The sequence below is a fragment of the Arthrobacter sp. TMN-49 genome, assembly GCF_054511095.1.
The window spans coordinates 1-54,976 of sequence record NZ_JBTNDH010000003.1; the positions used below are offsets into that span (position 1 = coordinate 1).

Below are 54,976 nucleotides of genomic sequence, written 5' to 3' on the forward strand. Positions count from 1 at the left end.
CTCTCTCCCCTCGCCCCCCCCCCCCCCCCCCCCCCCCCCTTCCCGTTCCCCTTGTTCTTTTTCCCTCCCCCCCCCCCCCCCCCCCCCCCCCCCCCCCCCCCCCCCCTCAACGTCGTTAAGACCCGTTTTACCAGATGGACACGCGTTCGGCCGGGTCACGCCACATGATGTCCTCGGGCTTGGTGGAGAACGCTTCGTGGAAAGCGTCAAGGTTGCTGACCACTGCGTTGCACCGCAGCTCGGCGGGGGAGTGCGGGTCAATGGTCAGGCGCCGCACGGCTTCTTCGTGGCGGATCTTGGTGCGCCAGCATTCGGCCCAGGAGAAGAAGAACCGTTGCGCGCCGCTCAGCCCGTCAATGATGGCGGGTTCGGCGCCGTTGAGGCTGATCTGGTAGGCCCTGAAGCCGATGGCCAGGCCGCCCAGATCACCAATGTTCTCACCCAAGGTCAGTTCGCCGTTGACAAACTCCTCGGGGGCGGCCATGGGGGATAGTGCGTTGTACTGGTCAACCAGCTTGCCCGTCAGGGCCTCAAAAGCTGCGCTGTCCTCTTCGCTCCACCAGTTCCGCAAAGCCCCTGTGCCGTCAAACTGCGAGCCCTGGTCATCGAAGCCGTGCCCAATCTCGTGGCCAATGACTGCACCAATGCCGCCATAGTTGGCTGCGTCGTCGGCCTGCGCATCAAAGAACGGCGGCTGCAGGATCGCTGCCGGGAAAACAACCTCATTCATGGTCGGGTTGTAGTAGGCGTTGACGGTTTGGGGTGTCATGAACCATTCCTCCCGGTCAACGGGTACCCCAATTTTGTTGAGCTGGCGGGCAAGCTCAAAGGCGTTGCTGCGCTCAATGTTGCCCAACAGGTCACCGGCCACAATCGACAGGTCCCCGTAGTCACGCCACTTGGCCGGGTAGCCGATCTTGGGGGTGAAAGCGTCCAGTTTCTCCAGCGCCTTTTCCTTGGTTGCCTGGCTCATCCAGTCCAGCTCGGTAATGCTGATCCGATAGGCCTCGATCAGATTGGCCACGAGCGCTTCCATGTGCGCCTTGTGCGATTCCGGGAAGTGCTCAGCCACGTACAGCTGCCCCACGGCCTCGCCCAACACCCCTTCCACCAGGGCAACGCCACGCTTCCAGCGTTCCCGGATGGCAGGTGTCCCGCTCAAGGCGGTGCCGTAGAAGGCAAAGTTGGTGTCCACAAAGTCCGTGGACAGGTACGGCGCCAGGGTGGAAATGGTGCGCATGCTCAACCAGGCCTGCCAGTCCGCGCAGCGGTCCTGGACCAGCAGTGCCTGCTGGCCGGAGAAGAAATTGGGGGTGGCCACCACCAGCTCCGCACCTTGTTCGGCGCTGACACCGAGCGCGTCCAGCCAAATCTCCAGTTCCGGCAGGAGCGCCAGCACCTCCGCACGGCTCATCAAGTTGTAGGTTTTTTGCGGATCACGCAAGGTGACCTTATCCCAGTGGGTGGCGGCAATGTCTGTCTCCAACGCCATGATGCGTGGAGCCTTCGCGGCGGCGTCGGCAACACCTGCCAGCTCCAACATCCTCTGCACATGCCCCAGATAGGTCTCGCGAAGGGGAGCAAACTTCTCCTCACGGTAGTACGACTCGTCAGGCAGTCCCAGCCCCGCCTGAAAAAGGTGCAGCAGTGCGCGGTCCGGAGCTCCGGCGTCGTTGTTCACATAGGCGCCAAAAAGGGTGCTGCCGCCGATTCGGTCAAGGTCGCCCATGAGACGCACGACGGCGGTGATGGAGTCGGCGCCCTCGATGGCCGCCAGCAGCGGGGCCAGGGGAGCTGCGCCGGCGGATTCGATGGCGCCCTCGTCCATGAAGTCGGCGTAAAGGTCCCCAATTTTGGCTGCCAGTTCGTCGCCTGTTGCCTGGGTGCTGGCGTGTTCAATGATGGCCTTCACGGCGGCTTCAGAAGTGTCACGCAAGGTGATGAAGGAACCTGTCAGTGCCCTGTCTTCCGGAATGACCTCCGCCTCGAGCCATGCGCCATTGACATGGGCGAACAAGTCATCCTGAGGGCGGACGTTCGGGTCGATGTTCTTGAGATTGATACCGGAGTGGCTCAAGTGAATCTGCTCCCCTTCGTGGGTTGGCTGCTGTTCGGTGCTTTGACGAGTCCACAATAGTGAGTTCGTTCACCATCATCTTACGTGCCGTGTTATTGTGAAAATGTGCGCACTGGAATGCTTCTCCTTAGCTGCCGCGGCGAGGCCTAGAACCCGTTGACATGATCAACGTGGATGTGGCCACCCTCGCTGCGGTGTTTGTGTTGCCCGGCCGGCCTCCCCTTCGTTGAACAACATTAAGGTCACCTCCATGCGAAATGCGCAAAAGCCCTCTGGAATGCCCGTACACCGCTACATTCCGTTCCAGGACCAAATCTCCGTGAACCTGCCGGACCGCACCTGGCCCGACAAGCTCATCACCAAGGCCCCGCGCTGGTGTGCTGTGGATTTGCGTGACGGAAACCAGGCACTGATCGATCCCATGAGCCCGGGCCGCAAGCTCAAAATGTTCCTGCTGCTGGTCAAGATGGGCTACAAGGAGATCGAAGTCGGGTTCCCCTCCGCCTCACAGACGGACTTTGATTTTGTTCGCCAGCTCATCGAAGGTGGTCACATTCCCGACGACGTCACCATCCAGGTGCTGACGCAGGCACGGGAGCACCTCATTGAGCGCACCTACGAGTCGTTGCTGGGTGCCAAGTCCGCCATTGTGCACCTCTACAACTCCACCTCCGTGCTGCAGCGCCGCGTCGTCTTCCGGCAGGACGAGGACGGCATCTTGGACATCGCCCTGCAGGGTGCCCGGCTGTGCAAGAAGTACGAGGAAACCCTCACCGACACGGTCATCACGTACGAGTACTCACCGGAGTCCTTCACCGGCACCGAGCCCGAATACGCTTTGCGCGTGTGCAACGCCATCGCCGATATCTTTGAGGCCTCCGCCGACAACCAGGTCATCATCAACCTGCCGGCCACCGTTGAAATGGCGACCCCCAACGTCTACGCCGATTCCATCGAGTGGATGAGCCGGAACTTGCACCCGCGTGAGGGCATCATTTTGTCCCTGCACCCCCACAATGACCGTGGCACGGGCGTGGCCGCGGCAGAACTGGGCTACCTGGCGGGTGCCGACCGCATTGAGGGCTGCTTGTTCGGCAACGGGGAACGCACAGGCAATGTGGACTTGGTGACCTTGGGCTTGAATATGTTCAGCCAGGGCATTGATCCCATGATTGACTTCTCCGACATCGACGATGTTCGCCGCACGGTGGAGTACTGCAATCAGCTGCCCGTGGCCGAACGCTCACCTTACGGTGGCGACCTGGTGTTCACAGCCTTTTCCGGCTCCCACCAGGACGCCATTAAGAAGGGCCTGGAAGCACTGGAGTCAGAAGCAAGCGCCGCCGGCATTTCGGTCGCTGACCAGGTTTGGGCTGTGCCGTACCTGCCGGTTGATCCCAAGGATCTGGGCCGCAGCTACGAGGCAGTCATTCGGGTCAACTCCCAGTCCGGCAAGGGTGGGGTGGCGTACCTGCTCAAGAATGAGCACAGCTTGGACTTGCCGCGCCGGGCACAGATCGAATTCTCCGGTGTCATTCAAAAACGCACCGACACGGTGGGTGGCGAAGTCAGCGCCAGCCAGCTGTGGACTACCTTCAAGGATGAATACCTGCCCGGCGAAGCTGGTGAGCAGCAGTGGGGCCGTTACCGGATTGGTTCGTTCACCACCTCAACCGATGACGACGGCGAGATGACACTGACCGCCAAGGTGGGCATTGACGGTGTGACGCACAGCCGCACCGGCACCGGCAACGGTCCCATTGCTGCCTTGCTGGCCATTTTGGCTGAGGACGGCATGGACGTGCGGGTGCTGGACTACAGCGAGCATGCCCTCTCCGAAGGGGGCGACGCCCGCGCTGCGGCATTCGTTGAATGCACTGTTGGCGAACGAGTCCTGTGGGGCGTGGGCATTGATGCCAACACCTCCACTGCCTCCCTCAAGGCAGTCATCTCCGCGGTGAACAGGGCCATTCGGGACGCCCAGAACTAAGCACCCCGCCGCCACCACCGCCACCACGGGGAATAGGGCCAGCCCGCGTGCCGAGGTAGCCGGTTAGCGTCGAGACCCGCATACGCGATATGCGAGTCTCGACGCTAACCGGCTACCTCGGCGTGTGGGAGTGCTGGCGCCGTGCTGGGCAAGGTCGGTGCAAGTGCCCGGTGCGCCCACTGCCCCCACGGAGGGCAATGATGGGATAATGGCATGGTGTCCTATCAAACATTTGCCGCACGCACCTACCGGGATGATGCCGTTGTTCTGCGCACCCACAAATTGGGTGAAGCGGACAGGATTATCACGCTGCTGACCCATCACCATGGCCAGCTGCGCGCCGTGGCCAAGGGTGTGCGGCGCACCAGTAGCAAGTTCGGTGCCCGGCTGGAACCGTTTATGGTGGCGGATCTGCAACTGGTCAAGGGCCGTTCCCTGGACATTGTGACCCAGGCTGTTGCCAAGGCCAGCTATGGGGATGCCATCGCCGCCAACTATGACAGGTATGTTGTGGCCGCCGCCATGACGGAAACGGCTGAACGGCTCACGGACGTCGACGGGGAAACGTCCACGGCGCACTACCTGCTCCTGGTTGGCGCACTAGCGTCACTGAGCCGCGGGTCGCATGCCGCTCAACTCATCTTGGATTCTTACCTTTTGCGGGCGGTTTCCATTGCCGGCTGGGCGCCCAGTTTTGCCGACTGTGCCCGCTGTGGGGAGGCTGGCCCGCATGGCGCTTTCAACGCAGCGCTGGGCGGGGCCGTGTGTCACGACTGCCGGCCCCCGGGGTCGCCGGCGCCAGCCCCGGAAACCATGATTCTGCTCGGTCAGCTCCTGAGCGGGGATTGGCCGGGGGCGGATGCCTCAGAAAATATTCATCGCCGGGAAGCTGCCGGGCTGGTTGCCGGATATGTGCAGTGGCATTTGGAACGCACAGTGCGTTCCCTGAAACTTGTGGAGCGTGTATAGATCTATGGCGATGCAGCGTAGCGGCCAGAAAAGCAGCCGCAACAAATCCAAGCTTCCGGTGGTGGCGCCCTGGCACCACCCTGGCGGAGCCACCATGCCCGCGATCCCCAAAGGGCTGGTCCCGGAGCACGTGGCCATTGTCATGGACGGCAACGGCCGCTGGGCCAATGAGCGGGGCCTGCCACGGATTGAAGGGCACAAGGCTGGCGAGCCGGCGCTGCTGGACGTGATGGCAGGTGCCATTGAAATGGGCATCAAGTACATTAGCGTTTACGCGTTTTCCACCGAGAACTGGAAACGTTCACCGGAGGAAATCCGTTTCCTGATGGGTTTTAACAAGGATGTGCTACGTCGTCAGCGTGACCAGCTCGACGCGTGGGGCGTGCGGATTCGTTGGTCCGGGCGGCGGCCAAGGCTGTGGAGCTCGGTGATTCGGGAACTCGAGGAGGCTCAGGAACACACCAAGGACAATGACGTCATCACATTAAACATGTGTGTTAATTACGGTGGCCGTGCCGAAATTGCCGACGCCGTTGCTGCCCTGGCCGCGGATGTTGCCGCCGGCAAACTCAGCCCCAAGGCTGTCAACGAGAAAACCGTCCAGAAGTACATGTACTTGCCGGACGTTCCCGATGTTGACCTGTTCCTGCGCTCCAGCGGCGAACAGCGTTTGTCCAACTTCTTGCTGTGGCAGTCGGCGTACGCAGAATTTGTCTTCATGAACACCATGTGGCCCGATGTGGACAGGACCATCCTGTGGGCTGCGGTGGATGAATACGCGCGCCGGGACAGGCGTTACGGTGGCGCCGTCGACGCGGCAGCAAAACCCTAGCCAGCAAGCCGGCCAGGTTGCCGGGCGCTTTGGCGCCGTTCTCCGGCGGCTACGGGCCCACGTAGCCGCGCAACCAGCGCTCCATGCGGGCGTAACCGTCGTCACGGACTGGTTTGGGGGAGAGCAGCACCTCATGCAGGGCTCCCTCCAAACGTTCCAAGGTGACACTGTTGCCCAGCGACAACGTTCGCAGGGCCAAGGAGCGTACATCCAGAACCACATCGGCTCGAAGCATCGCATCACTCCAGATGGGACCCAGCATGCTCTTGGTGGAGACGAGAACCAGCACAGGGATGGGCAGTTTTAGGCCAGCTGCCACTTCTTGCTGTGCAGCCAGAATGGCTTTCATCCAGCCGGCCCGCACGGGGAAAGCATGGGGTGGGCGGAGCTTCTTGTCCACGGGCCATTCGCCGTAAGCCTCATCGCTAATGCCCCGCCAGTAAAACGACCTCTCCGGCACCCGCATGCGCATCAGGGGGCGAAGGTCAGCCAGCTGCACCAACGGTGTGGCTGCGCGCCTGATGGCAGCGCCACCCTGGATTTCAAGCCAGGGGCTGTTGAGAATCAAGTGACTCACCAGACCGGGGTGGTGATGCGCCCAGAGAGTCGCTATCAAACCTCCCGTGGAATGGCCCATCAAAAGGATTGATGAGCTGCCGTCCGGGCCGGAATGTTCGCGGGCGATGACGGCATGGGCAGCGAGGATCTCGGCGTCGTAGTCCGCCAAATCGGCAACATAGCCGCCCATCTCGTGGGAGGTCAGGCTTCGCCCATGGTTGTGCAGATCCAAGGCATAGAAGGAATAGCCGTGGTTGCTGAAAAATTCGGCCAGACCAGTGTTGTAAAAATAGTCGCTCCAGCCGTGAATGAACAGAACTGCAGGTTTGGCCGCGGACGGGGTTTTCGCGGAGTCCCCGTGCTGCGTGGCCGGGCGGTGCCGCACCAACGTGGCCCGGTAGTGCAGCGGAACCGGCTCCGGCAGACCCCCGGCGGCGTCGGGCTGGGACGGAGCGGGGACGTCGTCGCGGTCCTTGCTCGGTACAACCCGTGCGGGCACGCGCAACGTCAGGGCCTGGTAGTCGGGCCCCAGAATGTCTTCGCGCCACTGCGGGCCGGCAGCGTTCACTCTCCGGTGCCGTTTGCTGCGTGACGGCCGGCGATGCGCCCGGAGAACAGGCAGCCGCCCAGGAAGGTGCCTTCCAGGGAACGGTATCCGTGCATGCCCCCGCCGCCAAAGCCTGCCGCCTCACCGGCTGCATACAAGCCGGGGATGGGGTTGCCAGCGGCGTCAAGGACACGCGCTGACAGATCCGTTGTGAGCCCGCCCAGACTCTTACGTGTCAGGGTGGATAGCCGCACGGCTATGAGCGGACCGTGCTCGGGCGCCAGCAGGGGATGGGGTGGCACCACGCGCATCAGCTTGTCCGTGGCGAAGCGGCGCGCTTCACGGATGGCGTTGAGCTGAGTGTCCTTGCCCAGGCCGCTGTCCACCTGCCTGTCCCTGGCCAGCAGGGTTTCATACAGCCCCTGCGGATCAATCAACTCCGCACCCACCAGGGCGTTCATTTTCGTGGCGAGTTCCTGGGCTGTTGTGGCTTGTAGGAAGTCAACGCCGTGATCGAGGAATTTTTGCACGGGTCCTGTGGCGCCGGGGAGTGCGCGTTTGGCGAGCAATTTGACGTCCTTGCCCGTCAAATCGGGATTTTGTTCCGAACCCGAAAGGGCAAATTCCTTGCCGATGATGGTCTTGTTGAGCACAAACCAGGAGTGGTCATGGCCGGTGGTTTCCAAGTGGCGTAGCGTGCCCAGCGAATCAAAGCCCGGAAAGAGCGGAACAGGCAGGCGCTTGCCATTGCCGTCCAGCCAAAGAGGTGAGGGACCGGAAAGGATTCTAATCCCGTGATTGGGCCAAACGGGTTCCAGGTTGTGAATGCCCTCGGGGTAGTGCCACATGCGGTCGGTGTTGCTCAGCGCCCCGCCGGCACGGGCCACGGCCTGTTGGAACTCGCCATCGACCGACGCCGGAACACCCGTCAGCAGGTAGCCGGGCCCGGTGCCGTGGGGCCACTGCTCGCGCACCATCTGGTGATTGCCGCCGATGCCGCCGGTCGTGACTATCACGGCACTGGCGCGGACGCTGAAGTCACCCACTACCTCACGGCTGCTCGCCACACCGCGGGCAGCCTCCGAGGCGAGCAGCACCTGGCCACGCACCCCCGTGACGGCTCCGGCGTCGAACACCAACTCGGTGGCCCGGTAGCGGAAGGCGTACTGAACCCGGCCGGCGGCAACGCCTTCGGCAAGCTTGGCAAGGAAGGGCGCCACAATTCCGGGGCCGGTGCCCCACACCACGTGAAAGCGCGGCACCGAGTTGCCGTGACCCTGGGCGTCATAGCCGCCACGCTCGGCCCACTGGACCAACGGGAAGAACTTCACGCCCAGGGCGTGCAGCCAGGTGCGCTTCTCGCCGGCGGCGAAATTGACGTACGCTTCAGCCCAGCGGCGCGGCCACAAGTCCTCGGGCCGGTCAAAGGCCGCCGAGCCCAACCAGTCGCTCAGGGCAAGCTCGGCCGAATCCTTCACGCCCAGGTGCCGTTGCTCGGGGGAGTCCACCAGGAACAAGCCGCCAAAGGACCAATGCGCCTGCCCGCCCAGTGACGCTTCCGGTTCCTGATCAATGACCAGGACCGTCCGCCCAGCGTTGTACGCCTCGGCGGCGCTGACAAGTCCGGAGAGCCCGGCCCCGACTACTACAACATCCGCGTGCTGCCATGTCCCGTCACCGTTGGTATCCATGTGGACATGCTAACGCCCTTTGCGAGGACCATGCGGCCCAGAATATGGTCAGACGTTTTGCAGATGTGCGGCGGAACCGGAAAACTAGGGGTATGCGAATATATCCCACAGTTTTCCGGCTCTGTTTTTCTTGGATGGACGCCGAAAGAGCGCACAAGATCGGCTTCGCCATGATCAAGGCGACTCACACGGTGGGCGCTGGCGCCGTCTTGCGCCGCATCTTCACCCCAGCAGCGTCCCTGCGCACCGAGGCGTTGGGGCTGACCTTCCCCACCCCGTTCGGCCTCGCCGCAGGTTTCGACAAGGAAGGCAAGGGCATTAACGCCCTAGCCAATCTGGGGTTCGGGCACGTTGAGGTTGGCACCATTACGGGCCAGTCACAGCCGGGCAACCCTGTGCCGCGGCTGTTCCGATTGGTTCAGGACCGTGCCGTCATCAACCGCATGGGCTTCAACAACGACGGCGCCGCAGCCGTGGCGCCGCGCCTGTTGAAGGCTCTGGCTGACTTGACCAAGACCTATCCGGCGGTGCGGCCCATTGTCGGGGTGAACATTGGCAAGACCAAGGCCGTGGCCCTGGAGGAGGCGCTGGCGGACTATCTCATCAGCGCCCGCACGCTGGCCCCCGCCGCCGACTACCTGGTTGTCAACGTCAGCTCGCCCAACACACCGGGCCTGAGGCTGCTGCAGGATGTGGCAACATTGCGCCCCTTACTGGCCGGCGTGCGTGAGGCTGCCGATACTGCCGCCGGGCGCCACGTGCCGCTGCTGGTGAAGATCGCCCCGGACCTGGCAGACCAGGACGTTGCCGACGTTGCCGCGCTTGCTTTGGAGCTCAAGTTGGACGGCATTATTTGCACGAACACCACCATCAGCCGCGAGGACTTGTTGAGCCCCGCAGCCATGGTCGCGGAAAAGGGTGCCGGCGGTCTCTCCGGCGCGCCCCTGAAGGCACGGTCGCTGGCGGTGCTCCGTCAGCTAAAGGCAGCCGTGGGGGACCAGCTGACGTTGATCTCGGTGGGCGGGGTGGAAACCGGTGCGGAGGTCCAGGAACGACTCGACGCCGGCGCCTCCTTGGTGCAGGGCTACACGGCGTTCCTGTACGAGGGCCCGTTCTGGGCGGCCCGCATCAACAAGGAACTGGCAGCCCTGCGCAAATAACCAGCAGTACAGAAAAGCCCGGCCTAGAGCCGGGGTCCCGGGCGAGGATGGATTTTCCGCGAGGCACGAGCGAAAAATCTTACTGCGAGCGAGGGATCCCCGGCGAAATGGCCGGGCTTTTCTGTGTCGCCAGCCTGCGCCCGAAGTACCCCTGGCCTACACCACGCGTGTGGGCGGGCTCTGCGTCTTGGCGGGATCGTTGACGATGCTCGGCGCCAAGGCGGCGTCAATAGCAGCCATGAGTTCGGCCGGAATTGTCACGCCGGAGGCGGCAACGTTCTCGGCCACCTGTTCGGGCCGTGAGGCGCCCACGATGGCTGTGGCCACGTTGGGATTTTGCAGTACCCAGGCGATGGCCAACTGTGACATCTTCAGGCCAAGTTCCTCGGCCACCGGGCGCAACTTTTGCACGTTCGTGAGGATGTCCGCCTCGAGGAACCCGCTGATCATGGTCGCCCCGCCCAGCTCATCGGTGGCACGGGATCCGGCCGGCAACGGCTGACCGGGCAGATACTTGCCACTGAGCACGCCCTGGGCCATGGGTGACCACACAATCTGGGACATGCCCAACTCCACCGAAGCGGGGATCACCTCGGGCTCAATGACACGCCACAAGGCAGAGTACTGGGGCTGGTTGGAGACAAGGGAGAAGCCAGCCTCACGGGCCAGTGTTTGGCCGTCCCGTAGCTGCTGCGCATTCCACTCGGACACGCCAATGTACAGGGCCTTGCCTGCCCTAACCACGTCGGCAAAGGCTGCGATGGTCTCTTCCAACGGGGTTTCGTAGTCGTAGCGGTGTGCCTGGTAGAGGTCCACATAGTCCATGTCCAGCCGGCGCAGGGAGTTGTTGATGCCCTCCATGATGTGCTTGCGCGAAAGGCCCGTGTCGTTGGGTCCCTTGGGGCCAACGGGCCAGTACACCTTGGTGAAAACCTCAAGGGACTCGCGCCGTTCAGTGGCCAGTGCGACCCCGAGGACTTCCTCGGCGGCACCGTTGGCGTAGGTGTCGGCCGTGTCGAAGGTGGTGATCCCGGCATCGAGCGCGGCCCGCACGCACGCTGTGGCGACGTCGTTCTCCACCTGGGAACCATGGGTCAGCCAGTTGCCGTAGGTGATTTCAGTGATCTTCAGGCCGGAGCGGCCAAGGTAGCGGTAGTCCATCCACCCAGCCTCGCGGTGGCGATATGCGAGCAGCGGGGGAGGCCGGTAGGCGCTAGTCAGTCCCCACGCCGCGGCACGCTTAAATGACGACGCCGGTCACTTCCCTCAGGAAGCAACTGGCGCGTCAAGCTCGGGTGGGCCGTGGTGGGCCCACACTACCGGGGCCCCGAGCCGAGGCACGAGGTTGGGGTGGGGACTAAGAGGGCCATTCTCCGCGGCGTACCAGGGGCTTGGGCAGGCGCAGCCGGCGGAACTGCATGGAACGCATGCAGCCGTACCAGATGACGCCGGAATCGACGGAGCCGAACTTTGCGGCGATCTGGCCCTTGAGCTTGCGGCCCATGAGCCAAACATCGATCGCCACGAAGGCAACCATGACCCAGAACGCTGCAAAGAGGATGATGGTGGCCATGCTCTGGGGCGGCAGCATGACTGTCAGTAGAACAATGCCCAGCGCGGCAAACATGACGAACTCGCCGAGGCTGAAGCGGGCGTCAACGAAGTCGCGGGCGTAGCGCTTCTGCGGTCCCTTGTCGCGCAGCGGCAGGAAGCGTTCCTCACCGGTGTCCAGGGCGCGGCGCATGCGGGCCTGCTCTTCACGGCGGGCGTCACGGGCTGCGACCTTGGCGGCTGCACGGTCATTAGGCACCAGAGGGCGCTTGCGTGCCGCTTCCTGGGCTTTGCGTGAGGGTGTGGGCACACCTTTGGCAGACTGGGCATCCTTCGCTAAGGAAATCTGCTCGGCGGAGGCAGCCGTTAGCTGCGGGTCAGGGGCTTGATCTTTCTTACGTCCAAACACCCGTACAGAATACCCTGAAACAGCCGCCTGCCTTGACCGTTGACGCCTTTGCGGCGGTAGTCTGACGTTTATGACCCACACCGAACACGGCGCCACTGTGCTGCCCGCCCACGTAACCACAAACCTTCCCCTCGACGCGCTGCGCCACAGCGTCGCTACGAATTTCAGCGGCACCGTCGAGGAGCTGGGCAAGCTTGTTGCCATCCCCGGCATCGCCTGGGACGCCTTTGACCCCTCCCACCTCGACGCCAGCGCCCAGGCCGTCGCCGCGTTGATTCGGGCAGCGGGCGTTGACGATGTTCAGATTTTGCGTGTTCCCAAGGACGACGGCGGGCCGGGAGGTCCCGCTATTGTGGCCCGGAAACCCGCGGCGCCCGGTTTCCCCACCGTGGTGCTGTACGCCCACCATGATGTCCAGCCGCCGGGGGATGCGCAGCTGTGGCACAGTGATCCCTTTGTGGCGCAGGAACGGCAGGGGCGTTTGTACGGGCGCGGGGCCGCCGACGACAAGGCCGGCATCATGGCCCACATTGCCGCGTTCAGCGCGGTGCAGCAGGAGCTGGGAGCCGATTTTGGTGTTGGCGTGACGTTCTTCATCGAGGGTGAGGAGGAGGCCGGTTCGCCCACATTCCGCACCTTCTTGGAGGAATACCGGCAGCTCCTGGCCGGCGATGTCATTGTTGTGGCGGATTCGGCCAACTGGCAGGTGGGCGTTCCGGCGTTGACCACCAGCCTGCGCGGTTTGGTGGACGGTGTTGTGGAGGTCCGGGTGACGACGCACGCCGTGCATTCGGGCATGTTTGGCGGGCCGCTGTTGGACGCCCCAACCTTGCTGGCCCGGCTCATCGCGACCTTCCACGACGACCAGGGCTCCGTGGCCGTCAAGGGTCTGCTGCGTAGCGAGCGGACCGAGGTGGACTACGACGAGCAAGCGTTCCGTGCGGACGCCGGGGTGCTCGACGGCGTGCAGCTGGCCGGGCGCGGCAGCATCACCTCCCGGTTGTGGACCCAGCCGGCGTTGTCTGTCATCGGCATGGACATGCCGTCCGTGGAGATGAGCTCGAACACGCTACTGCCCACTGCGCGGGCCAAGATCAGTTTGCGACTGGCACCCGGGCAGGACCCGGCAGCTGCCATGGCTGCCATGGCCGAGCATGTGCAGGCGCATGCGCCCTTTGGTGCACACGTCAGTTTTGTCCCGGGTGAGGCCGGCCAGTCCTTTGCCACAGACACTCAAGCCCCGGCCGCCAAAGCGGCGCTCTGGGCTCTGGGGGAGTCGTGGGGAGTGCGTGCCGTGGAAACCGGGATGGGCGGGTCCATCCCCTTCATTGCGGACCTGTTGGAAATCTACCCCGGCGCGCAGATCCTCGTCACAGGTGTTGAGGATCCCGACTCACGGGCACACAGTGCCAACGAATCCTTGCACCTGGGCGACTTTGAAAAGGCCATCGTGGCGCAGGCCTACCTGTTGGCAGCTATCAATAATGGCGCCCTGACGGAACACAATTCGCAGCCAGGGCGTTGACATAAGTTAGCGCCCCTGCCGGGCTCGACGTAGCATGTACTTGTACCCCACGTAAGGAAATGCCATGACTGCAAATGTCCACGAAGAAACCTCATCAGCAGATGTTGCCACCGCCGAGCTGCCCACCCACGGTGTGTTGATCAGTGATGTCGCTGCCGGCAAGGTGCGTAGCCTGCTGGAACAAGAAGGCCGTACAGACTTGCGCTTGCGCGTGGCCGTTCAGCCCGGCGGTTGCTCGGGCTTGATCTACCAGCTCTACTTTGATGAGCGCATGCTCGACGGCGACGCAGTCCGTGACTTTGACGGCGTCGAAGTTGTCATTGACAAGATGAGCGTCCCCTACCTGGATGGTGCCAGCATCGACTTTGAAGACACCATTTCAAAGCAGGGTTTCACCATTGACAACCCCAACGCCGGAGGCTCTTGCGCCTGCGGCGATTCGTTCCACTAACTCAAGAGTTCTACTGGATGTAGAGCAAACCGCATAAGATTCCGTGCCGACATCCGAGGCACGGGCTGTTTAGTACGCATTTTCTGTGCCATAGCGGTAAGCTCTACATCGAGTAGTAAAACCCATCTAGCTCCTGGCGGCTCTTAATCGCCGCGGAGCGCAGCAACAAGAGGAAGGGCCGTCTGTGAGTTCGCAGGACCGAACCGGCAGCCGACGCGCAAAAGTCATCCCCATAGCCGGGATGGCGATTGCCGGAGCGTTAGCTTTGTCTGGATGTACGGCAGAGAGTAAGAACGGCTGGTTGCCAGCCGAACGTGATACCACCAACCACACGGCGGGAATCATCGATCTATGGGTTAATTCCTGGATCACAGTCTTGATTATCGGGCTCATCACCTGGGCCCTGATCATCTGGTGCATCATCGCGTACCGTCGCCGCAAGGGTGCCACAGGCTTCCCGCGTCAGACGAGCTACAACCTCCCGTTGGAGGTTTTTTACGTGTTGGTGCCGTTGTTCATGGTTCTGGTGTTCTTCCACTTCACCGACGTGGAGCAGAAGTCCATCACCGCCCGTGTTGACAGCCCAGATGTCACCATCGATGTCCGTGCCAAGCAGTGGTCATTCGACTTCAACTACCTAGAAGGCAACGACGTCGACGAAGCTGTTTACTCGGCTGGTGTCCAGGCCACACTGGATGGTAAGCCGATCGACAAGTCGAAGCTGCCCACACTGTACTTGCCCGTGAATCGCTCGGTTGAGCTTCAACTGAACTCCCGTGAAGTGATCCACTCCTTCTGGGTGCCGGCATTCTTGGACAAGAAGGACATGTTGCCCGGCAAGACCAACTACATGACCCTGACGCCGAAGGCGTTGGGCACGTATGACGGTAAGTGTGCCGAACTTTGTGGTGAATACCACTCCGAAATGCTTTTCAACGTCAAGGTTGTCACGCAGGCCGAGTTTGATGCGCACCTCGCCGAACTCAAGGCCAAGGGCCAGACCGGCACCTTGGGCGAAGAGTACGATCGCCATCCCGACGCCGAGAACATAGAGAAGAAGTAGGGGGAAGAGGAAAGTGTCTACGCTCGAGTACTCAGCAACCGAAGTGAATTCGGCTGCTCCGCGGGTGGTTCCCGTGTCCAAGGGACGCATTGTCGTCAACTGGATCACCTCAACCGACCACAAGACGATCGGGTACATGTACCTGATCGCAGCATTCATCTTCTTCTGTCTTGGTGGCGTCATGGCGCTCATCATTCGGGCGGAGCTGTTTGAGCCGGGTATGCAGATTCTGCAAACCAAGGATCAATACAACCAGTTGTTCACCATGCACGGCACCATCATGTTGCTCATGTTTGCAACACCCTTGTTCGCCGGCTTTGCCAACGTCATCATGCCCCTGCAAATTGGTGCACCCGACGTTGCCTTCCCCCGCCTGAACGCCTTGGCTTTCTGGTTCTTCCTCTTTGGCAGCACCATTGCAGTATCCGGGTTCATCACTCCCCAGGGTGCTGCGGCGTTTGGTTGGTTTGCTTACGCGCCGTTGTCCAACACCACGTTTAGTCCCGGTGTTGGTGGCGACTTGTGGGTATTCGGCTTGGCCCTGTCAGGTTTCGGAACTATCTTGGGTGCCGTCAACTTCATCACCACCATCATTTGCATGCGTGCCCCTGGCATGACCATGTGGCGCATGCCGATCTTCACCTGGAACACCTTGGTCACAGCCATCTTGGTCCTGATGGCATTCCCGCCGTTGGCCGCGGCGCTGTTCGCCTTGGGTGCTGATCGCCGTTTCGGAGCTCACATCTTTGATGCCGAATTTGGTGGTGCCATGCTGTGGCAGCACTTGTTCTGGTTCTTCGGACACCCAGAGGTATACATCATTGCGTTGCCGTTCTTCGGTATTGTCTCGGAGATTTTCCCGGTCTTCAGCCGCAAACCGATCTTCGGTTACAAGGGCTTGGTGTTCGCCACCATCGCCATTGCCGCCTTGTCGGTGACTGTGTGGGCACACCACATGTACGTCACAGGCCAGGTCATGCTGCCGTTCTTCTCGTTCATGACAATGCTCATCGCGGTGCCAACGGGTGTGAAATTCTTCAACTGGATTGGCACCATGTGGCGAGGGTCCTTGACCTTTGAAACGCCCATGCTGTGGAGCCTTGGCTTCATCATCACCTTCTTGTTCGGTGGCCTGACAGGCATCATCTTGGCATCGCCGCCGTTGGACTTCCACGTCTCCGATACCTACTTTGTGGTTGCTCACTTCCACTACGTCGTGTTTGGCACAGTGGTGTTCGCCATGTTCGCCGGCTTCTACTTCTGGTGGCCCAAGTTCACCGGAAGGATGCTGAACGAACGGTTGGGCAAGATTCACTTCTGGCTCTTGTTCCTGGGCTTCCACGGCACCTTCTTGATCCAGCACTGGTTGGGTGTCTTGGGTATGCCGCGTCGCTACGCCGACTACATGGTCGAAGATAACTTCACCTGGATGAACCAGTTCTCCACCATTTCCTCGTTCGTCCTTGGCGCATCGATGATCCCGTGGTTCTGGAACGTTTACATCACCTGGCGCAGTGGCAAGAAGGTTGAAGTTGATGACCCTTGGGGCTTTGGCGCCTCCTTGGAGTGGGCAACATCCTGCCCGCCGCCGCGTCACAACTTCACGTCCCTGCCGCGTATCCGTTCGGAGCGTCCGGCTCTGGATCTTCACCATCCAGAGCTTGCCCCGCACTACGTACCGGCAGTACCAGCAACTACGAGGGGGGCTAACAAGTGAAGGTAGAATCTTGGCTGTTTTTGCTCACTGGATTGTTCTTCATTCCCGTGGCCACGGTTTACGGTTTCATGACGTCATGGGCCGAGCCCGTGGGGTTCTTGGCCATGTACCTGTTGTCCGGGTTGTGCGCCATGGTGGGTCTTTACCTGTACTACACGGGTAACCGGGTTGGACCTCGTCCCGAGGATCGCCTCGATGCCGAAGTTCATGAAGGCTCCGGCGAGCAGGGGCATTTCAGCCCCTGGAGCTGGTGGCCGCTGGTTTTGGCCTTGTCCTGTGCCGCAGCCTTCCTGGGCTTGGCCGTGGGTTGGTGGATCTTCCTGGTCGGCGCCGGCCTCGGTGTCATTGCGCTGGTTGGCTGGGTGTACGAGTACAGCCGCGGAGACCACGCACACTAGCATTGCCCGGCTTCCGTAGCCGGTTGAATTGAACAAAGTAAAAGGGATTGTCCCCCACCATGTGGTGGGGGACAATCCCTTTTTGCGCACCCCTGACAGACGCTCTCGCAGCAATGGTCATTAAATGACGGACGCTATCGCACCGAGTGCGATAGCGTTCATCAAAATCCAGCCATTGCTGCGAGAGCGTCTGTCAGGGGGTTAGGCGGGGTCTGTCAGGTCCGTGAGCAGCAGGGCAGCCAAATGGTCCACAGCGGCCCGCACGGCGTCGTCGTCGGCATCGCAGGGACCCACAGCCACCTCAACTTCAGTACCTTGCTGGAAGTCGGCACTCATCACAGCGAGCAGTGAACGCCCGTCAATGGCGTCGAGGCCCTCCTTGGCCAGGGTGATGGGCAGGCCCGTGCGGTTTACTGCCCTGACAAAAACTGCTGCCGGGCGCGCGTGCAGGCCGACGCTGGCAGCCACTGTGATCTTGCGGGTGTACATAAACGAGCTCCTAGAAGGTAGATGTTTCTGTATTGAGAGTAGTCGTGTTTTAGGCTGGTAACTGTGAGCAAAGGAGTTTCATGAGCTATTTGGTCCCGCCGGCGAAAGAGATCCCGGGGGAGTTGGACAGGGACTCGCCTGTCTCGGTCCATATCCAACTGCGGGAACTGTTGCGCAACTATGTGCTGTCCGCCAACAAGTCCGGGCGGCAGTTGCCCTCCGAGCGGGACATGGCAGCCCATTTCGGTGTGGCACGCATGACCCTCCGCCATGCCGTGGAGGCACTCGTCGAGGAGGAACTCCTTGAACGTGTGGTGGGGGTGGGGACGTTTGTGGCCCGCACCAAACTGGATGTGACGCTCAAACTCACCTCCTACTCGGAGGAGATGGCACGCCGCGGCATGCGCCCCTCGGCACGAGTGCTGGCGTTCGAACAGATTCGCGCCACGGCCCGCCTGGCCCGTGAGCTTGCGCTGGAGGAGGGCCAGGCGGTCATTCGGCTGCGCAGGCTCCTGTTGGCGGACGATGAGCCCATGAGCGTGGATGAGAACTTCCTCCCGGCCTGGCGGGTGCCGGGCATCCTTGACGCCGGACCGCCGTCGTCCCTGTACAACGTGCTGGGGGAGCGCTACGGGCTGGTCATTGAGTGGGGTGAGGACATCATCGAAGCCAACGCCGCCACACCCTCCATTGCCCGGTTGCTGAAGGTCGACATCGGTGCCCCGGTGCTGCGCACCGAACGCCACGCGTTTGTGTCGCGCTCAACAGTGGATTACTCGGTGTCCTTCTACCGGGCGGACAGGTACAAGCTCCGTGTACCCCTGCAGCGCCCCGGCGTGCGCACCAGACGCATGTACTAGCGGCCGGCGCCGCAGTCCGCCAGACTGGCGCAGGCGGCCGGAGAGGGCAACAAAAAGCAGTGGGCGGTTCCCTTTCGGGAACCGCCCACTGCTTTTTGTTCAGCCCTGCTTAGTGCTTGATGGCCTTCTCATCATCACTGGCTTCGATAGCCTCGTGATGGTGACCGGCCGCCAGCTCCGACGGTGCCGCCGGGGCAACACGATCCTCGAAGAAGAATCCGCTGAGCTTGGCTCGCAGGTGCTCCTTCTTGGTGACAATCCCGTTGTCGTTCGGGATGCCTTCCTCGGCGACCGGGGACTGGAAACCAACCAGCTTGTAGCGCTTGTAGTCATCGAGCTGTGCGTGGATTTCCTGGAACTCACCATGCGGCAAACGCACGATGCGGCCAGTCTCACGACCGTGGAGAGCAATCTCGCGATCCTTGCGCTGGAGTGCAAGGGCAACACGCTTGGCGACAATGAAGCCAAGTACCGGGCCAATGAAGAACAGTGCGCGCAACCAGTACGTGACATCGTTCAGCGAGACCTGGAAGTGTGTTGCGATCAAGTCAGAGCTTGCAGCGGCCCACATGACGCAGTAGAAGATGAAGCCTGCAACACCAATGGCCGTACGGGTCGGCACATTGCGGGGACGGTCCAACACGTGGTGTTCACGGTTGTCGCGCGTTACCCAGCGTTCAATCCACGGGTACAGGAACAGCAAGGTGAAGACGATGCCAGCCGGGATCAAGGCCGGGCCAAGAACGTTGAAGGACAGCGTGTTCACGCCCCACGGGAACGGAATATGCCATTCCATCGGGATGTTGAACAACCAACCTGGCATGAGGCGCAGGGCACCATCCACCCAACCGATGTACCAGTCAGGCTGTGTGCCTGCCGAAACGGGGGAGGGGTCGTAGGGGCCGTAGTTCCAGATGGGGTTGATGGTGAACGTGGCGGCAACGAAGGCGATGATGCCGAACACGATGAAGAAGAAGCCGCCAGCCTTAGCCGCGTAAACCGGGCCAAGCGGGTAACCCACCACGTTGCGGTCGTTGCGGCCCGGGCCGGGGTACTGGGTGTGCTTGTGGATGACCACCATGAACAAGTGAATGGCGATCATGAGCAAGATCATGGCCGGCACCAACATGATGTGCATCATGTACAGGCGGCCAATGATGACTGTGCCCGGGAACTCCCCACCGAAGAGGAAGAAGGAGATGTAGGTACCAACCACGGGAATGGACTTGACCACACCATCAATGATGCGCAGACCGTTGCCGGAGAGCAGATCATCGGGGAGTGAGTAACCGGTGAAGCCGGCAGCCATGGACAGGATGAGCAGCACGCCGCCCACCACCCAGTTCAGTTCGCGGGGCTTGCGGAATGCGCCGGTGAAGAATACGCGCAGCATGTGCACCGACACGGCAGCCACGAACAACAGGGCTGACCAGTGGTGAACCTGGCGCATGAACAAGCCGCCCCGAATCTCAAAGGAGATGTCCAGCGAGGAGCTGTACGCGACGGACATTTCCACGCCCTTGAGGGGAACGTAAACGCCGTCGTAGTGGGTCTCAGCCATGGACGGGTCAAAGAAGAACGTCAGGAAGGTGCCCGAAAGGAGCAGGATGACGAAGGTGTACAAGGCAACTTCGCCGAACATGAATGACCAGTGGTCGGGGAAGACCTTCCGGCCGAATTCACGCAGCATGCCCGAGCCGCCCACGCGCTCATCAACAAAGTTGGTGATGCGACCGGTGGCGGTCTTGGGCTCGAATGTGGTTTGCGGTGCTGTCGACATGATTAGCCACGCTCCCAGAAGCTCGGTCCAACAGGTTCATGGAAGTCGCTCTGCGCGACCAGGTAGCCCTCGGCGTCAACCGTAATGGGCAGCTGCGGGAGCGGGCGAACAGCCGGCCCGAAGATAACCTTGCACTCCTGCGTCAAGTCAAAGGTTGACTGGTGGCAGGGGCACAGCAGGTGGTGCGTCTGCTGCTCGTACAAAGCAACCGGGCAACCAACGTGGGTGCAAATCTTGGAGTAAGCAACAATGCCGTTGTAAGCCCAGTCCTCGCGACCCTCTGAAGGGTTGAGATCATCCGGGTTCAAACGCATCAGCAAGACAACTGCCTTGGCCTTCTCGTTGAGTTTGCCGTGCTCGAGCTTGTTCAGGGACTCGGGAATCACGTGGAACGCCGAACCAATAGTGACGTCAACTGCCCTGATGGGTGTGCCGTCAGGATCGCGGGCAAGACGCTCGCCTTCCTTCCACAGCGTGTGCCGCAAGGCGTCACCGGGCAGCGGGCCAAGATCGCGGAAGATCGCGATGGCCGGCAGGGGAGCCAGTGCGACGGCGCCGATGAGGGTGTTGCGGATCAGCGGGCGACGCTTGATGCCTGTCTCCTCAACGATGTCATCGATGATTTGAACGGCCGCCAGACGGTCTTCCTCGGAGCGCAGTTCGTGACGCTCTTCAGCAACTTCATGGTCCGGCATGAGGGCGCGGGCCCAATGCACAATGCCCGTGCCAATGCCCAGCATGGCAAAGGCCACGCCTATGCCGAGGAACGTGTTCTGCACACGCAAAGTGTCCAAGGTGTCATCAAGGCGAATGCCAAAGTAACCAACGAAGAAAAGCAGCGTGCCAACGATGGAAATGATAAATAGCCATGCCACCTGGCGTTCGGCCCGCTTTGCAGCCTTGGGGTCCGTGTCAGCTAGTCGCAAACGATGTGGTGGCAGTCCCGGGTCTTGGAACCTATCCACCTCATCGTGACCAGCCTTAGCTACGGCGTCCGAGCTTGTCGGCGTGCCGTCACTATGGTTGCCCATAATCCCCTCATCCTTCTCTTATCCCGGCGCGTTCCCGGGGTCGTAATGTATGTATCTGGTGGCTGCTAGCGCAGCCAAAAACTGTGGTTCTTGAAACTTAGGAAGTCCGCGACGTCAGCCAGATGGTGAAGCCGATGACAACACCAAGGACGGCTGTCCAGAGGAACAAGCCCTCGGAAACCGGACCCAGCGAGCCAAGCTTGGCGCCACCGGGGGAGCCCTGGTTCTCAATGGTGTTCAAGAAGGTGATGATGTCGCGCTTGCCTTCGGGGCTGATGTTGGCGTCGCTGAACACTGGCATGTTCTGCGGGCCCGTGACCATGGCGCTGTACATGTGGCTGCTGGACACACCAGCGAGCGGCGGAGCAAACTTACCGCGTGTCAGTGCGCCACCAGCTGCGGCAGCGTTGTGGCACATGGCGCAGTTCACGCGGAACAATTCGCCACCGGCGGCTGCGTCGCCGCCACCGTCAATGAATTCCTCCTCGGGCAGTGCCGGACCGTCACCCAAAGTGGCCACATAGGCGGCCAATTCACGGGTCTGCTCGGCGTCGAACTGCTTGGGCTTCACGCGAGCCTGGGGGCCCTGCATCTGCATGGGCATGCGGCCCGTGCCGACCTGGAAGTCGACTGCCGCCGCGCCGACGCCGGCCAAGGACGGTCCTGCGTCCGTGCCGCTGGCGCCCATCCCGTGACAGGTGGCGCAGTTGGCGATGAACAGCTTTTCGCCCTCTTCGACCTGTTGCGCGGTAAACGTGGTGGTATCGGCCTTGGCCTCATTCATGGTTGTGACAACGGCGTATAGCCCACCTGTCAGCATGAGCCCCATCACTAGCAACGCTAGTGCAGCCAGCGGATGACGTCGCTTCTGCGAAAGTGCCTTCACTTGGTGGTTCCTTTGATCTGTTTCCAGCAGCCCCTAGTGAGGGCCGCAAATGCTAAGTCTTACCTTGTAGAGAAGAAAGCTGTTGGCAGCTTACTTCAGGACGTAGATGACCAAGAAGAGGCCGATCCACACGACATCCACGAAGTGCCAGTAGTAAGAAGTGACGATCGCGCTGGTGGCTTCGAAGTGTCCAAACTTCTTTGCAGCATACGCGCGGCCGATGATGAGGAGGAATGCAACGAGTCCGCCAAGGACGTGCAGGCCGTGGAAGCCTGTTGTCATGTAGAAGGCAGAGCCGTAGGGGTTTGAATTCAGGAGCACGTGCTCGGACGTCAACATGGCGTATTCGGTCGCTTGACCGGCAACGAAGATGGCGCCAAGTACGAAGGTCAACAGGAACCACTCCGTCATTCCCCACTTGGAGAACTGGAAGAGGCGTCCGGTGCGGCGAGGCCGAAGGTTCTCAGCGGCAAACACACCCATCTGGCAGCTGAATGAGCTGGAAACCAGAATGATCGTGTTTGCCAAGGCGAACGGGAAGTTCAGCTTGGCCGTTTCTTCAGCCCACATCCCACCAGTGGTGGAACGCAGCGTGAAGTACATGGCAAAAAGGCCGGCAAAGAACATCAGTTCACTGGACAACCAAACTACGGTTCCTACAGAAACCATGTTCGGTCGATTCAGCGTCGGATGCGCCGGGGTACTGGGGGCATGGGTCGCAGTTGTCACATAGACATTATGTCTATAAAACTCCAGACTTCCCAATGCAAAATGCCGTTTGCCAGATCTTTTTCTACAAACCTGCGAAATTCCGGTGTATTCACAGCTGAAACCCAGACGCGTATGCACAACACGTTGGAGGTGTCAATGGTCACATTCCTTGGGCCGTCGCCGATTTCCACTAACATCTGGAGAGTGAATCCTCTCCAAAACGCTGCCGCCGACACCCGCACCTGGCCAAATCTCATCGCCGCCTTGATAGCCAAGGAAGATCTCAGCCAGGACGCAACCCAGTGGGCCATGAACACCATCATGGCCGGCGACGCCTCCGATGTGCAGATTGCCGGGTTCCTGGTGGCCTTGCGTGCCAAGGGTGAAACAGTTGCCGAGGTGACAGGCCTGGTGGAGGCCATGCTGGCCAATGCGCGGCCCCTGCCGATATCCGCCGACGCCTTGGATATTGTGGGCACCGGCGGTGACAGGCTCAATACTGTCAACATCTCCACCATGGCCGCGCTGGTGTGTGCCGGGGCCGGCGCCACAGTGGTCAAGCACGGCAACAGGGCTTCCTCCTCCGCTGCGGGCTCTGCGGACGTGCTGGAGAGCCTTGGTGTGCGCCTGGACTTGTCCCTGGAGATGGTGACCCGGGCGGCTAGCGAGGTGGGCATCACGTTTTGTTTCGCAAACTTCTTCCACCCCTCCATGCGCCATGCGGCCGTCGCCAGACGCCAACTGGGCATTCCCACAGCCTTCAATCTGTTGGGTCCGCTCACCAACCCGGCCCATGTGAGCGCATCGGCCATTGGGGTTGCCGACGCCCGCCTGGCACCCCTGGTGGCGGGTGTGTTGGCGGCGCGCAATGTGCGGGCGCTTGTGTTTAGGGGCAGTGACGGCCTGGATGAGCTGACGACGACGGGCACCTCCACCGTCTGGGAGGTCAGGGACATGAAAGTCACGCAGACACCCTTTGATCCCTTGGATGTGGGAATTCCCCGGGCCACCATTGAGGACCTGCGGGGCCAGGACGCGGCATTCAATGCGGCAGTGGTGCGGCGCATTCTTGACGGTGAACGCTCACCGGTGCGTGATGCAGTCATTCTTAACGCGGCCGCCGGGCTTGTAGCCTACGACCTGTCCGCCTCCGGCACGCTGGTGGAGCGTATGCGCTTCGCGGCGGCCCGGGCCGAGGCCGCCATTGATGGTGGTGCGGCCGCGAACGTGCTTAAGAGCTGGGTTGCCCTCTCCGCCGCGGCCGCCCAGTAGGCTGCCGCAAGACACCAACTAAACACGTGAGAGGCTCGCCAAGCGGCCCTCACGTGCTTTGCTGATCCATGAAGGCAGGCGCATGCCTTAGCTCAGCGCACGGGCCGCAGTGGCTGCCTGCTGGACCAGCCCGGCGTCGGTGGCAAAATAGCTGTGGTCCTCGTCCGCGGCCGCGGCCGTGATGGGTTGGGGCAGGGTCTGCGTGACCATGCGCTTAGCCGACAGGTGGGCGTCCCGCAGGCCAGCAGCATGGAAGGTGGTGAAGTCGGCAATCTCCACGCCGCCGCCAGCCATGACATGCAGTCGGCCCCGGGCCGCCTCGTGCATGGCCCGCAGCTGGGCCAAACCGTCGCTAGCCCTGGCGGCCCCGCCGGAGCTCAAGATGCGTTGCACCCCAAGGTTGGCCAACTGCGCAACTGCAGTCACGGCGTCGGGCAGCTTGAGGTGGTCAATGGCCCGGTGGAAGGTGATGTGCAAGCCGTCGGCTGCCGCAATCAAGGTCTCGGCAGTGGCAAAGTCGATGGTGTCCGACGCCGTGAGAGCGCCAATGACCACACCCGTGGCGCCGGCGTCGCGCAGGGCCTTGATTTCTTCAACCATGAGGGCGACGGCTGCGCTGTCATAGATGTAGTCGCCCGGGCGGGGCCGGACCAAGGCGTGAATGGCCAAGTCCGGTTCGGCCTGGCGGACACTTTTCAGCAGGCCCTGGGACGGTGTCAGCCCGCCCAGTTGCAACGCGCAGCACAGCTCAATCCGGGCGGCACCGTGCGCCGCTGCCAGTTGCGCTCCGGGGACGTCCTGAACAGCTATCTCGAGGCGCATCCGCGCACTCAGTGGTCGAAGCCGAGGGAGAACGCTGCATCCAGATCGGTTTGCGAATATGCGCGGAAGGAAATCTGGGTGGTGGTGGAGACTATCGACTTCACCTTGGAGAGTTTGTCGGCAATCACATCCGCCAACTCCTCATGTTTTTGTACGCGCGCAATGGCAATCAAGTCCCATTCACCCGTCACCGAGTAAACCTCACTGATGCCGTCAAGCTCGGAAATCTCTTGGGCGGCTTCGGGGATCCGGGAGGCATCAGTCTTGATCAAGACAAAAGCGGTGATCACAGGCGGGGTCCTTGTCGTGTGGCTCAATCAGGTGGAAAACGGCTCGGCGATGGCACAACTACGCACATCGTTGCCCCCATCGTAACGCAATGGATTCGCTAGTTATGGCCTTTGAGTGCCACGTGTCACACGTGTTGCGATGAGCCTGTGGCCGAGCAGAAACAAGGCCAAAACAAGTGTCGCCACCACCACGAAGGGGACGGCGGCGGTTGCGCCGGAGAGGATGCGCAACGCCATTCCACCAGCCACGGTGATCAGCCACAGGCAGACGCCGTGGGGCCACACGCGCAACGGCTGGCGCCAGGTGCGGCAGATGAGCCAGCCCACGGCCAGTGCGGCGAGAAAAGGCCATGCCGTCTCCAGCACGCCGGCCACCGAGAGGTCCTCCCGGTGGGAGCTGCGCCCGGACAGGGCAAAGATCAGCACCAGGACAACGTCCGCGGCGATCGTATAGAAAAGTGTCTTTGAACTGGGGCGGGCTTGTGTTTGTTTCACCTAGGGGAGTTTAGTCGCAAACTCGAAGGTGTTTGGTGTCCTTGGGTGGTGCGCTGCACACCTTGTCCGTGGCTGGTTCTGTACCTGGTGATTCGCGACGCCGTCAAAGCCAAGCCCCGCCGCCGGAAAGCTACCAGCGAGTAACCATTGATGCCGTGGTCGGGCGGTCCTAGGATTTTGCACAGGTCAGAACGCTTGTCTGGACCGTTTTCGAGCAATGGATGTGGTGGCAATGGCAGGGATTGGTACGTGCCTGTGGTTTGACGGCCGGGCAGAAGAAGCAGCGAACTTTTATGTTGGATTGTTCCCCAACTCCCATGTTGGAGAGATTGCCCGCTGGGGCGAGGGTGGTCCCGGTGAGGCTGGCACTGCCTTGACCGTCGCCTTCGAGCTGGATGGCCGCAGTTTTCGTGGCCTCAATGGTGGGCCGCAGTACACCTTTACTGAGGCGATCTCCTTTGAGCTGTTCTTTGACACCCAGGAGGAGCTGGACGCCAAGTGGGTTGCCTTGACGGCCGACGGCGGTGAGGAAAGCCAGTGCGGCTGGCTCAAGGACAAGTTTGGCGTGTCCTGGCAATTGATCCCCAGCATGCTCACCAGCGTCCTCAACGGAGCCGACCCGCAAGGCTCACAACGGGCCATGGTCGCCATGCTGGGTATGGCAAAACTGGATATTGCCGCTTTGCAGGCCGCCTACGACGGCTAACAACTCTGTGGCAGGCGTCGTATTACGGCAGGGTTGGATTCCTCTACCGGAATTTCACTGTTTTTACATAGAATAAAGTCACCCATCCCGGCGCCTGCCGGACCGGACAAGCGAAAGGCCTGCCGATGTCCAGTCGTCAAGTGCCGGCGGGGGCTGCTGTGGCCGTTGCCAATGCGTCGTGGCTGCCACTGATTGTGGTGGTCTTGACCCAAATTCAGGCGTCGTTTGCCGTGAATGCTCTGACAGTTTCCATGCAGGGCATCACCACGGATCTGAACACCCCAGCCACCAACATTGGCACTGCCATTACGGCTGGGACGTTTGCCATGGCCGCGTTCATCCTGCTCGGCGCCAAAGTTGGGGCCAAGTTTGGTTCACGCAAGGTTTTCCAGATTGCCGTGGCCATCCACGGGCTGTCCATGGCAGCTGTGGCGCTGAGCGTCAGCCCCGTGATGCTGTTCGTTGCCCAAGCGTTGTCCGGGGCCGTGATCGCCCTGATTGCCCCGGCCCTGGTGGTGTTCATTGCGGCCAACTTCAAAGGGGACCAGCAGGCCAAGTCCATTGGCTACCTTGCCGCAGCCATCCCGGCGGCCGGTGTGTTGGCACTGCTGATTGCCGGCTCCTTCGCCTCAACCATCGGCTGGCGTTTTTCCTTCGGGCTCATTGTCCTGCTGGCAATTGTGAACTTTGCCCTGAGTTTCAGACTCAAGAACATCGCCCCTATGCCCGACGTCGCCATCGACTGGGTCGGGTCAATGATTGCGGCCGTGTCCATCATCTTCCTGAGCTTCGGCTTCAGCGGCATGAACTCCTGGGGCGTGGTGATGGCCACGGAGGCGGCGCCGTTCAATGTGCTGGGCTTGTCCCCGGCGCTGGTCCTGATTGTGTTGGGGGCAGTGGGCGGCCAGGCGTTCTTCATGTGGCTGCGCAAGCAAAAGTCCACGGGACGCCCGCAGATCTTTGACCTTGACGTGCTGAAGTCGGGGGCGGAGAAGGCCACAACATTTTGCATGGCGGCCATGTTGTTTGCGGGCACAGCAGCGAACTTCCTCATCCCCCTGTACATCCAAATTGTGCAGGGCCGCTCAAGTTTCCAAACGTCCATCTCGATCATCCCCTACACCCTCTCGATCTTCGTGGCCAGTTCCTTGGTGGCGCAGTTCTACGACAAGTTCACGCCCCGGAAACTGGCGCGCCTGGGCTTCATCGTGGTGTCGCTGGGGCTCATCCTGCTGGCCTTCACCATCAGCAACAGCTGGGGCCAAATCTTTGTGGTGTTGGGCCTGATCACTCTTGGTTTGGGCCAGGGAGCGATCGTGGCGCTTGTCTTCAACACCCTGTTGTCGGCATCGCCGCAGAGGCTCGCCGGCGATGTGGGTGCCTGGCGCGGGCTGGTGCACAATATTTCCGGCTCGGTGGGCATCGCGGTGGCGAGCGTGTTTGCTGTGTCGGTTCTGACCGTCAGTGTCACGGCGGGCATGAGCGCCCACGACGAGATTCCCGAGGAGCTGGCGAATCAGATTCCGCTGGACAGCGTAAATTTTGTGACCAACGACCACCTCAAGGATTTCCTTGGCTCCACCACGGCTACCTCTGCGCAGGTGGATGCGGCCGTGAAGGTCAATGAGGACGCCCGCCTGCAGGCGTTGAAGATTTCCATCCTGGGTCTGGCCGCCATCGCCATGTTGGCCATTGTGCCGGCCGGCAGGATGCCGAACAGGCTGCCGGGGGATCTGCCCGAGGACCTGTCCAGCGGACGCCCACCCACCAAGGAGGAACTGGCCCGGGAGGCCGAACATCGGGACTGAGGCATCTGGCGGTACCGCGGGACTAAATGTACTTCAGGAACCTTTGGGGTGCGTCCATGAAGGAACGCCAGTTGCGCACCAGCTCAAGTTCTTCCCAATCCTTGGGGCGCAACCCCCAGTCGCCCACCTCGTAAATGGTGGCTCCGGGCAGTGATGCCAGCAGCGGCGAGTGGGTGGAGAGAATGACTTGGGAGTCGCCGTCGTCCATCAGTTGCGTCAGCACGCTCAGCAGTGACAGGCAGCCGGAGAAGGAGAGCGCGGATTCGGGCTCGTCAAGGATCCCGAGCCCGCCGCCGCGAAACCTGTCCACGATGAGTTGCAGGAAGGATTCGCCGTGGGACATGGTGTGGAAGTTGATGTCGGGGATCCCTTGGCGGGGGTTGTCCTCCAGGTACGTGAAGAATCCGTGCATGGTTTCGGCACGCAGGAAATAGCCGTACTTGCTGGTGCCGGCGTTACGCGTAACTTTCAGGTTGGCGTGCAGTTCCGACTCGGTGGGGCGGCTGTGGTGCAAAGCCCCGGTGGAGCCGCCCTCCGGGTTGACGCCGTAGGCCATGGCGATCGCCTCCACCAGTGTTGACTTGCCGGAACCGTTTTCGCCCACAAAGACTGTGGCGCGGCCCAGGTCCAGCCCGTTCTCGAGGAGATGACGCACCGGTGCCAAGGTGGCTGGCCACACGTCGGGGTCCGGCCGGTTGAAGTCGTTGATGCCCACGTGACGCACCGGTGTTTGGCCGAACGTCATGGCTGGGGCTCCGCCAGGGCCACGCAGACGGCCTGGACGGGCGGGTGAACCTTGAAGGAGGTCACCACTCTGGTGTTGGCGGCTTGACTCAGCGAGACGTTGAAGTGTTCGCAGAATGCTGCCGTGTCGGAAAACTCGTCGGGGCAGGGGTGTACGTGGTGAAGGATCCCCTGCTCGGTTGGGCCAGCAGGACCTGTGACAGCAACAGACCTTCAGTATCGACACTTCTCATATGGCCATCCTGCCAGCTGGAGTCATGGATACTTGTCACTATGGCAGCCTCCTTTGAATGTGTCACCCGGACATCCATGAGCCGGGCCGAGTTGTTTGATCTTTCTCGCAGCATTGATGCACACACGGAGTCGATGGCCCACTCTAGGGAAACGGCCATAGCTGGGGTGAGGTCCGGTCTGCTGGGTCTGGGACAGGAAGTAACGTGGCGGGCCTGGCACTTCGGCATTCCGCTGCGGATGACCTCCCGGATTACCCAACTCAATGCGCCCAGCTGTTTTGTCGATGAGCAAGTCAAGGGCCCGTTCCTGTACTTCAAGCACGTTCATGACTTTCGCAAAGACGCGGCCGGGACCAACATGACTGACAGGATCGAGTTCGCTGCGCCCCTTGGTCCGCTGGGGCGTTTTGTGGAGAAGGTGGTACTGACTCGCTACCTGAAGAAGCTCATTGAGACGAGGAACGTGTATTTGGTTTCCGGCGCCCAATAGTGCCGTGGCGGCGGTGGCACCGGGCTCAGCGGCTAGTAGTACTGAGGCGGCCATTCTGCAGGGTCGGCGCTGACTGCATCCAGCCGTGGATCGGCTATGAGTTCGTTGATGGCATCGGTGCTGGCCCCAATGCCCACCCAGTGGGGATCCACGTCCTTGGCCACGCACCATGCACGGTCAGCCGGCCAAACAAGAGCCGGGGTCGGAATCCACTGTTGGTCCGGCGCCTGATCTTCCGTGGCTATTTCCCACGCGCCGTTTTCGGAAACACTCCCCTCGTAGAGATAGTAGGAGCGGTTCGGCACGTCCACCCAGGCCCCAGGCATGTCGAAGCCAGAGCCGTCCCAAAAGCAAAAGTAGAGCCCGCCGGCAGTGGCTGTGTGTTTTGACAAGCTGACAATCGCCGCCTGCATCATGTCTGTCTCCGGGAGCACGCCGGGGATGGCCTCGGCGTCGTTCTCGCTTTGGCCCGGGCGCGTGGGGTCCGGCAGGATGCGCAGCCGAGCATAGGCAGGGAATCCGGCCGGGCCGAAGCCGACGAGCTGCTGCCACGGCAGCGTGGTGCCGGTGATCCAATCAGCGGCGGAATTCTCTGGAGCCGGGCGGAGAGTCATGGGGTAGAGCCTAGCCGCCCCGCCTAGTCAGCGCAGCGCGCGCAAGTATCGCCGTCGCACCACCAGTTGCGCGAGCAGAAGAAGCGGGTACAGGGCACGCCACGGTTGCTGCGGTGCCGCGCGGGTGAGCGATCGGATGGTCAGATGGACCTGTTCTCCGTCGCGGTGAACAATAAAGGCTTCCTCGCCGCTGACCGGATGCCCGGGCAGGGTTTTGTAGGCGAAACCCACCCGGTCCGGCTGCTCCACCACGGCCACTACTTCCACGGGCTCATGGACCGTTATCCCGAACATCCGTGCCGTGACTATCACGCGCTGGCCGGGCGCAACAGATTCGGTTGAATCCACGGAGAAGCCACTGGAAGTCTTCACTTTCCACAACAGCACACCACAGGCCGCGCGTTCCCAGGCGGCCTCACCAATTCCCACCACGGCAGAAACTTCCGAACGCCGATATGCGGTGTCGCTGGGCGGCCAGTCACGAAGATCCGGGCTAGTCATGGGTTGTCCCTTTCACGCTCCAGCTGACTCTCGGCTGTCTTGAAGCCGTCCCCATGACACTACGCTGGCGGGCGCGCCGGGGGATCGATCGCGCCGGCGCCCATCGAGCGGAACCCTGTGGCCGGCGTCGTCCATTCCCGCCGCCAGAGTCACTCAGGGGGCATCCTCGGCGGGGGAGTCCGCCACCGCACGCTGCGCAACGTCGCGCATGCGTTCAACACCGGGGTGCCACGGGCGGGCTGACGGGCCGGTGAAAATCAGCGTGCGTTCGAGCCGCGGCGCCAATTCCACCGTGACCAGATTCTCGCCCAGCATGGTGTGCGCCAGGGACGGCATGATCGCCACGCCCAGACCGGCCTCGACCATGCCAAGGAGGGTGCTCGTCTCATGAACCCTTTGTGTCGGCGCATACGAAGTGCCCGCCAGCGTGTGCAAGTCCATGATCTGGTGTTCGCAGCCGGCGGTGGATGACAGCAAGGGGTCTTCCAGGAGCTCGTTGAGTCTGATTAGGTCCACGGCAGCCAGCGGGTGGTCTGCGCGCAACACGGCCCTGAAATCATCACGGGCAAGGACGGCTGCATGCGGTGGAAGCGGATTCTCCGCAACTACAATGGCGGCATCCACAGCCCCAGTGGCAAGCCAGTGAACAAGTTCATCGTCGCCTCCCTCAAAGAGGCGAATGTCCAGACCGGGCAGTTCGGTGCGCCACTTACCGAGTAGTTCCGGGACCAGCCGGTGGGACGCAGTTGCCCCGGCGCCGAGGTTGACTGTTCCGGTGGCAGCGTGTTGGTGATGCAAGTCCACCGTGGCACCGAGTGAGCGAACGCTCGCCAGGACGCTGCGGGCGTGCGTGAGAATGGAGTCGCCCAGAGGGGTTGGCGCGATGGCAGGAACGCGTTGCACCAGTGGTGCGCCGGTGAATTGCTCCAACGCGGACAGGGCGTGCGACACAGCTGACTGGCTCATCGCCAGATGGTCCGCGGCGGCGCCAAATCCGCCGTGTTCGAGCACTGCCACAAAGACCTCAAGCTGGCGAATAGTTACCGGCACAAATCGATTTTCTGCATGAGACCATGAGCGGAATTCGTTTGATTCATGGGGGAAGTCTAGTTGAGACTGAGGTGGACAAACTAGGGGTGAGGCGCAGTGAGCAGGAGCATGATGACAGAGACGAAGGGCGTGGCCCTGGGCACCCAATATTTGGGTGCGGCCGTGGTCTGGGGCGCAAGCTTCCTTTTCATCAAGGTTGCCGTGGGTGGTCTCTCGCCTGCCCAGGTGGTGCTTGGCAGGCTCCTTTTTGGCGCCATAGTACTTGCCGCCATCATGGTGACCACCCGCCGCCGCTGGCCGCGGGGGATTCGAGTATGGGCGCACCTCACGGCAATCGGCGCCATCATGTGCGTCATTCCCTTCCTGCTTTTCTCGTGGGCTGCCCAGTATTTACCGGCCGGGTTGTCCAGTATTTTCAACGCAACGACTCCCATCGCCACAATGGTGGTGGCCTTGGCGATCCTCCCCGACGAGCGACTGACCAGAATTAAGACGGCAGGCATTTTCCTCGCAGCCGCCGGCGTCGTTCTTATTGCCGCGCCGTGGAACGCGGTCGCCGACACAGCGCACCCGATGTTCATCTGGGCCCAGCTGGCCTGCCTTGGCGGCACTGCCTGCTATGGACTTGGATTCAGCTACACCCGGCGATTCCTGCGCGGATACAACTATGACGCCATCACGGTTTCCGCCTCGCAGATCGGAGCCGGCGCCATCATCATGCTGGCACTGACCCCGTTCATCGGAACAGGACCAGTAGCGCTGACACCGGCCATCGTGAGCAGCGTTGTCATCCTCGGGGGTGTTGGGACGGGAATCGCCTACATCTGGTACACCAACGTCATCAATGCGTGGGGAGCAACCATCGCATCGACAGTTACCTACCTCACCCCCATCAGCGGGGTGCTTCTGGGTGTTCTGGTGCTGGGCGAAACAGTTCACGTGAACCAAGTCGTCGGCGGAGCCGTTGTGGTCTTCGGCATCCTGGTCGGGCAGGGACGATTCCGGCAGCTGCGTGCCCGTGGCAGGAACGACGGCGGCGATCCCGTGCCGCCGGCTGCTGGACGTTACCGAGTAGGCTGAAATGTACAGGTGATGGATAGGAGTGGGACATGGCCCGGAGTGCTACGAAGGGTGCGGCGGTGGCTGAGGTGTTGGCCGAGTTGGCTGCGCTGGAGGATCCGAAGGCGCGTGCCATAAACGAGAAACACGGTGACGATCACGGGGTGAACCTTGGCAAGCTGCGCGCTGTCGCTAAGCGGCTGAAGACGCAGCAGGATCTTGCCCGCGAACTCTGGGCGACCGGTGACACCGCCGCGCGGCTGGTGGCGCTGCTGATCTGCCGGCCGAAGGACTTTGGGCCCGAGGAGTTGGACGCCATGATGCGTGAGGGTCGGATACCCAAGGTCAATGACTGGCTGGTGAACTATGTGGTGAAGAAGAGCCCGCATGCGCAGGATCTGCGTGTCCTCTGGTTCGCCGATCCGGATCCGGTGGTTGCCAGTGCCGGGTGGGCACTGACCAGCGAACGCGTCGTCAAGGCGCCAGGCAGCCTGGACCTGCCGGGCCTGCTGGAGATCATCGAGGCCCAGATGAAGGACGCTCCGGACCGCCTGCAGTGGGCCATGAACACCTGCCTTGCCCAAATCGGCATAGAACATCCCGAACACCGCGCCCGGGCCCTTCGCATCGGTGAGCGCTTGGAGGTCCTGAAGGACTACCCGACGCCGCCGAACTGCACCTCCCCGTTCGCACCCCTCTGGATCAACGAAATGGTGCGCCGACAGGGCGAAAAGTAGTCCAGGCCGCTGCTGAGCAAGTCCCGTGGACTATCCCTCCCGAGACATCCAGTGCCCCGGACCGGCCGCGAAGGCGAGTACGGTGGCAGAGAAATCCAGCAAGACACTGGCGGCGCGCTGTGCATGACCGCCGCCAAGCTCCTCGTGCAGCCACGCACCGCCGCCCCGTCGCCGGATCCCGGAGACGAACTCCACCGCCACGGCATTGTCGACTCGTTCGTCGTTGCCGAGGATGCAGCACAGCACCGGTGGAAGTGACCCGGCCGAGTCCATGGCGGCCAGCAGGTGGAGTGGGAAATAGGCTGCTCGTTGTTCCGGAGAGGTTTCCCCGTCGGCACCGAATTCGTGAAGCCACTGGGCGCCCAAACCGTGCCGATGCAGATCCACGGTGTCCAGCAACGGGGCCACCGCAATCACGCGGCCAAAGTCGTCCGGTGCCAGCAACGCTGCGGCACACACCACCAGGCCGCCATGGGAGGCGCCCACGGCTGTGAGCTCACCGACTGTCGTCCAGCCCTGCGCCACCAGGTGGCGGGCCACATCGATCAAGTCGTGGACGGCCCGCAACTTATTGGCCCCGCGTCCGGCCTCGTGCCATTGCGGGCCACGTTCCCCGCCCCCGCGGATCTGGGCCGCCACATGGATGCCGCCGGCAGCAAGCCAGGCGGCCACGCTGGGTTCGGGCTCGGTACGGTGCACGACACCGAAACCCCCGTAGCAAGAAAGCAGGAGAGGCCGCGGGGAAACGGGCAGGACACCGGCAACGTCCCCGGCGCGCGCCGAGACAATCACCGGAATCGCCACCCCGTCCCGGGCCGGGACCAACAACCGACGGTGCGTGAACGCGGCGTCGGCATTGCGGGGCGGCCGCTCCGCGGCGGTCCCTGGCGGTAACTCCAGGCAGACAACCGCCGAGGGTCGCTCCGGGGAGGCGCTCTGGACCCAGAGTGCGCCCCCGTCGCGATGGGTGCTGAGCGCCAGGGCTGTGAGGTGTTCGGCGGCCTCGAGCTGCCACAGCGTTGCCCCGTCCCGAGTCACGGTGGTGCCTGCGGGATCTTCGATGGCCAGGATGTTTCCGTGCACGCCGGAGATCCGGGCCAGCACCTGCTGCCCCGGCGCTTCCCCGGGAAACGGGTCCGGGGAGGTTGACTGGATCCAGCCGCCGTCCCCGAGAAGCCAGTACCGTGTTGCGGTTCCGGGAGTGCGCACAGTGAGCTGCAGTGCGCCATCCTTGATGCTCAGGCGCAGCCGTGATCCTGCCACCGGGGATCCGAGTTCTTCGGGGAACGGTAGCCGTTGTGCTGGTGCAGTCACACCGACGGCAGCCAACCGGCAACGCCAAAGGGCTTGTGCCGGGGGCTTTCCGGAAAGCAGCCATAGTGTGGTGCCATCCGGCGACCACACCGGGGCTGCGTGCCAGGACTGTGGGACGGGGAGCGGTACCGGCGCTGCGCCAGTGGAGAGCAGCCAGAACTCGGCAAGTTCGGTGTCGGCCGGACCGAGCAGTGCTGCGACCCGCGTGCCCGAGGGATCAAGGGCGAACCCGCGCACCACCCGGTGCGCGGGCACCTGGAGCGCGGAACCATTCGGTGGGTGTTCCGTGGCGTTGTGCGGGGCCAGAGTCCGGCGCAACCAGTCCTCGGCTACGCGGTAGAGGGCCGGGAATTCCTCCCCGGGCCTCCGCCAGGTATAGACGGCGTGGCCGCCGGCGAGTTGTGGCATGCCCTGCCGTTCGGTGGCGTCCCAACGCCTGACGTGGTGACGGAAATACTCGAAGTGCCGGAGCTGTTGTCCCAGCTCCGCTGAGGATTCGTGGGTGTTACCTTCGGCGTCCACGGCCCGGTTCATCGACCCACCGTGTCTCCGGGGCTGGCGACGGAACGGTTGAGCCAGGCGAGATGACCGCCGTCGTTCAGTGAGCCGGGAACCTGCACTGTGACAAGCGCCGCCCCGGGCACCGCTGTGTCGATCAGATGCACCTCGCCGTGGCCGCCCCGGGTCACGGCGACCCATTCGCAGCTGTCCGAGGCGGCCACTGCCCGACGGTCCGCGTTGTCCCACGGTTCAGCGCCGGGACGCGGCGCCTTGTCCATGGGCGGCAAGGACCACCGGCCGCGTTCTTGCAGGGTTTGGGTGCAGTAAACACCCAGCTCGTCCCCGGCTGGGTGTATCCGAGCTACGGCAATGGCGGTTCCTGTCAGTGCGAAGCGGAAGATCATCCCGTCACCGAGTGGCGTGGTGCGCGTGGTGTTGGCGTCGATGTCATGGACCCAGAGGGTATTGCCCCAGGTGTCCCACTGGCGCGGGTGCTCCCCACCGTCGCGCAGCACGGCCACAAGCAGTCGCCGCCGTGGGCAATAGCGCAGAAAATAGGCGCGGCCGTCTGCATCCCAGGACCGGATCGGTAGGGGGCGGGGAACGGGGCCACGCACGTCGAAGCACTCAAGACCGCGCTCGGTGGCCACGAACAGGGTGCCTGTCAACGGGTCGTAGGCGTCTCCGTGGCCGGCCGCGCCCACCGTTTCGATGTTCTCGCCGCGCACCTGCGGGCAGTGGACGCCCCCGGCAAGAATTGCGTCGACAGCAACGGATTCGATGCCGCCCGGTGCGCGGTGCCGCAGCACCACGCGTGGCCCGTCCGGGGTGGTGGCCAGTACGACTCCCGGTTCGCCGGTGCGCGTGCGGATCCGGCGGGAGCGTGGCCCTTCCGGGGCCTGCAGATCCACCACACTGAGCAGGTCGCTCCACGGTTCCCACGAGTCGCCCAATCCGGTGGTGACAGCAACGAACCGGCCGGCGGGGTCGCAGGCGAGGTGCTCGCCGGGGATGGCGACGGAGATTCGGTGCTCAATGGCCGCCGTCGGATCCGCCTCAGTGGCGGCAAAGGGATCCATGACCACAAGCGAACCACCGGCGTCGTCAACCCACGCGCACCTGCCGTTGCCCAGCGGCAGAATCCCGGCGTGCTCAGCTAAGGCCATATGGGGGATCCAGCCAGTCACCGTTTGGGACACGGGATCGATGAAGCCGATGGCCTCGGCTCGTTGATCGGCCACGACAAGTACTTGCTGTTTCATGACGCCTCCAAGACGCGTATTTGATAATGATTCTCATTAAGCATAGTGTCATTGTAGTTGCCAGCACGGCAGCACTTGTAAAACCTACGAAAGGACCCCCATGGAAAACACCGTGGTACTCGCCGAAGTTGAAGAGACCGAGCAGTTGGCCCACCTGTCGGCCACGCACTCGAACGCGCTTGTAGAGAACCCGTTCGACTAAAAGCAACTGACTGCTGCGGAACTAGCATTCTTGAAAGGACCCATGAATATCGCGACAACCGACGTTTTCGAGCTCGAGGGACGCGCCACGGTGCGGTCCGGCGATGGCGCGTTCCTGCGTGTGACGTCGCCCACCGGGGCGCCGGTGCCCCTGGTGGAAACTTCCCAGGACCAAGTCAGGAGGCAACTCCAGGCACGTGCAACCCAAAGAATGCAGCCGCGGCCGGGGCGGGAGCGCCTCGCCCTGCTTGCTCCGGATGCCGGCTGGGAGCCTGTCACTTCGGTGCTGCAAGGGCTCGATGTCCAACGCATTGCTAACACCGGGAGCCTGACACAACCACATGGCCTGGTCATCCAGGTGGCCACCACCAGGGTGGAACGATCAACATTGGACGCGCTGCCGGCGGCAGGTACGGCCGTGCTGCGCTGCTACCGCGAGGGAGAGATCCTCTTTGTCGATCCACTGGCGACCTCTGCCGCTGACCCGACCGGGTCGCAGGTGGTTCGCCGCAGGCTGGCCGCCTCCGTCGCCTCGGCCGAACTACGCTACTGGCTCAACACCATCCGGTCCGGCGATGCCACGCTGGCGGGGCTGCCACCCCTGGCCACCCAGTTCCTGGGCCTGCGGATCCGAGCCATGGTTGCGGCATGGCAGCACGACAGCCCGGAGCTGGCGATACATCGCCGCACCCTCTGGCGGTTGGACACGCGAACGCTGTGCAGCAGCGAACATCCTGTCCTTGGATTTGCCGAACCCGCACAACGGCCCGGTCCCGTACGGTGAACCCCGAATCCCGGCCCGAGCCAATATCTCTAAACACACCGCTGCGCGACGGTACCGTACTGGCTGGCGACCACTACCGTTCCGGCAAGGACACGAGCCGTGGCGTCGTGCTGATCCGCACACCCTACGACCGCCATGCCTACCGGGCCCAGGCCGGTGCGTGGCAGGCACAAGGATACGACGTGCTTGTCCAGGACGTACGCGGCCGTTACGATTCCACCGGAACGTGGCTGCCCTACTCCGCCGAGGGCCCAGACGGGGCAGAAACCGCACGCTTTCTGGCACGCGCTGGTCTGCCGAACGGCGTGTTGGTCCTGGCCGGGGCCTCCTACGATGCACATTGCGCACTGGAGGCCGCCCGGTGCCTGGAAACCGATGCACAGCCGGTGCGTGTCGCGGCAGTGATCGCCATGGTTCCCGCGCTCGGACTCTTTGAGACAGCCCGAAAACCGGACGGCACCGCGCGCCTGCGCGACCGGATTGGCTGGTGGCACATGCACGGATTCGGCGCCGAATCGTACGCCCCGCTGACCCCGGCGGACCTGAATCGACGCTGCCACGAGGCAAGGACCCGTGGTGTGCGCCATGCGATGCCTGCCACCATCTACGGCACGCACGCACCAGACCACTGGGACCGGCTCTGGAACGCACCGAAGCTGGACCTGCGCCGACGTTACGGAGCCTGCCGAACGCCCCTGCTGGTCATTTCCGGGGACCGGGACTTCTTTGTCCGCGAGGCTCTGGAGTTGGCCGGGGCGTGGGCCGTGGGCAACACCGGCTTACTCACGGGCCCCTGGGGCCACCGGCTCACAGCGGATCTGGACCCCGTCGCCGCGGCAGTGCTACGCGGCCACGGCGGCCTCATGGCTCAGATCCGCGATTTCCTTGACGGTGCCCACCAGCGCCCGTTCCGCCGGCACTTCACGCCACTTCGCACCGATCCCTGGGCGCCGGTCAACCCTGCACGCCCACGTGCCGCCATCAATCCACCCGTTCCAGCAGAATGCGACTCACCCTCATGACCACAGCCGAACAACTTGGCCTGCTGCCGTTGCACACCTTGGTGGATGAACACACCGGCATCATCCGCCGGGTCCGCTCCGTGCTCACACCGGAGAACGCGCCACCCGCCTACACCTCCATGACCGCCGAGGTCTCCGACGCCCGCTGGCTGGGGGACTGGCCCGCGGACCGCGTCTCACTGGGCACCACCTTCGGGGACAAGCGGCAAGCGTGGATCGCCGCGGTGGCCGAGGGGATGGAACGCTATTGCGGCAACTTCCTCCCGGCCGAGGTGCCCGACGCCGAGCATTTCATCGGCAGCGCCCGGCAGGCTGCCGCGGCCGGGCACCGCGTGGTGCCGCTGCACGAGCTGCCCCAGTTCGCCCCCTGGCAGCTGGAGCGCCAAGGTTTCCCGTACCGGGATCTGGCGGAAGACACCGAAACTCTCTGGACTTCCTGCCGCCGCCACGGCGACGGGCAGGAGGTCTGGCTGCCCGCCAGCCTGGTCTACCTAAACTGGCGGCAACGGCGCTTCGCCCACCTGCCCAGGATCCATCACCTCAACTACGCCGGCATCGCAACCGGGCAGGGGTTCGCCGACGCCAGGGACCGGGCCGTGCTGGAAACCGTGGAACGCGACGCCCTGGAAATCTGGTGGCATCTGGATGGCCCCACCCGGGGCATCCGCACCGAGTCGATCCCCGGCCTGGCGCAGGCCATGGAAGGCTGCCGACTCGAATACTGGGTTGTGGAAATGCCAAGCGAGTTTGCTCCGGCCATGGCGGCACTGATCTTCGACCCCGACACGGGACTCTACGCCGCCGGGTTCTCGTGTAAGAGCGACCCGGCCGAGGCTGCCCGCAAGGCCGTCCTCGAGGCGGTTCACACCTGGATCTATACCCAGGGCATTACGGACTCCGGCGGCTGGGTCTTTCAGGCCGTCGAGGCCGGGCTCATGGCCCGGGGCCTGTACCTGGAACACCGTGCAGACCGCCGCTACTTGCAGGACACCGGTGAGGACTTCGAGGCCGTCAGGGATCTGGGGGCGCACGTGCAGGTGTGGCTCGACCCCCGGATGCACGCTCTGGCCGAGAGATTCAAGGCACCTGACGGCGGACTGGTGGACATCGACGAGGTGGCAGCAGTTCCCATGGAGGAGGTCCACCGGCGGCTGGCCCGTGCCGGACACGAGGTCTACACCCGCGAACTGACCACGCAAGACGTCAGCCTGACCGGATTGAGCGTTGTCCGGGTCGTGGTGGGCGGGCTGGTGCCCAACGCCCCTGCCGCGTTCGCCTACCTGGGCTGCCCGCGCATCGCCGACGTCGCGGTGAACCGCGGCTGGCGGGACGTGCGACCGCAGTCCCCGGCGGATTTCACCCTCGCACCGCCACCCCACATGTAGGCCCCATGAAAAACTCTCACCACCAGCACCCCCGCGAGGATTTCACCGCGGCCTGGTCCGACCGGGTCCCCGGGGCCATGACGCACCCCGGTCCGCGGCACAACAGCTGGGATCAGCCCATAAGCCCTGAGCACAGGCCACCAGATGCCGCGGTGCCAATCGCCGAGGTCCTCGATACGCTCTGGAAAACGGGCGGCTACCATCTGAACCCCGCCACCGGGGCGCCCGGCACCACCACGCAACGGGCCATCCCGTCGGCCGGTGCCTGCTATCCGGTGCAAGTGCACCTGTTGTGCGGCGTCGATTGTGACGTGCCGCCGGGAATCCATGCCTACAACACCGAGGATTCCACCACACACCGCCGGGCCGGATCCGCGCCCGGCATGGCTGGCGCCGTCGTCGTGTTTACCGTGCTGCCTCAGCGAACCGCGGCGAAATACCACCACCGGGCCCTGCCGCTGCTCCTGGCCGACACCGCCTACGCCCTCGTGGGTGTCGCGCACCATGCGGCTTCACGGGGGTTGCGGAGCCGGTGGCTCACAGCGGATCCAGCCTCCCTGGCTGTCGCGGCCAGGCTTCCTGACTACGCGCGGTGGCAGGAGCACTGGCCCGGCACCGGGCCTGAACTGGCCATTGCCGCCTTGGCCGTGGGTGCGGGGGAGGAACTACCCGTGTTGGCCCAGTGGGCCAGCGCCGCCGGGCCTGTTGGGTGGCCGCAGCCATGCCCTGCGCGGCAGCCGCGGACGCTGGCTGCGGTGGTGCGCTGGGCAGCCGGTTCGGGGCTCCACCATCCCGAAAGCACACAGGAACTGACGCCGACCGCCGGTGTCAGTGCCGCAGACTTGCGACGCCGGCGCAGCCTGCCCCTGCCCCTGCCCCCGACGACGACGTCGGGCCGCCGCGCGTCGGCGCCACGGTGGGAGACGTTGCTGACGGACTTCCCGCTACCAGCCCCGCCCGGGTGCGAGGTCCTAGTCCTCGACCAGGACAGTATTCGCGCTCAAAAAGTGCACTTGGACTGTGCGGGACAGGAATGGATCGGTGCATTAGAAGGGATGCTGCTCTTTCGCACCCGCTGCGAGCCGGATGAAACGTCCATGTGGTGGGCGGCCGGGGCCGCCGCCCACCTGCTCTATTCCGTCTTGGCTGCCGAGAGGGACTATGCCTTCCGGCCCGTGGCGGGCTGGACCGGGACCCGTGACGGGTTCACCACGCTTCATGCGCTCGGCTTCCGGGCACCCCCATTGGAAGGAACCACACATGTTGGTGAATAGGCGCCTGCTGGCTCTGACCCACGGACACCGCCGCCTCCACTCGCTCACCGCCGTTGTGTGCCTGAGCACCGCCAGCTACTGGGCGCAGGCGTGGTTTCTGGCCAGCGCTCTTGCCGCGCTCCTGCCGGGCCACGGGCACTCCGCAGCGCTAGTGACTGGCAGCCTACTGGCAGTGCTCGGTTGCGGCCTTCTGCGCGCGGCGCTGCAACAACTGCAGGCCAGGCTGGCCAGTGCGTTGGGGACTGCAGTACGCCTGGAACTGCGTACAACCTTGACGGCTGCCCTGTTGCGCCCGGAGCGACTGCGCGACAACGACGAACGCAGTGGGGCACGCCGACTGGCGCTGAGCGAGGGGGTTGACGGGGTGGAACCCTACGTCACCGCCTACATCCCCCATGCCCTGCAACTGCAGATCCTGTGCCCGATCCTGCTGGCCGGGGTCGCCGTGCTGAACCCCGTACTGGCCGGCGCTTTGTTACTTGCCATCGTGGTGGCAGTGGGGGCCCCGCGGCTGTGGAGCAAGCTCCTGGCGCGGCGTGGGGCCACGCACTGGGACTCCTACGAGGCACTGAGTGCGGACTTCCTCGAGGCGTTGCAGGGCATGCGTACGCTGAAGACCCTCGACGCCGTTTCGCGCTTTCGCGTCCGGCTGCACGATCGTTCAGAGGCACTGCACCGGGCCACAGTGGCCACCATGCGGGCCTCACTCGCCGATACGGCGTTGGCGGACCTCGGCATCCAGGCCGGGCTTTTGGCCGCCGCGGCCTTGACCGCGCTGGCCGCACTGGGTGTCCTGCCCTCGGGTGGTGGCGGAGATCCGGCACAGACCTTTTTCGCGCTCATTCTGGCCTCGGAGGTCTTTCGGCCCGTCCGCGACTTGGCGCGCCAATGGCACTCCGGGTACCTGGGCATCTCGGCACTGGGCAGCATCGATGCTGTTATCGGCAGCGACGGCCAAAAGCCAGCCCAGCCCGCGGCTGTCCCTGCGCCGGGCCTCGCGAAGGCCCCCGGCGACAGTGAATCCGGCGGTCGCACGTTAGTGCTGGAAAACGTGTCCTTCCGCTATGGAGCTCAAACTCCGTGGGTGCTGGACGGAGCCTCGGCCCGCATCCGCCGCGGCGGGATCACGGTTTTGGCCGGGACCTCGGGCGCCGGCAAGAGTACGCTCTTTGACATCATGCTCGGGTTCCTTCCCTTCGACGGCCAATGCTTGTTGGACGGGCGGCCGCTGCACACCGAGGACATCAGCGTGGTGTCCCAGCACAGTTATTTGTTCCCGGGCACCATCCGGGCGAACCTAGAAGCAGTGCGGCCCGAGGCGGACGACACCCGGATGCGCGCAGTGCTGGCCAGGGTGGGGCTGGCACGCGAGCTTGAATCGTGGCCCCGCGGCCTCGACACAGTGCTGTCGGAGGCCGGGCACTCGCTGTCCGGTGGCCAGCTCCAGCGACTGGCAGTCGCCCGCGCCATTCTGGCCGACCGCCCGGTGCTGTTGTTGGATGAACCCACTTCGGCGCTGAACCCGGACCTGGCGATCGAACTCATGAACTCCCTGCGCGCCGAGGCCCGGCACCGCATCGTGGTGATGATAGCCCACCGCGCCGAGGCCCTTGACGCTGCTGACACCGTGCTGCACCTGCAGCAGGGCACCCTGTGCGAAACCATCCCGACCACAACCACGGAGGCGCCATGAGTCCGCAGAACACCGACACCGGCCGACGCCGGGCCGATCCCCTGTGGGGGCTGGTTGGGCAGCTGTCCGACCACCGCCTGGCCCTGGTCTGGACCGGAGTGGTGGGTCTGGCCAACAACCTTGCCCTGGTCTTTCTGGCCGTGGCAGGGTCCTACGCTGTGACCTCGGCCTTGGTCGAGAGGCAGTTGGTGGCCCCGGGCTGGTGGATCGCGGCCGGCACGGCTGTGCTGCTGCGCGCCGTGCTGACCTGGCACGAGATGGACTTGTCGCACTCCATTGCTTACCGGGTGCTCGCGTCGTTGCGCATGGGGCTTTTTGATGGGTTTTCCCGCGGGGTGCCGTCCCGGAGTCCCGGGCAGCACACCGGACGGCTGGCGGCCACCGCCATGGGGGATACGGAGAAGCTTGAATTCTTCTACGCCCACACGCTGACCCAGCTGGCCGCGGCCGTGGTGTTGCTGCTCGGCGGCACCGCGGGGCTGTATCAGCTCGGCGGGCCGCTGGCTGCCAGCCTGGTGCTGGGTCTCGCAGCGCTGGTGCTGCTGACCCTGCCCTGGCTGCGCGCCAACGCTCGCCTGGGTGAGGACGTGCAACGGGCGAAATCTGACCAATCGGCCCTTGCCGTTGACCTGCTTGCCGGGTCCCGGGAAATCCTCGGCTTCGGGCTGCAGGAGCAGGTGCAGCGCCAGCTTACCGAGGCCACCCTGGCCGTGGCCCGGGCGGAACGGCAACTGAAGGTGCGTGAGACTGCCGCCGCCAGTGTGCGCGAACTGTGCTCCCTGGGCATCCTTGTTGCCGTGTTCCTGACCGCCTGGAACCAGCCGGGCCTTGATCCGCTGTGGATCCCGGCCGTGGTTGCCGGAACGCTCACGCTGCTCTCCCCCCTGATGGAGGCTGTCGCGGTATTGACCCAATTGCAACCTCATCGAGCCAGTGCGGCCCGGGTGCTGGCGGGAATCTCCATGCCGGCGCAGGGGCCCGTCCCGGCACCGGTGTATCCCTTTTCCGCCTCGGGGCCGCTCGGCATCGAGGTCAGCGGTGCGGGCTTCGCCTACGGGGACGGCGCACCGGCGCTGGAACCCACATGGTTGTCCGTTGCACCAGGGGAGCATCTGGGCATCTCGGGCCGCTCGGGGGCTGGAAAGACCACCCTGGCCCGTCTACTAGCACGGCTCTGGGCCCCGGACATGGGCTCCATCGGCCTGGCTCCGACCAGTGGCGGGTTGGTGGACGCCGCCTCCGTTGACCTGCAGGTTTTCCGCGGATTGGTCACGCTCGTGGAGCAGGACGCCACGATCTTTCACGGGTCGCTGCTGGATAACATGCGCTTGGCTGTCCCCGGGGCCACCGCGGACCAGGCTATTGCAGCCCTGGGCCGCGCAGGGCTTCGGCTGGATGCCGCGCGCTGGCCCGACGGCGTTCACACCATGATCGGCGAGGCCGGCTCGGGCGTGTCGGGAGGGGAGCGTGCCCGTATTGCCCTGGCCCGCGCGCTGCTGGTGCAGCCGCGCGTGCTGGTGCTGGACGAGCCCACCGCGTCTCTGGATGCGGCCACTGAAACGATCCTGCTTGATGCGGTGGCGGCACTCGCCCCGAACACGACCGTCATCACGATCTCCCACCGGGAATCCACGTTGGCACGTTGCGACCGGCGGGTCGACCTCGCCGGCCTGCACGCCTTGCCCGTAGCCCAGCCGGTGTAGGGCATCCGTCCGGGGGAGACCTGAGAACCAGGCCGGCCCGCCATCGCGGGCCGGCCTGGTCATCTTCCATCTCCCTGCTCCTTGCCCGAAACCCTGGCTTCGCCGATCCCCGCCTGGGCACAGGAAGGCCTTCGGAGTCCGCCAGATGGCGGATCCCGAAGGCCTCGGTGTGTGCGGTGGGCCCTAGAACGCGGCGGGGTGAAGACCCTTGGCGATCTGCCCCACGGCTCGGAGATTGCCCCAGGTGCCCGGCATGACGTCGTCGGAGTCGATGGCCACGAGGCGGTCGTTCTTCACGGCGTCCAGTTGCGGGAACTTGGTGCGCAAGAACTCGAGGGTCGCCTGCTCGTGGGCCTTGTCGATAGTGGTGAACACGATGACCTCCGGGTTCTTGGCGACCAACGTCTCGGGCGAGATGACCGAGGAGAAGAACTGGGCGAACGCCTTGTCGTCGGGGCTGAACACGTTTTCGCCACCGGCGAGCTCGATCATGTTGTATTCAATGCCCGCCCCAATCGCGGCGATGGTGTTGCCTTCCACGAAGAGCTCGGCAACGGAGGGCTTCGGTAGCTCGGCGACCCGTGCGGTGACGTCGGCTAGGGCGCCCTTCGCCTCGCCGGCCAGCGTCGCGGCTTGCTGGGTGGCGTCAAAGATGGTGCCCATGTTTTCGATGTCGGTGAGCAGGTCCGTCACCTTGGCCCCGCTGCGGCGTTCGGGACAGCCGGCCGTAGCGATGTACGCCTGTGCGCCGGCGGCCTTGAGCTGGTCGATGCTGGCGAATCCCTGCTCTGCGGTGAATTCGTAGCTGGTGGGTGAGTACACCAGATCCGGGGCAACGCCCAGCAGGACCTCGCGCGACGGCGGGCCCTGATCGCTCAACTGCTTGGCGGTGCCTAGGTCGGCAAGTTCGGGCATGAGTTCCTTGCCCTTGCTTTGAGCTTCTGCCACGACCTTGTCCGCCTGGCCCAGACGCACCAGGATCTCGGACTGGCCCGGCGTCATGGCCACGGACCGCTGTGGCACGGCGGCGAAGGAAAGCGTGTGCCCGCAGTTCTTGATGGTTTTCGTGGCACCGGTGGACTCCTGCGGCGCCGTGGCGGAGACTGCTTGACCACAGCCGCCCAGCAGTGTGCTGCCCAGCAGCAGCCCGGTGATGAGAATTAGGGGTTTGTTGTTCATGCGTGTTCCTTGACTTGTTGGTATTCGTGGTTAGTGGTGTGTCGCGGGTTGAGGGGCAAGCCGGGCGACGGCGATCAGCGGCCGGCCAGTGAGTGGGTGCTCGAGCCGGCGTGAGTCAACGCCGAAGCCGGTGCGGATGGCGTTCTCATCGAGTACCTCACGTGGTCCGCCGTGGGCGTGCAGTTCTCCCGCCCGCATCAGGGCCACCTGGTCGCAATATTCGCCGGCCAGGTTCATGTCATGCAGGGCTGTGAGTACAGTGAGTCCGCGTGAGGTGGCCAGGGACATGAGTTCTAGCTGGAAGGCGATGTCCAGGTGATTGGTGGGTTCATCCAACACCAGCACGGGTGTCTGCTGTACCAAGGTCCTGGCCAGCAGAACGCGCTGTTTCTCCCCACCGGAGAGCCCGGCGAAGTACCGCGTGGCTAGCTGCGCTGCCCCGACCTCGCGCAACGCCGTGTCAATGAGTTCATGGTCGGCAACCGAGTCGGCGCCGAATCCGCGCTGGTGCGGCACCCGGCCCAGCATTGCCATCTCCCGCACGGTGATGGGGAATTCCTGCGTCGACTCCTGGGCCATGACGGCAATGCGCCGGGCCACCTGGCGCCCGTCCAGTGACCGAACATCAGTGCCATTGACGCGCACGGTTCCTGAGGAGGGCTTCTGCGCGCGGTACAGGGTGCGCAACAGGGTCGATTTGCCGCAACCGTTGGGGCCCAGAAGGCCAAGCACCGTGCCGGAGCGTACCTCCAATGACACATTGTGTACGATCTGTTGTCCACCAAGGGTGACGCTGACATTCTCGAACGAGACGTTCATCGATCCACCCCCGCTGCACGGGCGCCGGAAGTGCGCATGAGCCACAGGAAGCAGGGTGCCCCGACAGCTGCGGTGAGGATGCCCAAGGGAATCTCGGCCGGCTGGGCCACTGTGCGGGCCAGTAGATCGGTGAGCATCAGGAACAGGGCGCCGCCCAGGATGACCAGCGGCAGCATCCTGCGGTGGTCCGAGCCGACCATCATGCGCACCGCGTGTGGCACCACCAGGCCCACGAAGCCGATGCCGCCGCACACCGCGACGGTGGTGGCGGTCAGCAGGGCCGTGGCCAGCAGCAGCGTCCTCCGCATGGCCGTGACATTCACACCGAGCGCTATGGCTGTCTCATCTCCTGCCAGCATGGCGTTCAGTGCCCGGGAGCGCAGCATGGCATACAGTCCGACCCCGGCCAGGGCGAGCCCGGGCAGGACTAGCTGCGGGTAGCTTGCCGCGGAGACGCTGCCGAGCAGGAAGAAGAGGACGCTGTAGACGTTTTGCGCCTCGGTGGTGATAGTCAGGAAGTTGGTAATGGCGGCCAACAATGAGCCGAGGGCGACGCCGGCCAGAATGAGCCGGGAGGGTGAGATCATCCCGCCCTGCTGGGCCAGCAGGTACACCAGAACCGTGGCCCCGGCGGCCCCAACGAAGGCGGCCGCGTTCAGGCTCAGCCCGGACACCGCCGTGGACCCGGCCACGATGGCCAGTACCGCCCCGACCCCGGCTCCGGCCGAGACACCCAAGATATAGGGTTCGGCCAGCGGATTACGGACATTTGTCTGCAGTAGTGCTCCAGCCAGGGCCAGGCTGGCACCGGCAATGCCGGCCAGCAGCGTGCGTGGCAGCCGGAAGCTCCAGACAGCCTGGTCTTGCGAGACACTGATGGTGCCGTCGTGCATCCACACCATCCCCGGGACCAAGTGTCCGGTGATGATCTTCGCTGCTTCGGGCAGGCTGGTAGCCAGCGGCCCGGTGCTTGCGGAGAGCAGAATGACCACCACGATGCCGGCGAACATGATGGCGGCGGTGCCGTATCGCCGCCAGACGGTGTTTCGTGTCGGAGGGGAAGGCGCCATGGGGCGCGGCGGGTCCAGGGTGGCTCGAAGAGTATCGTTCACGCTCCACACAATACCCTAAATGATAATCATTATCATTAAGGATTTGAGTACGTCACCATTGATCGCCGTATTTCAGTGTCGAATAACGCTGCACACCACGACGGGATTCTGCCAGCCAAGTCGTGTTAAGGGGAGGGCGCCCGCACCGGAAGGAATCCACCCACTGTGTCGGAGCGCGGCGGCTCGGACCAGGGGCAAACAGACTATGATCATGAAATTGGCTCGTCGCCCGACGCGTCAACAAGAGAACTGCAGGACTGTAGCGGAGTCCTCTGGGGGGACGGGAGCGGAGTGAAGAGTGCCTGTTGATTTCCAGGTGGCCTGTGCCGCCAAGATGGATCCAGTGCTTCTGTATTCGGTGCTGAGACTCCGAAATGATGTTTTTATCGTTGAGCAGGGCGCCGCCTACGACGATTTGGACGGCAGGGATATTGAGCCCGGGGCACGGCTATTCTGGGCCGAGGACGGCGGTAGCATCCTTGCGACTTTGAGAGTTCTTGCGGAGCCAGATGGTCGACGCATCGGACGGGTCGCCACCGCAGCCGAGGCCCGGGGCCAGGGCCTGGTGGCACAACTCATGCGGCGTGCCGTGGGCGAATACGGCGGGGAGAGGATCGCTCTTGACGCGCAACAACAACTTGAACGCTGGTATCAGAAGTTTGGGTTTTCCGCTGTGGCGAAATCTTCATTGAGGACGGGATTCCCCACATCCCCATGCGACGAGCTGCCGGGGTAGTTCCTGCCGGTTGAGCCCCGTAGCCCCGCAGATACTCGAGCGGCTAGGTCAGCAGGCATGGATGCGCCGGGCCACTCCCGGGAGCTCCGTAAGTGCAAACTTGTTCTTGGACAAACCCGGCGGTCTGATTTCGCCTCGCTGGGACCAGCCGAAGATGTCAGGCGCTCCAGTTTCCTTTGACGGTCGTTTCTTCGCTGGCACTGCCACCAACCCTGCACGGGCAACGGCAACCGTAGTAGCAGCCGTCGTTCTGGTCGATTCCCTGGCGAGGTCAGCGTGATCAAGCCGGTGAAATGCTCGACGTCATCTGAACGAAATATCCAGCGGCCGCCGCGACGGCCACCGAATCATTTAGTGGCGAGCAGGTCCCGGACGGTGTCGCGTAGGGGCAGCAGCGGTGCTGGCAGTTGCTCGGTGCGCGCCAGGACATGCAGTCCGCGCATGGTCAGGCCGGCATCGGTGAGATTGCCGTCGAGGATGTGTTGCATGAAGCTGTCGCGGTCCATCTCATGGGGGCGACCCATCTCGTCAGCGTCCCAGGAAGGAGCCGCGACTTTGGCACAGCCCGTCGCGATGACTAAGTGTTTTTGGCGCGTTGAGTTTGCGGACGCCCATTCCGATCCAGCGTGAAAGATGTCCCCGGCCTGATAGCCAGTTTCTTCTAGTAGCTCACGGCGGCCACCTTCCTCAACGGACTCCCCGTCTTCAACACCGCCGCCAGGTAGTTCGACCAGCACCTGTTGCGGACCCACGCGGAATTGGTCGAATACCACTACGCGCTCGAGATCGTGCGTGAAGGCCACGACGGCCACGCTGGTCTTTTCTTCCAGGACGTCCCAACTGCTGATGGCGCCGTCGGCCGTCCGATAGACGTCACGGCGAATCCGCACGAAGCCGTCATACGCAGTGTCGCTCCCAAGCCGCGCCCATGGTTGTGCAGGACCTAAATTACTCATAGCAACGATTCTTACTTAGCAGGGGTCATCAGGTCGAATCTGATAGGTGCTTAGGTTTGTGTGTACGACTCTGACCTGCGGTTATGTTGAAGACGTGGCCCCGAGCGGGACAACTCATGAGAGCGTCGATAAACTCAGGGTCCGCGCGGCACGGGGTGCTGGTCGTGTATCCATGCGGGATGACCCAGCCGTAGGGTGTTTGGTCGGGGCCTGGCTGAATGGTCCGTATCGAGTGCCGCTTCTTGGCCAACGGCTCCCGATTATGGGCGGCGTGGTCCAGTGCCGGATTCTGCCGAGGGCAAGCCAGCCAGCAATCTGTTCAGTCGAAGCTTGAAACAACGGTTTCATCACTGTTTCCTTGTTGCTTTCGAGCCAAAAATTCGCAAGTCAGAATGTCAACCGAATCTTGGTCAGCCCCCCCTGTGCATCTTGAGGTGTATTACCCCCCAAGGCAGGGCAGGCCGCTGACATGTCGCACCGCCTTGTTGCCATTGAGGCTGGCGACGGGTTTTCCTTTGGTTTGTTTTCTGGTGAAACCGTTGTCGGTCGCTTCAACCTTGCCGGAATAGCGCGAGGCCCCTTCCAAAGTGGAGTTCTGAGCTATTGGGTGGATAGAGACTACACAGGTAGAGGGCTGGTGTCAGCTGCAGTCCAGGTGGTCGTGGAAAAGGCTCGCGAGGAACTCGGGTTGCACCGCATCGAAGCGGCTACGTTGCTACACAACGCCGGCTCGCAGCGGGTACTACTGAAGGCTGGTTTCCAGCAGATTGGTATGGCTCCGCGATACCTGCAAATCGCCGGGACCTGGCAAGACCACAACCTCTATCAGATTCTCTTGTCCGAAGAGGGTGCTGGCGCTCACTGAAAGTGTGTCAAAGCTGCCTGGTCCAGGCAACTTCACGTCCGAGCTGGCCAGTTTCAGTAAACAGTTGAACTTGATGAGTTGACGCAAGAGCAACGGCGAGATCCTTCGTATCTGCCGCCGTGAATCCGGCTTTCTGCCAGAATGGGCCAGACCTCCGGCTAAACAACCAAGCCTGTTTGGCCCCATCCTCGACAGCTCTCTCGATCGCGAATTGGGCAAGCTTCAGCCCAATCCCTGAACCGCGACGCTCAGGATCAACGGCAACGCTTCGGATAAGCGCATGCCTCCCGTCCTCACTGCTTTCATATCCCGCCGAGGCGAGAATATGTGCCGTCGTTTCATCCCGCGAGATCCACAAGTGCACAGTTGGTGAATCGAGTCCACTCAGAGTCAGGTCAGCGATATGCAGGAACTCTGAAATTTCAGCCATATCGGTCTCAGTTGCGCGCGTAAGATTGACCATTTCTCAACAGTATCCACCCAGCGGCGGAATTCCGAAACATGTTGGAAGTATTGGCAGCCGTTTGAGTGTTCTCTATTCACGGCGTCCCGTAAGACGGTCGGATTCCGGGACCCTAGGCCTTGGGACCTGGACGAGGAATACCAGGTATTGCATGCACCGCAGGTGAACCCTCACTGCGACACGAATCGAGTCAGACAGCGGCAACGGTCACGTCTCGGCCGACGATCATAGCTAAGAGGTCGTCTAGAGTGCCGTGGCACTTCTCCAACTCAGGTAGGTGGTAGAACGTGCTGGTGGTCTCAAGGTTGTTGATGACTTCGTCCGGCGAATGCAGGATTGTCCTTCTGCCTTGAGCGATCGCGATGCCAAGCTCAACATGCGTGCCCTTCCCGCCTGGAAGCAGGAATACGACGACGTCGGCACCTATCACTGCATCTCTCTCATGCTGCCCGATGGAGCGCAGATCACCGAGCGTGACTGTACCCGCATCGCGCGCCGACGCGTTCTGGGTCCAGTCGTACGTGTTGACGTAGCCCTTGCTTTCCAAGGTTTGCGCGACGTACCGGACGTTGACGATATTCCTGAAGCTCGACGCAACATAGAACCTTTTCAAAGCTTCTGCCTCCTGATTGGAACTTCGACCATTGTTCCTTACTGAGCCGGCCCGGTGCGTCACGTACGCCCCTAGGAGGCAACCCTGAGTGGGGTGGTTCGGCTCAGGTCCGGTTCGGTGTTCCGCCAGCGAGGGGCTTAGGGCTCCGTGACAAGCATGACTCGCAATGCTGCAACATGTCCAACGTAGGCCTTCCTCCCTGATGCGGTCAGCGCAACCCTGACATGGCTGCGCCCGCCTTTGATGAAGCGTTCTATGTCGACGTACCCGGCATCGTTGAGCTGTTTAAGGTGCTTGCTCAGTACTGAATCAGCGACTCCGAGGGCTTCACGTAACTGGGCAAATTCGGCCCATTGCAATGGCGCAAGAGCGGCACAGATGCGTAAGCGCACCGGGGCATGAATCAATTCATCAAAGGCGGCAGGACTAGATTGGGCGCTCATTGGCGTCCTTGATTCGGTTCTTAGTCGTCTCTGTGCGAATGCGTGACGTAGCGAACCAGCCCAAGGAAAATATCAGGATCCACTTGGAGGCAACTTCCCACCACAAGTTAGCTTCCCAGACTCTGCCGGCCTGAATGATTAGCATGAAAAGCAGAACATAGGCCATGTAAGGCCCGGAGTGGCTAAGGACCGTGCGTTGCTTAGGCCGCTCCCTCATCACTAGGTAGTACCAAATGCCTACTGGAATCAGTAGTCCAAAGAGGCTAAGGGTGACGCTCCAAGGGACAATATCCACTAAGCCGAAGCCGGTGGAAATGATCACGAGCAAAACAAACATCATGCTGCGTGGCTCTTCGGTATTGTCGGCCATCGAGTCGGTTGCTTCTTCGGCCTCACCGAGCGCCGAGGCGGGGCTAAAACTTGCGGAACATGGCTTTTCCTCAGTCATTACTTGCCCACTTTCCGTTATGGAAAGTTTACTTTTTCCGAATTGGAAAATCAAGAATTGTGTAGATTTACCCCCCCCGTCTCGCGCGCAAACGAGAGAGTTACGCGTACCGCATTGGACGTCTCCTGCAGCCCGCGCCCAACTGTCCCGCAAGCCGGTGATTGTCCGGTGAGGGACCGGCTTGCCGGACAGTGCTGAACTCTTGTCCGGAAACTTCTTTCAGGGACGAACCGGCGGCGGTTCGGTGGCTGCTTTGGTGTAGCGGTCGGCGAGTTCTCGCAAGATGGTCCGAAGTTCGGGTGGATCGAGCACGGTGAATGGGACGTTGAGGTTCGTGATGTAGCGAACGAGATCGTGCAGGGAGTCGCTGCCAGTTTCCAGAAGGCAGTTGTGTTCGTCGATGGGGTGCAATAGTCCGGCTTCTGGCGGAAGAATGTCAGCGATGGCGTCGATGGTACCGTGCAGCTGGATGTGGGCCTGATGTTTCCATGCCCGTGAGCCGACCCCCCGCAGGACGTGATTGGCGGCATCCTCGGGTGGCTCACGCGGGGTAAACCTCGGACCGGTTGGCAAGGGTTCGCTAATGCGGTCGGCTCGGAATGTGCGCCAGTCTTCACGGTCGCGGTCCCATGCGAGGAGGTACCAGCGGCGGCCGGTGTAAACGAGGCGATGAGGCTCAACACGTCGTTTGCTGACTGTGCTGTCACGGCCCAGGTAGTCGAAGCTCAATTGTTGGTGGTCGCGGCAGGTTCCGGCAATGACGGTGAGTATCCTCGCCTCAACGGTGGGCCCACGGCCGGTCGCCGACACGGTGGCTAGCCGCAGAGCATCCACACGGTGTCGCAGCCGTGTAGGAAGAGTTTGTTCAAGCTTGGCCATTGCCCGAAGGGACGTTTCTTCGAGCCCTGCCACAGAGCCCGAAGCTGCGGTAGCCAGTCCTACTGCCACAGCGACGGCTTCCTCGTCGTCAAGTAGTAGTGGTGGCAATGTCGAACCGGGCGCGAGACGATAACCTCCGGTGATTCCAGTGCAGGAGTGCACCTCGTAGCCAAGTATGCGCAGCCGTTCAATATCGTTGCGGACCGTCCTCGTCGTGACCTCCAGCCTGCCGGCGAGGTCAGCGCCGGACCAGTCGCGCTGCACTTGCAGGAGGGAGAGCAGGCGAAGCAGACGAACTGAGGTGTCCAACATGTTCTGAAGTCTTTCAGCTATTGCGGAACCATACGTTCCGCAATTCAGAATACGCTGAACGGAAGAAGCAGCCAATCTATGACGAGGGATAAACCATGAGCTTGCGGGGATTCAGCACGATCAACTTCTGGGCCGAGGATGTTGAGGCGGCCACCGCCTGGTATGCCCAGTTCCTGGGTTTCAATCCCTATTTCGAGAGGTCCAGTCCGGAGGGGAATCTCGCATACGCTGAGTTCCGCATTGGCGACTACCAGCACGAGCTTGGCATCATCGATAGCCGGTACCGCCCTTCCGCTGCAACAACTGATCGGGTATTCGAACCCGGCGGTGCAGTCATGCACTGGCACGTCGAAGACCTTGACGGCACCATGGAGCGGCTTCTGTCGATGGGTGCCACGGAATACCAGCCCATAACGGCACGAGGCGATACTGGCTTTGTCACGGCCTCGGTGATCGATCCGTTCGGCAACCTTTTGGGTGTTATGACCAGCCCCCACTATCGTGAGGTGCTCTCATCATTGCCCGGGGCCTAACAGTGAATGCACTTGAATTCTCTGAAGCGTCCGACTGGGAGTCGTGGCTGAAAGTTCAGCACGACTAACAGGCCGAGGCGTGGTTGCGAATCGGCAAGCGACATTCAAGTGTCCCGCTCATCACGATTGCCCAGGCGGGCGAATTGGCGCTGTGCTTCGGGTGGATTGACGGTCAACGCAAGGCCTGCGACGAGGTGTCGTTTCTCCAACAGTATTCGCGCCGCAGACCAAGGAGTCCGTGGTCAAGGGTCAACGTCGTGAGGGTCGAATCGCTAATCGCCGCCGGACGCGTGCGACCGCCCGGGCTCAAGGAGATCCATGAAGCCAAGACCGATGGACGATGGGAAGCCGCGTACGATACGCACCGCACCGCCAGTGTGCCCGCAGAACTGACAGTGGCACCGGCAAGACCCCCCCCGGCATCTGCCGCCTCAGTCGCTCTGACCGATATCTCCACATCCTGCCGCTGCTGAAGGCCTACACGCCCGAGACTCGCGCAAGCACTCTCACCCGCGTCGTTGCGCGGCTAGCTAAACAGGCGTAGACCCGCGAACAACCACGTCCCGTAGAGGGTTGGTTTCCGGGTACGTTCACGAGAACCGGTCAGTCAGGTGCACGGCGACGTTGTCGCCCACGCTCTTCCCGAGGAGTTTCCGGAACGCCGCCCGTAATGGCATCATGTGGGTGCCGCCGCCCACGGGCAGCATCGTTGCTTCGTAGGGGTGTCCATCCACGGCGCCACCAATCTTGACTGCTTTACCGGTGCCGAAAAAGTCGGCGGAGTCGGGCATCTGGACGCAGGGCCAGCCACTGGTGGAATCGGCAATGATCCTGGCCGTGAACGTGACATCAAGCCTCTGGCCGGGACCGTCAACTGTGGTCGTCACGATTCCTCACCCGGTGTCGTCGCAAAGTTGTGGGCTCCGGGTCCGGTGAGTTCATCGGCTTTGACCGGCCTGCCTG

Annotated in this window: 56 protein-coding genes (1 of these 56 cut by a window edge); 26 read left to right on the top strand and 30 right to left on the bottom strand. The window is 62.8% G+C overall.

Annotated elements, in window-relative coordinates:
* Positions 1-127 precede the first annotated feature (127 nt).
* Entirely contained in the window at positions 128-2,077 is a 1,950-nt protein-coding gene (locus ACX80E_RS02130; RefSeq protein ID WP_459300082.1) for a M13 family metallopeptidase, read from the bottom strand.
* A gap of 250 nt (positions 2,078-2,327) precedes the next feature.
* Between ACX80E_RS02130 and leuA the strand changes: the two genes are divergently transcribed.
* The 3 genes from leuA to ACX80E_RS02145 all read left to right on the top strand — a co-directional run bounded on the left by leuA (position 2,328) and on the right by ACX80E_RS02145 (position 5,868).
* Complete coding sequence (gene leuA, locus ACX80E_RS02135) at positions 2,328-4,067, top strand: 2-isopropylmalate synthase (protein ID WP_459300084.1); 1,740 nt, start codon at positions 2,328-2,330, stop codon at positions 4,065-4,067.
* A gap of 213 nt (positions 4,068-4,280) precedes the next feature.
* Positions 4,281-5,036, top strand: a complete 756-nt coding sequence (recO, locus tag ACX80E_RS02140; protein ID WP_459300086.1) for a DNA repair protein RecO — start codon at positions 4,281-4,283, stop codon at positions 5,034-5,036.
* 10 nt (positions 5,037-5,046) lie between these two features.
* Entirely contained in the window at positions 5,047-5,868 is an 822-nt protein-coding gene (locus tag ACX80E_RS02145) for an isoprenyl transferase (protein WP_459300364.1), read from the top strand.
* Between the two features lie 49 nt (positions 5,869-5,917).
* On the opposite strand, the gene ACX80E_RS02150 is transcribed toward ACX80E_RS02145, so the two are convergent.
* The gene (locus ACX80E_RS02150; RefSeq protein ID WP_459300088.1) at positions 5,918-6,994 is read right to left on the bottom strand and encodes an alpha/beta hydrolase; all 1,077 of its coding nucleotides are present in this window, start codon (positions 6,992-6,994) and stop codon (positions 5,918-5,920) included.
* The gene (locus tag ACX80E_RS02155) at positions 6,991-8,664 is read right to left on the bottom strand and encodes an FAD-binding dehydrogenase (RefSeq protein ID WP_459300090.1); all 1,674 of its coding nucleotides are present in this window, start codon (positions 8,662-8,664) and stop codon (positions 6,991-6,993) included. The genes ACX80E_RS02150 and ACX80E_RS02155 overlap by 4 nt, the downstream gene beginning before the upstream one ends.
* A gap of 92 nt (positions 8,665-8,756) precedes the next feature.
* Here ACX80E_RS02155 and ACX80E_RS02160 point away from each other — a divergent pair, with 92 nt between their 5' ends.
* A complete protein-coding gene (locus tag ACX80E_RS02160; protein ID WP_459300092.1) occupies positions 8,757-9,824 on the top strand; it encodes a quinone-dependent dihydroorotate dehydrogenase in 1,068 nt (355 codons plus the stop codon).
* A 156-nt stretch (positions 9,825-9,980) separates the two neighbouring features.
* On the opposite strand, the gene ACX80E_RS02165 is transcribed toward ACX80E_RS02160, so the two are convergent.
* Both ACX80E_RS02165 and ACX80E_RS02170 read right to left on the bottom strand, forming a co-directional pair.
* On the bottom strand, positions 9,981-10,985 hold the full coding sequence (locus ACX80E_RS02165; protein WP_459300094.1) for an aldo/keto reductase family protein: 1,005 nt from the start codon (positions 10,983-10,985) through the stop codon (positions 9,981-9,983).
* 196 nt (positions 10,986-11,181) lie between these two features.
* The gene (locus ACX80E_RS02170) at positions 11,182-11,784 is read right to left on the bottom strand and encodes a DUF3043 domain-containing protein (protein WP_459300096.1); all 603 of its coding nucleotides are present in this window, start codon (positions 11,782-11,784) and stop codon (positions 11,182-11,184) included.
* Positions 11,785-11,854: 70 nt separating this feature from the next.
* On the opposite strand from ACX80E_RS02170, the gene ACX80E_RS02175 reads away from it, so the two are divergent.
* The 5 genes from ACX80E_RS02175 to ACX80E_RS02195 all read left to right on the top strand — a co-directional run bounded on the left by ACX80E_RS02175 (position 11,855) and on the right by ACX80E_RS02195 (position 16,938).
* The gene (locus ACX80E_RS02175) at positions 11,855-13,309 is read left to right on the top strand and encodes a M20/M25/M40 family metallo-hydrolase (protein ID WP_459300098.1); all 1,455 of its coding nucleotides are present in this window, start codon (positions 11,855-11,857) and stop codon (positions 13,307-13,309) included.
* A gap of 64 nt (positions 13,310-13,373) precedes the next feature.
* A complete protein-coding gene (locus tag ACX80E_RS02180; RefSeq protein WP_459300100.1) occupies positions 13,374-13,760 on the top strand; it encodes a HesB/IscA family protein in 387 nt (128 codons plus the stop codon).
* A gap of 184 nt (positions 13,761-13,944) precedes the next feature.
* On the top strand, positions 13,945-14,823 hold the full coding sequence (gene ctaC / locus ACX80E_RS02185; protein WP_459300102.1) for an aa3-type cytochrome oxidase subunit II: 879 nt from the start codon (positions 13,945-13,947) through the stop codon (positions 14,821-14,823).
* A 13-nt stretch (positions 14,824-14,836) separates the two neighbouring features.
* On the top strand, positions 14,837-16,540 hold the full coding sequence (gene ctaD / locus ACX80E_RS02190) for an aa3-type cytochrome oxidase subunit I (protein WP_459300104.1): 1,704 nt from the start codon (positions 14,837-14,839) through the stop codon (positions 16,538-16,540).
* Positions 16,537-16,938 (top strand): cytochrome c oxidase subunit 4, encoded by a 402-nt coding sequence (locus ACX80E_RS02195; protein WP_459300106.1) that lies wholly within the window; start codon positions 16,537-16,539, stop codon positions 16,936-16,938. Before ctaD ends, ACX80E_RS02195 begins: the two co-directional genes overlap by 4 nt.
* A gap of 201 nt (positions 16,939-17,139) precedes the next feature.
* Here the strand turns inward: ACX80E_RS02195 and ACX80E_RS02200 are convergent, their stop codons facing one another.
* Positions 17,140-17,427: an HPr family phosphocarrier protein gene (locus ACX80E_RS02200; RefSeq protein WP_459300107.1), complete on the bottom strand. Its 288-nt coding sequence runs from the start codon at positions 17,425-17,427 to the stop codon at positions 17,140-17,142.
* Positions 17,428-17,507: 80 nt separating this feature from the next.
* Between ACX80E_RS02200 and ACX80E_RS02205 the strand changes: the two genes are divergently transcribed.
* The gene (locus ACX80E_RS02205; RefSeq protein ID WP_459300109.1) at positions 17,508-18,287 is read left to right on the top strand and encodes a GntR family transcriptional regulator; all 780 of its coding nucleotides are present in this window, start codon (positions 17,508-17,510) and stop codon (positions 18,285-18,287) included.
* Between the two features lie 109 nt (positions 18,288-18,396).
* Here ACX80E_RS02205 and qcrB read toward each other — a convergent pair whose 3' ends face one another.
* The 4 genes from qcrB to ctaE all read right to left on the bottom strand — a co-directional run bounded on the left by qcrB (position 18,397) and on the right by ctaE (position 22,713).
* The gene (qcrB, locus tag ACX80E_RS02210) at positions 18,397-20,067 is read right to left on the bottom strand and encodes a cytochrome bc1 complex cytochrome b subunit (RefSeq protein WP_459300111.1); all 1,671 of its coding nucleotides are present in this window, start codon (positions 20,065-20,067) and stop codon (positions 18,397-18,399) included.
* A 2-nt stretch (positions 20,068-20,069) separates the two neighbouring features.
* On the bottom strand, positions 20,070-21,098 hold the full coding sequence (gene qcrA, locus ACX80E_RS02215) for a cytochrome bc1 complex Rieske iron-sulfur subunit (protein ID WP_459300113.1): 1,029 nt from the start codon (positions 21,096-21,098) through the stop codon (positions 20,070-20,072).
* A gap of 97 nt (positions 21,099-21,195) precedes the next feature.
* Positions 21,196-21,984: a cytochrome bc1 complex diheme cytochrome c subunit gene (gene qcrC / locus ACX80E_RS02220; RefSeq protein WP_459300115.1), complete on the bottom strand. Its 789-nt coding sequence runs from the start codon at positions 21,982-21,984 to the stop codon at positions 21,196-21,198.
* A gap of 90 nt (positions 21,985-22,074) precedes the next feature.
* Positions 22,075-22,713: an aa3-type cytochrome oxidase subunit III gene (gene ctaE / locus ACX80E_RS02225; RefSeq protein WP_459300117.1), complete on the bottom strand. Its 639-nt coding sequence runs from the start codon at positions 22,711-22,713 to the stop codon at positions 22,075-22,077.
* A 186-nt stretch (positions 22,714-22,899) separates the two neighbouring features.
* On the opposite strand from ctaE, the gene trpD reads away from it, so the two are divergent.
* Entirely contained in the window at positions 22,900-23,967 is a 1,068-nt protein-coding gene (trpD, locus tag ACX80E_RS02230) for an anthranilate phosphoribosyltransferase (RefSeq protein WP_459300119.1), read from the top strand.
* Positions 23,968-24,054: 87 nt separating this feature from the next.
* Here the strand turns inward: trpD and ACX80E_RS02235 are convergent, their stop codons facing one another.
* From ACX80E_RS02235 to ACX80E_RS02245, 3 genes are all read right to left on the bottom strand, one after another.
* Positions 24,055-24,789 carry a copper homeostasis protein CutC gene (locus ACX80E_RS02235; protein ID WP_459300121.1) on the bottom strand — a complete coding sequence of 245 codons (735 nt, stop codon included), beginning with the start codon at positions 24,787-24,789 and terminating at the stop codon, positions 24,055-24,057.
* A gap of 8 nt (positions 24,790-24,797) precedes the next feature.
* Positions 24,798-25,079, bottom strand: coding sequence for an Lrp/AsnC family transcriptional regulator (locus ACX80E_RS02240; protein ID WP_459300123.1), 282 nt, complete (start codon positions 25,077-25,079; stop codon positions 24,798-24,800).
* Positions 25,080-25,181: 102 nt separating this feature from the next.
* Positions 25,182-25,574 carry a DUF3054 domain-containing protein gene (locus tag ACX80E_RS02245; RefSeq protein ID WP_459300125.1) on the bottom strand — a complete coding sequence of 131 codons (393 nt, stop codon included), beginning with the start codon at positions 25,572-25,574 and terminating at the stop codon, positions 25,182-25,184.
* Positions 25,575-25,806: 232 nt separating this feature from the next.
* On the opposite strand from ACX80E_RS02245, the gene ACX80E_RS02250 reads away from it, so the two are divergent.
* Together ACX80E_RS02250 and ACX80E_RS02255 are read left to right on the top strand one after the other, a co-directional pair.
* Positions 25,807-26,280 carry a VOC family protein gene (locus ACX80E_RS02250; RefSeq protein ID WP_459300127.1) on the top strand — a complete coding sequence of 158 codons (474 nt, stop codon included), beginning with the start codon at positions 25,807-25,809 and terminating at the stop codon, positions 26,278-26,280.
* Positions 26,281-26,405: 125 nt separating this feature from the next.
* Positions 26,406-28,088 carry an MFS transporter gene (locus ACX80E_RS02255; protein WP_459300129.1) on the top strand — a complete coding sequence of 561 codons (1,683 nt, stop codon included), beginning with the start codon at positions 26,406-26,408 and terminating at the stop codon, positions 28,086-28,088.
* 22 nt (positions 28,089-28,110) lie between these two features.
* Here ACX80E_RS02255 and ACX80E_RS02260 read toward each other — a convergent pair whose 3' ends face one another.
* Positions 28,111-28,833, bottom strand: coding sequence for an AAA family ATPase (locus ACX80E_RS02260; protein WP_459300131.1), 723 nt, complete (start codon positions 28,831-28,833; stop codon positions 28,111-28,113).
* Positions 28,834-29,105: 272 nt separating this feature from the next.
* Here ACX80E_RS02260 and ACX80E_RS02265 point away from each other — a divergent pair, with 272 nt between their 5' ends.
* On the top strand, positions 29,106-29,555 hold the full coding sequence (locus ACX80E_RS02265; protein WP_459300133.1) for an SRPBCC family protein: 450 nt from the start codon (positions 29,106-29,108) through the stop codon (positions 29,553-29,555).
* A 32-nt stretch (positions 29,556-29,587) separates the two neighbouring features.
* On the opposite strand, the gene ACX80E_RS02270 is transcribed toward ACX80E_RS02265, so the two are convergent.
* From ACX80E_RS02270 to ACX80E_RS02280, 3 genes are all read right to left on the bottom strand, one after another.
* Positions 29,588-30,169: a hypothetical protein gene (locus tag ACX80E_RS02270; protein ID WP_459300135.1), complete on the bottom strand. Its 582-nt coding sequence runs from the start codon at positions 30,167-30,169 to the stop codon at positions 29,588-29,590.
* A gap of 27 nt (positions 30,170-30,196) precedes the next feature.
* Positions 30,197-30,670 (bottom strand): DUF1990 family protein, encoded by a 474-nt coding sequence (locus ACX80E_RS02275; protein ID WP_459300137.1) that lies wholly within the window; start codon positions 30,668-30,670, stop codon positions 30,197-30,199.
* 153 nt (positions 30,671-30,823) lie between these two features.
* Positions 30,824-31,720 (bottom strand): LysR family transcriptional regulator, encoded by an 897-nt coding sequence (locus ACX80E_RS02280; RefSeq protein ID WP_459300139.1) that lies wholly within the window; start codon positions 31,718-31,720, stop codon positions 30,824-30,826.
* Between the two features lie 111 nt (positions 31,721-31,831).
* Here ACX80E_RS02280 and ACX80E_RS02285 point away from each other — a divergent pair, with 111 nt between their 5' ends.
* Complete coding sequence (locus tag ACX80E_RS02285) at positions 31,832-32,800, top strand: DMT family transporter (RefSeq protein ID WP_459300141.1); 969 nt, start codon at positions 31,832-31,834, stop codon at positions 32,798-32,800.
* Between the two features lie 29 nt (positions 32,801-32,829).
* Complete coding sequence (locus tag ACX80E_RS02290; RefSeq protein WP_459300143.1) at positions 32,830-33,516, top strand: DNA alkylation repair protein; 687 nt, start codon at positions 32,830-32,832, stop codon at positions 33,514-33,516.
* A 30-nt stretch (positions 33,517-33,546) separates the two neighbouring features.
* Here the strand turns inward: ACX80E_RS02290 and ACX80E_RS02295 are convergent, their stop codons facing one another.
* Entirely contained in the window at positions 33,547-35,364 is a 1,818-nt protein-coding gene (locus tag ACX80E_RS02295; RefSeq protein WP_459300145.1) for a prolyl oligopeptidase family serine peptidase, read from the bottom strand.
* Complete coding sequence (locus ACX80E_RS02300; protein WP_459300147.1) at positions 35,361-36,593, bottom strand: hypothetical protein; 1,233 nt, start codon at positions 36,591-36,593, stop codon at positions 35,361-35,363. The genes ACX80E_RS02295 and ACX80E_RS02300 overlap by 4 nt, the downstream gene beginning before the upstream one ends.
* A gap of 100 nt (positions 36,594-36,693) precedes the next feature.
* On the opposite strand from ACX80E_RS02300, the gene amiA reads away from it, so the two are divergent.
* Genes amiA through ACX80E_RS02335 form a run of 7 tightly spaced genes read left to right on the top strand, consistent with a single transcriptional unit; the run spans position 36,694 to position 44,655 of the window.
* Positions 36,694-36,795, top strand: a complete 102-nt coding sequence (amiA, locus tag ACX80E_RS02305) for a streptamidine family RiPP (RefSeq protein WP_243400284.1) — start codon at positions 36,694-36,696, stop codon at positions 36,793-36,795.
* A gap of 42 nt (positions 36,796-36,837) precedes the next feature.
* Positions 36,838-37,578, top strand: a complete 741-nt coding sequence (locus tag ACX80E_RS02310; RefSeq protein WP_459300149.1) for a hypothetical protein — start codon at positions 36,838-36,840, stop codon at positions 37,576-37,578.
* Positions 37,575-38,600: a CocE/NonD family hydrolase gene (locus ACX80E_RS02315; RefSeq protein WP_459300151.1), complete on the top strand. Its 1,026-nt coding sequence runs from the start codon at positions 37,575-37,577 to the stop codon at positions 38,598-38,600. The genes ACX80E_RS02310 and ACX80E_RS02315 overlap by 4 nt, the downstream gene beginning before the upstream one ends.
* Entirely contained in the window at positions 38,597-39,985 is a 1,389-nt protein-coding gene (locus ACX80E_RS02320) for a YcaO-like family protein (RefSeq protein WP_459300153.1), read from the top strand. The genes ACX80E_RS02315 and ACX80E_RS02320 overlap by 4 nt, the downstream gene beginning before the upstream one ends.
* 5 nt (positions 39,986-39,990) lie before the next feature.
* The gene (locus tag ACX80E_RS02325) at positions 39,991-41,259 is read left to right on the top strand and encodes a nitroreductase family protein (protein WP_459300154.1); all 1,269 of its coding nucleotides are present in this window, start codon (positions 39,991-39,993) and stop codon (positions 41,257-41,259) included.
* Positions 41,246-42,952, top strand: a complete 1,707-nt coding sequence (locus tag ACX80E_RS02330; RefSeq protein WP_459300156.1) for an ABC transporter ATP-binding protein/permease — start codon at positions 41,246-41,248, stop codon at positions 42,950-42,952. Before ACX80E_RS02325 ends, ACX80E_RS02330 begins: the two co-directional genes overlap by 14 nt.
* Positions 42,949-44,655 (top strand): amino acid ABC transporter ATP-binding/permease protein, encoded by a 1,707-nt coding sequence (locus ACX80E_RS02335; protein WP_459300158.1) that lies wholly within the window; start codon positions 42,949-42,951, stop codon positions 44,653-44,655. Before ACX80E_RS02330 ends, ACX80E_RS02335 begins: the two co-directional genes overlap by 4 nt.
* 183 nt (positions 44,656-44,838) lie before the next feature.
* Here the strand turns inward: ACX80E_RS02335 and ACX80E_RS02340 are convergent, their stop codons facing one another.
* The 3 genes from ACX80E_RS02340 to ACX80E_RS02350 are packed head-to-tail and all read right to left on the bottom strand — an operon-like array spanning position 44,839 to position 47,765.
* Complete coding sequence (locus ACX80E_RS02340; RefSeq protein ID WP_459300160.1) at positions 44,839-45,834, bottom strand: ABC transporter substrate-binding protein; 996 nt, start codon at positions 45,832-45,834, stop codon at positions 44,839-44,841.
* Between the two features lie 30 nt (positions 45,835-45,864).
* Entirely contained in the window at positions 45,865-46,653 is a 789-nt protein-coding gene (locus tag ACX80E_RS02345; RefSeq protein ID WP_459300162.1) for an ABC transporter ATP-binding protein, read from the bottom strand.
* Complete coding sequence (locus ACX80E_RS02350; protein WP_459300164.1) at positions 46,650-47,765, bottom strand: FecCD family ABC transporter permease; 1,116 nt, start codon at positions 47,763-47,765, stop codon at positions 46,650-46,652. Before ACX80E_RS02350 ends, ACX80E_RS02345 begins: the two co-directional genes overlap by 4 nt.
* A 298-nt stretch (positions 47,766-48,063) precedes the next feature.
* Between ACX80E_RS02350 and ACX80E_RS02355 the strand changes: the two genes are divergently transcribed.
* On the top strand, positions 48,064-48,501 hold the full coding sequence (locus ACX80E_RS02355) for a GNAT family N-acetyltransferase (RefSeq protein ID WP_459300166.1): 438 nt from the start codon (positions 48,064-48,066) through the stop codon (positions 48,499-48,501).
* A gap of 347 nt (positions 48,502-48,848) precedes the next feature.
* On the opposite strand, the gene ACX80E_RS02360 is transcribed toward ACX80E_RS02355, so the two are convergent.
* Entirely contained in the window at positions 48,849-49,457 is a 609-nt protein-coding gene (locus tag ACX80E_RS02360) for an NUDIX hydrolase (RefSeq protein ID WP_459300168.1), read from the bottom strand.
* Between the two features lie 469 nt (positions 49,458-49,926).
* Here ACX80E_RS02360 and ACX80E_RS02365 point away from each other — a divergent pair, with 469 nt between their 5' ends.
* Positions 49,927-50,322, top strand: a complete 396-nt coding sequence (locus ACX80E_RS02365) for a GNAT family N-acetyltransferase (RefSeq protein WP_459300170.1) — start codon at positions 49,927-49,929, stop codon at positions 50,320-50,322.
* A gap of 7 nt (positions 50,323-50,329) precedes the next feature.
* On the opposite strand, the gene ACX80E_RS02370 is transcribed toward ACX80E_RS02365, so the two are convergent.
* From ACX80E_RS02370 to ACX80E_RS02390, 5 genes are all read right to left on the bottom strand, one after another.
* Positions 50,330-50,785 carry a GNAT family N-acetyltransferase gene (locus ACX80E_RS02370; RefSeq protein ID WP_459300172.1) on the bottom strand — a complete coding sequence of 152 codons (456 nt, stop codon included), beginning with the start codon at positions 50,783-50,785 and terminating at the stop codon, positions 50,330-50,332.
* 190 nt (positions 50,786-50,975) lie between these two features.
* On the bottom strand, positions 50,976-51,461 hold the full coding sequence (locus ACX80E_RS02375; protein ID WP_459300174.1) for a hypothetical protein: 486 nt from the start codon (positions 51,459-51,461) through the stop codon (positions 50,976-50,978).
* 74 nt (positions 51,462-51,535) lie between these two features.
* Positions 51,536-51,841, bottom strand: a complete 306-nt coding sequence (locus tag ACX80E_RS02380; RefSeq protein ID WP_459300176.1) for a transcriptional regulator — start codon at positions 51,839-51,841, stop codon at positions 51,536-51,538.
* On the bottom strand, positions 51,825-52,289 hold the full coding sequence (locus ACX80E_RS02385; protein WP_459300178.1) for a hypothetical protein: 465 nt from the start codon (positions 52,287-52,289) through the stop codon (positions 51,825-51,827). Before ACX80E_RS02385 ends, ACX80E_RS02380 begins: the two co-directional genes overlap by 17 nt.
* 219 nt (positions 52,290-52,508) lie before the next feature.
* Complete coding sequence (locus ACX80E_RS02390; protein WP_459300180.1) at positions 52,509-53,480, bottom strand: helix-turn-helix transcriptional regulator; 972 nt, start codon at positions 53,478-53,480, stop codon at positions 52,509-52,511.
* Between the two features lie 95 nt (positions 53,481-53,575).
* Between ACX80E_RS02390 and ACX80E_RS02395 the strand changes: the two genes are divergently transcribed.
* On the top strand, positions 53,576-54,013 hold the full coding sequence (locus ACX80E_RS02395; protein ID WP_459300182.1) for a VOC family protein: 438 nt from the start codon (positions 53,576-53,578) through the stop codon (positions 54,011-54,013).
* Between the two features lie 590 nt (positions 54,014-54,603).
* On the opposite strand, the gene ACX80E_RS02400 is transcribed toward ACX80E_RS02395, so the two are convergent.
* Both ACX80E_RS02400 and ACX80E_RS02405 read right to left on the bottom strand, forming a co-directional pair.
* Positions 54,604-54,900 carry a DUF1905 domain-containing protein gene (locus ACX80E_RS02400; RefSeq protein WP_459300184.1) on the bottom strand — a complete coding sequence of 99 codons (297 nt, stop codon included), beginning with the start codon at positions 54,898-54,900 and terminating at the stop codon, positions 54,604-54,606.
* Positions 54,897-54,976, bottom strand: the 3' portion of a protein-coding gene (locus ACX80E_RS02405; RefSeq protein ID WP_459300186.1) for a maleylpyruvate isomerase family mycothiol-dependent enzyme. It continues 571 nt past the right edge of the window; only the last 80 of its 651 coding nucleotides appear in the window; the start codon falls outside the window, past its right edge — the gene reads right to left on this strand; the stop codon is at positions 54,897-54,899. The genes ACX80E_RS02400 and ACX80E_RS02405 overlap by 4 nt, the downstream gene beginning before the upstream one ends.

What these genes read in the sequence shown, in the direction of transcription:
- leuA (WP_459300084.1), top strand. Translation starts at nt 2,328, where the DNA reads ATGCGAAATGCGCAAAAGCCCTCTGGAATGCCCGTACACCGCTACATT.
- recO (WP_459300086.1), top strand. Translation starts at nt 4,281, where the DNA reads ATGGTGTCCTATCAAACATTTGCCGCACGCACCTACCGGGATGATGCC.
- ACX80E_RS02145 (WP_459300364.1), top strand. Translation starts at nt 5,047, where the DNA reads ATGCAGCGTAGCGGCCAGAAAAGCAGCCGCAACAAATCCAAGCTTCCG.
- ACX80E_RS02155 (WP_459300090.1), bottom strand. Translation starts at nt 8,664, where the DNA reads ATGGATACCAACGGTGACGGGACATGGCAGCACGCGGATGTTGTAGTA.
- ACX80E_RS02160 (WP_459300092.1), top strand. Translation starts at nt 8,757, where the DNA reads ATGCGAATATATCCCACAGTTTTCCGGCTCTGTTTTTCTTGGATGGAC.
- ACX80E_RS02165 (WP_459300094.1), bottom strand. Translation starts at nt 10,985, where the DNA reads ATGGACTACCGCTACCTTGGCCGCTCCGGCCTGAAGATCACTGAAATC.
- ACX80E_RS02175 (WP_459300098.1), top strand. Translation starts at nt 11,855, where the DNA reads ATGACCCACACCGAACACGGCGCCACTGTGCTGCCCGCCCACGTAACC.
- ACX80E_RS02180 (WP_459300100.1), top strand. Translation starts at nt 13,374, where the DNA reads ATGACTGCAAATGTCCACGAAGAAACCTCATCAGCAGATGTTGCCACC.
- ACX80E_RS02200 (WP_459300107.1), bottom strand. Translation starts at nt 17,427, where the DNA reads ATGTACACCCGCAAGATCACAGTGGCTGCCAGCGTCGGCCTGCACGCG.
- ACX80E_RS02205 (WP_459300109.1), top strand. Translation starts at nt 17,508, where the DNA reads ATGAGCTATTTGGTCCCGCCGGCGAAAGAGATCCCGGGGGAGTTGGAC.
- qcrB (WP_459300111.1), bottom strand. Translation starts at nt 20,067, where the DNA reads ATGTCGACAGCACCGCAAACCACATTCGAGCCCAAGACCGCCACCGGT.
- qcrA (WP_459300113.1), bottom strand. Translation starts at nt 21,098, where the DNA reads ATGGGCAACCATAGTGACGGCACGCCGACAAGCTCGGACGCCGTAGCT.
- ACX80E_RS02235 (WP_459300121.1), bottom strand. Translation starts at nt 24,789, where the DNA reads ATGCGCCTCGAGATAGCTGTTCAGGACGTCCCCGGAGCGCAACTGGCA.
- ACX80E_RS02250 (WP_459300127.1), top strand. Translation starts at nt 25,807, where the DNA reads ATGGCAGGGATTGGTACGTGCCTGTGGTTTGACGGCCGGGCAGAAGAA.
- ACX80E_RS02255 (WP_459300129.1), top strand. Translation starts at nt 26,406, where the DNA reads ATGTCCAGTCGTCAAGTGCCGGCGGGGGCTGCTGTGGCCGTTGCCAAT.
- ACX80E_RS02260 (WP_459300131.1), bottom strand. Translation starts at nt 28,833, where the DNA reads ATGACGTTCGGCCAAACACCGGTGCGTCACGTGGGCATCAACGACTTC.
- ACX80E_RS02265 (WP_459300133.1), top strand. Translation starts at nt 29,106, where the DNA reads ATGGCAGCCTCCTTTGAATGTGTCACCCGGACATCCATGAGCCGGGCC.
- ACX80E_RS02270 (WP_459300135.1), bottom strand. Translation starts at nt 30,169, where the DNA reads ATGACTCTCCGCCCGGCTCCAGAGAATTCCGCCGCTGATTGGATCACC.
- ACX80E_RS02275 (WP_459300137.1), bottom strand. Translation starts at nt 30,670, where the DNA reads ATGACTAGCCCGGATCTTCGTGACTGGCCGCCCAGCGACACCGCATAT.
- ACX80E_RS02285 (WP_459300141.1), top strand. Translation starts at nt 31,832, where the DNA reads ATGACAGAGACGAAGGGCGTGGCCCTGGGCACCCAATATTTGGGTGCG.
- ACX80E_RS02290 (WP_459300143.1), top strand. Translation starts at nt 32,830, where the DNA reads ATGGCCCGGAGTGCTACGAAGGGTGCGGCGGTGGCTGAGGTGTTGGCC.
- ACX80E_RS02295 (WP_459300145.1), bottom strand. Translation starts at nt 35,364, where the DNA reads ATGAACCGGGCCGTGGACGCCGAAGGTAACACCCACGAATCCTCAGCG.
- ACX80E_RS02300 (WP_459300147.1), bottom strand. Translation starts at nt 36,593, where the DNA reads ATGAAACAGCAAGTACTTGTCGTGGCCGATCAACGAGCCGAGGCCATC.
- amiA (WP_243400284.1), top strand. Translation starts at nt 36,694, where the DNA reads ATGGAAAACACCGTGGTACTCGCCGAAGTTGAAGAGACCGAGCAGTTG.
- ACX80E_RS02310 (WP_459300149.1), top strand. Translation starts at nt 36,838, where the DNA reads ATGAATATCGCGACAACCGACGTTTTCGAGCTCGAGGGACGCGCCACG.
- ACX80E_RS02320 (WP_459300153.1), top strand. Translation starts at nt 38,597, where the DNA reads ATGACCACAGCCGAACAACTTGGCCTGCTGCCGTTGCACACCTTGGTG.
- ACX80E_RS02325 (WP_459300154.1), top strand. Translation starts at nt 39,991, where the DNA reads ATGAAAAACTCTCACCACCAGCACCCCCGCGAGGATTTCACCGCGGCC.
- ACX80E_RS02330 (WP_459300156.1), top strand. Translation starts at nt 41,246, where the DNA reads ATGTTGGTGAATAGGCGCCTGCTGGCTCTGACCCACGGACACCGCCGC.
- ACX80E_RS02335 (WP_459300158.1), top strand. Translation starts at nt 42,949, where the DNA reads ATGAGTCCGCAGAACACCGACACCGGCCGACGCCGGGCCGATCCCCTG.
- ACX80E_RS02340 (WP_459300160.1), bottom strand. Translation starts at nt 45,834, where the DNA reads ATGAACAACAAACCCCTAATTCTCATCACCGGGCTGCTGCTGGGCAGC.
- ACX80E_RS02345 (WP_459300162.1), bottom strand. Translation starts at nt 46,653, where the DNA reads ATGAACGTCTCGTTCGAGAATGTCAGCGTCACCCTTGGTGGACAACAG.
- ACX80E_RS02360 (WP_459300168.1), bottom strand. Translation starts at nt 49,457, where the DNA reads ATGAGTAATTTAGGTCCTGCACAACCATGGGCGCGGCTTGGGAGCGAC.
- ACX80E_RS02365 (WP_459300170.1), top strand. Translation starts at nt 49,927, where the DNA reads ATGTCGCACCGCCTTGTTGCCATTGAGGCTGGCGACGGGTTTTCCTTT.
- ACX80E_RS02370 (WP_459300172.1), bottom strand. Translation starts at nt 50,785, where the DNA reads ATGGTCAATCTTACGCGCGCAACTGAGACCGATATGGCTGAAATTTCA.
- ACX80E_RS02380 (WP_459300176.1), bottom strand. Translation starts at nt 51,841, where the DNA reads ATGAGCGCCCAATCTAGTCCTGCCGCCTTTGATGAATTGATTCATGCC.
- ACX80E_RS02385 (WP_459300178.1), bottom strand. Translation starts at nt 52,289, where the DNA reads ATGACTGAGGAAAAGCCATGTTCCGCAAGTTTTAGCCCCGCCTCGGCG.
- ACX80E_RS02390 (WP_459300180.1), bottom strand. Translation starts at nt 53,480, where the DNA reads ATGTTGGACACCTCAGTTCGTCTGCTTCGCCTGCTCTCCCTCCTGCAA.
- ACX80E_RS02395 (WP_459300182.1), top strand. Translation starts at nt 53,576, where the DNA reads ATGAGCTTGCGGGGATTCAGCACGATCAACTTCTGGGCCGAGGATGTT.